Source organism: Micromonospora sp. URMC 107, assembly GCF_051386315.1.
GTDB lineage: Bacteria > Actinomycetota > Actinomycetes > Mycobacteriales > Micromonosporaceae > Micromonospora.
In genome coordinates this window covers 1-55,968 of record NZ_JBPQTK010000009.1, presented here as the reverse complement: position 1 = coordinate 55,968, position 55,968 = coordinate 1, and the positions used below count along the sequence as shown (strand labels likewise).

At 74.9% G+C, this 55,968-nt stretch carries 56 protein-coding genes, 1 tRNA gene and 1 riboswitch (1 of these 58 only partly in view); of the genes, 34 read left to right on the top strand and 23 right to left on the bottom strand.

Features of this window, described 5'->3' with window-relative positions; translation table 11 throughout:
• Both ACSNN9_RS03605 and ACSNN9_RS03600 read right to left on the bottom strand, forming a co-directional pair.
• A protein-coding gene (locus ACSNN9_RS03605) for a hypothetical protein (protein ID WP_436671191.1) crosses the window boundary here: on the bottom strand, positions 1-1,045 show its 5' portion. Its footprint begins 65 nt before the window's first position; the window shows 1,045 of its 1,110 coding nt (coding positions 1-1,045); it begins with the start codon at positions 1,043-1,045; its stop codon lies off the left edge, out of view.
• 164 nt (positions 1,046-1,209) lie between these two features.
• A complete protein-coding gene (locus tag ACSNN9_RS03600) occupies positions 1,210-1,857 on the bottom strand; it encodes an IclR family transcriptional regulator (RefSeq protein ID WP_436671190.1) in 648 nt (215 codons plus the stop codon).
• 63 nt (positions 1,858-1,920) lie between these two features.
• Here ACSNN9_RS03600 and cysS point away from each other — a divergent pair, with 63 nt between their 5' ends.
• On the top strand, positions 1,921-3,336 hold the full coding sequence (gene cysS, locus ACSNN9_RS03595; protein WP_436671189.1) for a cysteine--tRNA ligase: 1,416 nt from the start codon (positions 1,921-1,923) through the stop codon (positions 3,334-3,336).
• The gene (rlmB, locus tag ACSNN9_RS03590) at positions 3,336-4,472 is read left to right on the top strand and encodes a 23S rRNA (guanosine(2251)-2'-O)-methyltransferase RlmB (protein ID WP_436671188.1); all 1,137 of its coding nucleotides are present in this window, start codon (positions 3,336-3,338) and stop codon (positions 4,470-4,472) included. The genes cysS and rlmB overlap by 1 nt, the downstream gene beginning before the upstream one ends.
• Positions 4,473-4,532: 60 nt before the next feature.
• Here rlmB and ACSNN9_RS03585 read toward each other — a convergent pair whose 3' ends face one another.
• Positions 4,533-5,624: an ABC transporter ATP-binding protein gene (locus ACSNN9_RS03585; protein WP_358083440.1), complete on the bottom strand. Its 1,092-nt coding sequence runs from the start codon at positions 5,622-5,624 to the stop codon at positions 4,533-4,535.
• Positions 5,625-5,956: 332 nt separating this feature from the next.
• Here ACSNN9_RS03585 and ACSNN9_RS03580 point away from each other — a divergent pair.
• Positions 5,957-6,033, top strand: a tRNA-Thr gene (locus ACSNN9_RS03580).
• Between the two features lie 86 nt (positions 6,034-6,119).
• Here ACSNN9_RS03580 and ACSNN9_RS03575 read toward each other — a convergent pair.
• On the bottom strand, positions 6,120-6,347 hold the full coding sequence (locus ACSNN9_RS03575) for a hypothetical protein (protein WP_436671187.1): 228 nt from the start codon (positions 6,345-6,347) through the stop codon (positions 6,120-6,122).
• A 99-nt stretch (positions 6,348-6,446) separates the two neighbouring features.
• Between ACSNN9_RS03575 and ACSNN9_RS03570 the strand changes: the two genes are divergently transcribed.
• From ACSNN9_RS03570 to ACSNN9_RS03560, 3 genes are read left to right on the top strand one after another with little or no spacing between them, the layout of a single operon-like run.
• Complete coding sequence (locus tag ACSNN9_RS03570; RefSeq protein WP_436671186.1) at positions 6,447-7,166, top strand: TetR/AcrR family transcriptional regulator C-terminal domain-containing protein; 720 nt, start codon at positions 6,447-6,449, stop codon at positions 7,164-7,166.
• Between the two features lie 23 nt (positions 7,167-7,189).
• The gene (locus ACSNN9_RS03565) at positions 7,190-7,648 is read left to right on the top strand and encodes a helix-turn-helix domain-containing protein (protein ID WP_436671185.1); all 459 of its coding nucleotides are present in this window, start codon (positions 7,190-7,192) and stop codon (positions 7,646-7,648) included.
• A 10-nt stretch (positions 7,649-7,658) separates the two neighbouring features.
• Entirely contained in the window at positions 7,659-8,078 is a 420-nt protein-coding gene (locus tag ACSNN9_RS03560; RefSeq protein ID WP_121401524.1) for a VOC family protein, read from the top strand.
• 91 nt (positions 8,079-8,169) lie between these two features.
• On the opposite strand, the gene ACSNN9_RS03555 is transcribed toward ACSNN9_RS03560, so the two are convergent.
• Entirely contained in the window at positions 8,170-8,667 is a 498-nt protein-coding gene (locus ACSNN9_RS03555; protein WP_436671184.1) for a hypothetical protein, read from the bottom strand.
• Positions 8,668-8,850: 183 nt separating this feature from the next.
• Between ACSNN9_RS03555 and ACSNN9_RS03550 the strand changes: the two genes are divergently transcribed.
• Positions 8,851-11,244 (top strand): M4 family metallopeptidase, encoded by a 2,394-nt coding sequence (locus ACSNN9_RS03550; protein ID WP_436671183.1) that lies wholly within the window; start codon positions 8,851-8,853, stop codon positions 11,242-11,244.
• An 87-nt stretch (positions 11,245-11,331) separates the two neighbouring features.
• Positions 11,332-12,105 (top strand): enoyl-CoA hydratase/isomerase family protein, encoded by a 774-nt coding sequence (locus ACSNN9_RS03545; protein WP_436671182.1) that lies wholly within the window; start codon positions 11,332-11,334, stop codon positions 12,103-12,105.
• A gap of 74 nt (positions 12,106-12,179) precedes the next feature.
• Here the strand turns inward: ACSNN9_RS03545 and ACSNN9_RS03540 are convergent, their stop codons facing one another.
• From ACSNN9_RS03540 to ACSNN9_RS03525, 4 genes are all read right to left on the bottom strand, one after another.
• Positions 12,180-12,623 (bottom strand): HNH endonuclease, encoded by a 444-nt coding sequence (locus ACSNN9_RS03540; protein WP_436671181.1) that lies wholly within the window; start codon positions 12,621-12,623, stop codon positions 12,180-12,182.
• Between the two features lie 242 nt (positions 12,624-12,865).
• Complete coding sequence (locus ACSNN9_RS03535; protein ID WP_436671180.1) at positions 12,866-14,053, bottom strand: hypothetical protein; 1,188 nt, start codon at positions 14,051-14,053, stop codon at positions 12,866-12,868.
• 70 nt (positions 14,054-14,123) lie between these two features.
• Positions 14,124-15,656 carry a hydroxysqualene dehydroxylase gene (locus ACSNN9_RS03530; RefSeq protein WP_436671179.1) on the bottom strand — a complete coding sequence of 511 codons (1,533 nt, stop codon included), beginning with the start codon at positions 15,654-15,656 and terminating at the stop codon, positions 14,124-14,126.
• A gap of 89 nt (positions 15,657-15,745) precedes the next feature.
• Positions 15,746-16,237: an MSMEG_6728 family protein gene (locus ACSNN9_RS03525; protein ID WP_436671178.1), complete on the bottom strand. Its 492-nt coding sequence runs from the start codon at positions 16,235-16,237 to the stop codon at positions 15,746-15,748.
• 99 nt (positions 16,238-16,336) lie between these two features.
• Between ACSNN9_RS03525 and ACSNN9_RS03520 the strand changes: the two genes are divergently transcribed.
• Positions 16,337-18,115 (top strand): NAD-binding protein, encoded by a 1,779-nt coding sequence (locus ACSNN9_RS03520; protein ID WP_436671177.1) that lies wholly within the window; start codon positions 16,337-16,339, stop codon positions 18,113-18,115.
• A 4-nt stretch (positions 18,116-18,119) separates the two neighbouring features.
• Here the strand turns inward: ACSNN9_RS03520 and ACSNN9_RS03515 are convergent, their stop codons facing one another.
• Positions 18,120-19,358: an APC family permease gene (locus ACSNN9_RS03515; RefSeq protein ID WP_436671176.1), complete on the bottom strand. Its 1,239-nt coding sequence runs from the start codon at positions 19,356-19,358 to the stop codon at positions 18,120-18,122.
• A 9-nt stretch (positions 19,359-19,367) separates the two neighbouring features.
• Positions 19,368-20,129, bottom strand: a complete 762-nt coding sequence (locus tag ACSNN9_RS03510) for a phosphatase PAP2 family protein (RefSeq protein ID WP_436671175.1) — start codon at positions 20,127-20,129, stop codon at positions 19,368-19,370.
• A 112-nt stretch (positions 20,130-20,241) separates the two neighbouring features.
• Here ACSNN9_RS03510 and ACSNN9_RS03505 point away from each other — a divergent pair, with 112 nt between their 5' ends.
• Entirely contained in the window at positions 20,242-21,450 is a 1,209-nt protein-coding gene (locus ACSNN9_RS03505; RefSeq protein WP_436671174.1) for a DUF4032 domain-containing protein, read from the top strand.
• A 45-nt stretch (positions 21,451-21,495) separates the two neighbouring features.
• Here ACSNN9_RS03505 and nagA read toward each other — a convergent pair whose 3' ends face one another.
• From nagA to ACSNN9_RS03490, 3 genes are read right to left on the bottom strand one after another with little or no spacing between them, the layout of a single operon-like run.
• Entirely contained in the window at positions 21,496-22,605 is a 1,110-nt protein-coding gene (gene nagA / locus ACSNN9_RS03500) for an N-acetylglucosamine-6-phosphate deacetylase (protein WP_436671173.1), read from the bottom strand.
• Positions 22,605-23,525, bottom strand: coding sequence for an ROK family protein (locus ACSNN9_RS03495; protein ID WP_436671172.1), 921 nt, complete (start codon positions 23,523-23,525; stop codon positions 22,605-22,607). The genes nagA and ACSNN9_RS03495 overlap by 1 nt, the downstream gene beginning before the upstream one ends.
• The gene (locus ACSNN9_RS03490; RefSeq protein ID WP_436671171.1) at positions 23,522-24,451 is read right to left on the bottom strand and encodes an SIS domain-containing protein; all 930 of its coding nucleotides are present in this window, start codon (positions 24,449-24,451) and stop codon (positions 23,522-23,524) included. The genes ACSNN9_RS03495 and ACSNN9_RS03490 overlap by 4 nt, the downstream gene beginning before the upstream one ends.
• A 194-nt stretch (positions 24,452-24,645) precedes the next feature.
• On the opposite strand from ACSNN9_RS03490, the gene ACSNN9_RS03485 reads away from it, so the two are divergent.
• From ACSNN9_RS03485 to ACSNN9_RS03395, 19 genes are all read left to right on the top strand, one after another.
• Entirely contained in the window at positions 24,646-25,431 is a 786-nt protein-coding gene (locus ACSNN9_RS03485; protein WP_088998118.1) for a DeoR/GlpR family DNA-binding transcription regulator, read from the top strand.
• 151 nt (positions 25,432-25,582) lie between these two features.
• Complete coding sequence (locus ACSNN9_RS03480; RefSeq protein ID WP_436671170.1) at positions 25,583-26,593, top strand: ATP-binding cassette domain-containing protein; 1,011 nt, start codon at positions 25,583-25,585, stop codon at positions 26,591-26,593.
• Positions 26,590-27,606 carry an ABC transporter permease subunit gene (locus ACSNN9_RS03475; protein WP_436671169.1) on the top strand — a complete coding sequence of 339 codons (1,017 nt, stop codon included), beginning with the start codon at positions 26,590-26,592 and terminating at the stop codon, positions 27,604-27,606. Before ACSNN9_RS03480 ends, ACSNN9_RS03475 begins: the two co-directional genes overlap by 4 nt.
• Positions 27,607-27,807: 201 nt before the next feature.
• Positions 27,808-28,368, top strand: coding sequence for a DUF3263 domain-containing protein (locus ACSNN9_RS03470; RefSeq protein WP_436671168.1), 561 nt, complete (start codon positions 27,808-27,810; stop codon positions 28,366-28,368).
• A gap of 231 nt (positions 28,369-28,599) precedes the next feature.
• Positions 28,600-29,355, top strand: coding sequence for a hypothetical protein (locus ACSNN9_RS03465; RefSeq protein ID WP_436671167.1), 756 nt, complete (start codon positions 28,600-28,602; stop codon positions 29,353-29,355).
• Complete coding sequence (locus tag ACSNN9_RS03460) at positions 29,352-29,744, top strand: phage holin family protein (RefSeq protein ID WP_436671166.1); 393 nt, start codon at positions 29,352-29,354, stop codon at positions 29,742-29,744. The genes ACSNN9_RS03465 and ACSNN9_RS03460 overlap by 4 nt, the downstream gene beginning before the upstream one ends.
• Positions 29,745-29,767: 23 nt before the next feature.
• A complete protein-coding gene (locus ACSNN9_RS03455) occupies positions 29,768-30,529 on the top strand; it encodes a DUF3618 domain-containing protein (protein WP_436671165.1) in 762 nt (253 codons plus the stop codon).
• On the top strand, positions 30,498-31,397 hold the full coding sequence (locus tag ACSNN9_RS03450; protein WP_436671164.1) for a hypothetical protein: 900 nt from the start codon (positions 30,498-30,500) through the stop codon (positions 31,395-31,397). Before ACSNN9_RS03455 ends, ACSNN9_RS03450 begins: the two co-directional genes overlap by 32 nt.
• Before the next feature lie 218 nt (positions 31,398-31,615).
• On the top strand, positions 31,616-32,125 hold the full coding sequence (locus tag ACSNN9_RS03445) for a GNAT family N-acetyltransferase (protein ID WP_436671163.1): 510 nt from the start codon (positions 31,616-31,618) through the stop codon (positions 32,123-32,125).
• 275 nt (positions 32,126-32,400) lie between these two features.
• Complete coding sequence (locus ACSNN9_RS03440; RefSeq protein WP_436671162.1) at positions 32,401-32,985, top strand: hypothetical protein; 585 nt, start codon at positions 32,401-32,403, stop codon at positions 32,983-32,985.
• A gap of 2 nt (positions 32,986-32,987) precedes the next feature.
• Positions 32,988-34,229, top strand: coding sequence for an SRPBCC family protein (locus ACSNN9_RS03435; protein ID WP_436671161.1), 1,242 nt, complete (start codon positions 32,988-32,990; stop codon positions 34,227-34,229).
• Positions 34,226-34,657 (top strand): gas vesicle protein GvpJ, encoded by a 432-nt coding sequence (gvpJ, locus tag ACSNN9_RS03430; protein ID WP_436671160.1) that lies wholly within the window; start codon positions 34,226-34,228, stop codon positions 34,655-34,657. Before ACSNN9_RS03435 ends, gvpJ begins: the two co-directional genes overlap by 4 nt.
• A gap of 2 nt (positions 34,658-34,659) precedes the next feature.
• A complete protein-coding gene (locus ACSNN9_RS03425; RefSeq protein WP_436671159.1) occupies positions 34,660-35,415 on the top strand; it encodes a GvpL/GvpF family gas vesicle protein in 756 nt (251 codons plus the stop codon).
• A 3-nt stretch (positions 35,416-35,418) separates the two neighbouring features.
• Positions 35,419-35,970, top strand: a complete 552-nt coding sequence (locus ACSNN9_RS03420) for a gas vesicle protein GvpG (RefSeq protein ID WP_436671158.1) — start codon at positions 35,419-35,421, stop codon at positions 35,968-35,970.
• Entirely contained in the window at positions 35,930-36,280 is a 351-nt protein-coding gene (locus ACSNN9_RS03415) for a gas vesicle protein (RefSeq protein WP_436671157.1), read from the top strand. The genes ACSNN9_RS03420 and ACSNN9_RS03415 overlap by 41 nt, the downstream gene beginning before the upstream one ends.
• Position 36,281: 1 nt before the next feature.
• Positions 36,282-36,650: a gas vesicle protein gene (locus ACSNN9_RS03410; protein ID WP_358083354.1), complete on the top strand. Its 369-nt coding sequence runs from the start codon at positions 36,282-36,284 to the stop codon at positions 36,648-36,650.
• Positions 36,634-37,473: a GvpL/GvpF family gas vesicle protein gene (locus ACSNN9_RS03405; RefSeq protein WP_436671156.1), complete on the top strand. Its 840-nt coding sequence runs from the start codon at positions 36,634-36,636 to the stop codon at positions 37,471-37,473. Before ACSNN9_RS03410 ends, ACSNN9_RS03405 begins: the two co-directional genes overlap by 17 nt.
• 19 nt (positions 37,474-37,492) lie before the next feature.
• Positions 37,493-37,747 carry a gas vesicle protein gene (locus ACSNN9_RS03400; RefSeq protein WP_436671155.1) on the top strand — a complete coding sequence of 85 codons (255 nt, stop codon included), beginning with the start codon at positions 37,493-37,495 and terminating at the stop codon, positions 37,745-37,747.
• Entirely contained in the window at positions 37,723-38,238 is a 516-nt protein-coding gene (locus tag ACSNN9_RS03395; protein WP_436671154.1) for a gas vesicle protein K, read from the top strand. The genes ACSNN9_RS03400 and ACSNN9_RS03395 overlap by 25 nt, the downstream gene beginning before the upstream one ends.
• A 49-nt stretch (positions 38,239-38,287) precedes the next feature.
• Here ACSNN9_RS03395 and ACSNN9_RS03390 read toward each other — a convergent pair whose 3' ends face one another.
• The 7 genes from ACSNN9_RS03390 to ACSNN9_RS03360 form a co-directional block, all read right to left on the bottom strand.
• Positions 38,288-40,597 (bottom strand): AAA family ATPase, encoded by a 2,310-nt coding sequence (locus ACSNN9_RS03390; protein ID WP_436671153.1) that lies wholly within the window; start codon positions 40,595-40,597, stop codon positions 38,288-38,290.
• Between the two features lie 22 nt (positions 40,598-40,619).
• Positions 40,620-41,168 carry a hypothetical protein gene (locus ACSNN9_RS03385; protein WP_436671152.1) on the bottom strand — a complete coding sequence of 183 codons (549 nt, stop codon included), beginning with the start codon at positions 41,166-41,168 and terminating at the stop codon, positions 40,620-40,622.
• A 68-nt stretch (positions 41,169-41,236) separates the two neighbouring features.
• On the bottom strand, positions 41,237-41,974 hold the full coding sequence (locus ACSNN9_RS03380; protein WP_436671151.1) for a GTP-binding protein: 738 nt from the start codon (positions 41,972-41,974) through the stop codon (positions 41,237-41,239).
• Positions 41,952-42,422 (bottom strand): DUF742 domain-containing protein, encoded by a 471-nt coding sequence (locus tag ACSNN9_RS03375; RefSeq protein ID WP_436671150.1) that lies wholly within the window; start codon positions 42,420-42,422, stop codon positions 41,952-41,954. Before ACSNN9_RS03375 ends, ACSNN9_RS03380 begins: the two co-directional genes overlap by 23 nt.
• The gene (locus ACSNN9_RS03370) at positions 42,419-42,889 is read right to left on the bottom strand and encodes a roadblock/LC7 domain-containing protein (protein ID WP_357878775.1); all 471 of its coding nucleotides are present in this window, start codon (positions 42,887-42,889) and stop codon (positions 42,419-42,421) included. The genes ACSNN9_RS03375 and ACSNN9_RS03370 overlap by 4 nt, the downstream gene beginning before the upstream one ends.
• Positions 42,886-45,417: a nitrate- and nitrite sensing domain-containing protein gene (locus ACSNN9_RS03365; protein ID WP_436671149.1), complete on the bottom strand. Its 2,532-nt coding sequence runs from the start codon at positions 45,415-45,417 to the stop codon at positions 42,886-42,888. Before ACSNN9_RS03365 ends, ACSNN9_RS03370 begins: the two co-directional genes overlap by 4 nt.
• Positions 45,404-46,582: a hypothetical protein gene (locus tag ACSNN9_RS03360; RefSeq protein WP_436671148.1), complete on the bottom strand. Its 1,179-nt coding sequence runs from the start codon at positions 46,580-46,582 to the stop codon at positions 45,404-45,406. The genes ACSNN9_RS03365 and ACSNN9_RS03360 overlap by 14 nt, the downstream gene beginning before the upstream one ends.
• Positions 46,583-46,944: 362 nt before the next feature.
• Here ACSNN9_RS03360 and ACSNN9_RS03355 point away from each other — a divergent pair, with 362 nt between their 5' ends.
• Positions 46,945-49,806 carry an alpha/beta fold hydrolase gene (locus ACSNN9_RS03355; RefSeq protein ID WP_436671147.1) on the top strand — a complete coding sequence of 954 codons (2,862 nt, stop codon included), beginning with the start codon at positions 46,945-46,947 and terminating at the stop codon, positions 49,804-49,806.
• On the top strand, positions 49,803-50,678 hold the full coding sequence (locus tag ACSNN9_RS03350; RefSeq protein ID WP_366640078.1) for an ABC transporter permease: 876 nt from the start codon (positions 49,803-49,805) through the stop codon (positions 50,676-50,678). Before ACSNN9_RS03355 ends, ACSNN9_RS03350 begins: the two co-directional genes overlap by 4 nt.
• Positions 50,679-50,691: 13 nt before the next feature.
• On the opposite strand, the gene ACSNN9_RS03345 is transcribed toward ACSNN9_RS03350, so the two are convergent.
• Positions 50,692-51,156 carry a DUF4232 domain-containing protein gene (locus ACSNN9_RS03345; protein ID WP_436671146.1) on the bottom strand — a complete coding sequence of 155 codons (465 nt, stop codon included), beginning with the start codon at positions 51,154-51,156 and terminating at the stop codon, positions 50,692-50,694.
• Between the two features lie 859 nt (positions 51,157-52,015).
• On the opposite strand from ACSNN9_RS03345, the gene ACSNN9_RS03340 reads away from it, so the two are divergent.
• Entirely contained in the window at positions 52,016-52,996 is a 981-nt protein-coding gene (locus ACSNN9_RS03340; RefSeq protein WP_436671145.1) for a hypothetical protein, read from the top strand.
• 21 nt (positions 52,997-53,017) lie between these two features.
• Here the strand turns inward: ACSNN9_RS03340 and ACSNN9_RS03335 are convergent, their stop codons facing one another.
• Positions 53,018-53,764 carry a hypothetical protein gene (locus tag ACSNN9_RS03335; RefSeq protein ID WP_436671144.1) on the bottom strand — a complete coding sequence of 249 codons (747 nt, stop codon included), beginning with the start codon at positions 53,762-53,764 and terminating at the stop codon, positions 53,018-53,020.
• A 175-nt stretch (positions 53,765-53,939) separates the two neighbouring features.
• Between ACSNN9_RS03335 and ACSNN9_RS03330 the strand changes: the two genes are divergently transcribed.
• Together ACSNN9_RS03330 and thrC are read left to right on the top strand one after the other, a co-directional pair.
• The gene (locus tag ACSNN9_RS03330; protein ID WP_436671143.1) at positions 53,940-54,368 is read left to right on the top strand and encodes a DoxX family protein; all 429 of its coding nucleotides are present in this window, start codon (positions 53,940-53,942) and stop codon (positions 54,366-54,368) included.
• A gap of 120 nt (positions 54,369-54,488) precedes the next feature.
• Positions 54,489-54,624, top strand: a riboswitch (SAM riboswitch).
• 10 nt (positions 54,625-54,634) lie between these two features.
• Positions 54,635-55,968: threonine synthase (thrC, locus tag ACSNN9_RS03325; RefSeq protein WP_436671142.1), on the top strand; the 1,334-nt coding region annotated here is incomplete at its 3' end.

Sequence of the window (55,968 nt, the reverse complement as noted above, 5' to 3'; positions counted from 1 at the left end):
GGCGCAGTCGCCTGCCGGTGACGGGCAGCACGAGCCAGCCGGCACCGACGAGTTGGGCGATCCGGTCGAGGTGCCCGCCACCGGCCCCGGCGTGCCGCCCGTCCGGGGCGACGGCGACGCGGTACGCCGGCCATCCCAGGGCGGCGTGCAGGACCAGCCCGGAGGCGACCCGGACCGGGTGCCGGACGGCGGGGCGCGGCAGCCCGGCCAGCACCAGCCGCACCCGCAGCTCGGACTCCGCCGGCGACCGGGCGCCCGGATCCGCCAACTCGAACACCCAGCGCGCCCGGCGACCGCCGGGCCGGTCGGCGTTGCGGTCGGCGACGCCGACGAGGGCCTCGCGGCTGGTCAGGCCCAGCCGGAGCAGCGAGTCGACGATGCCGACCGCCCGCAGCGGCTCCACCCAGACCGCCGTCTCCCACGCCGCCGCGGTCGGATCCGTGCGGGCCGGCACGCCGGCGGTCCGCAGCTCCGCCACCAGCAGGCCGCCCGGGGGCGGAAGGACCGCGCCGCTCCGGCCCCCGCCAGGCGGGCGGACCGCGACGTTCCGGCGCTCGTCGGGCGGGCGGACCGCGACGTTCCGGCGCTCGTCGGGCGGGCGGACCGCGACGTTCCGGCAAGCGGCGGGCGGGCGGGCCGGCACGCCCGGACAGTCGCCCGCCCCTCGGGATGGCGGGGGCGCGCACGGCGGCGAGGTGGCCGGGCCCGTGGAGTGCACGCGCAGGCCCCGCTGCGGGCCGAGGCGCATCGCCCTCGGGACGAGGACGTGCACGTCGTCGGCGAAGGAGGCGGCGTGCTCGACGCCGTGCAGGTAGGCCGCCGAGGGGCCGGCGACGACCGCCTCGGGCGGCAGCCGCAGGGCGGCGGCCCGGCAGGCCAGGGCGTGGTCCCGGTCCAGCCGGGCGTCGGCGTAGACGTCGTGGCGCAGGCGCAGCCAGGCCGAGCTGCGTAGCTGGTGCTCGGTGACGAGCCCCTGTCGGATCGCGTCGGAGCCGCGGAAGACCTGCCAGGCCAGGACGGCGGGCCGGTGCGGTGGAGGTGGCATGTGGGCAGCGTGCCCGCCGTCCGGCCCCGCCCGGCACCCCTGTGGACAACCGTGCTCGCCCCGCGCAGCGCCGATTGTGGACAACCGGCCCGGCGGCCGCCCGGTGTGGTAGGGCATCGCGCCGGAACTGGGTGGGCGGCGGCCCGGGAAGGTCGGGCGGCGGCTCAGGAGAGGGCGGCGGCGATGGCCGTGGCGGCGGCGAGGACCTGCGCGCCGACCACCTCGGCGTCCAGCGGGGCCAGCGCCACCACCCCGACGCTCGCCTCCAGGCCCGGCACGCCGAGCACCGGGGCGGCCACCCCGTACGCCCCGGGCTGGAGCTCCCCGGCGGTGCTCACCGGGCCGGCGGCGCCCGCCCGCCCGGCGAGGATGGCCCGCCCGGCCGCACCGCGCTCCAGCGGGTGTCGCGCCCCCGTCCGGTACGCGACGTGGAACGACGTCCAGCTCGGCTCGACCACGGCGAGCGCGACCCCCTCGCCGCCCTCGACCACCGTCAGGTGGGCGGTCGCGCCGGCCTGCTCCGCGAGGCGGCGCAGCGCGGGCAGCGCCCCCTCGGCGAGCAGCGGCTGGGCCCGCCGCGCCAGGTGCAGCACCCCGGCGCCGAGGCGCAGCCGGCCGTCGCCGTCGCGGCGCAGCATGCCGTGCGCGGCGAGCGCGCCGACCAGCCGGTACACCGCCGCCCGGCCGATGCCCAGCCGGTTCGCCGCCTCGGTCACGGTCAGCCCGCCCGGCGCGTCGGCGACCAGGTGCAGCAGCCGCAGCCCCCGGTCCAGCGTCTGCGCCGTCTCCCCGCCCCGCGCCGTCGTCTCCACGACCAGCAGCGTACGACCCGGCTCCGGACAACCCGGGAATGCGTGGACGGCTACCCTTGTACGGTGACGCTACGCCTGTATGACACCGCCACCCGATCGGTCCGGGACTTCGTCCCGCGGGAAGCCGGCAAGGTGGGGGTCTACCTGTGTGGTCTCACCCTCCAGGCCCCGCCGCACATCGGTCACCTTCGCTCCGGCGTCAACTACGACGTGCTGCGCCGCTGGCTGCTCGCCGCCGGCTACGAGGTCACCTTCATCCGCAACGTGACCGACATCGACGACAAGATCCTGGTCAAGGCGATGGAGCGGGGCCGGCCGTTCTGGTCGATCGCGTACGCCAACGAGCTGGTCCTGGCCGAGTCCTACCGGGCGCTCAACGTGCTGCCCCCGACGTACGAGCCGCGGGCCACCGGGCACATCCCGGAGATGCACGAGCTGATCGCCAAGCTGATCGCCGACGGGCACGCCTACCCGGCCACCGACGACTCCGGCGACGTCTACTTCGACGTCTGCTCGTGGCCGGCGTACGGCTCCCTGTCGGGACAGTCGCCGGACGCGATGCAGTCGGCCGGGGACGCCCCGGACCGGGGCAAGCGCGACCCGCGCGACTTCGCGCTGTGGAAGGGCGTCAAACCCGACGAGCCGGCGGACGCCTACTGGCCGTCGCCGTGGGGGCGGGGCCGGCCGGGCTGGCACATCGAGTGCTCGGCGATGTGCCGGCGCTACCTCGGCGCCGAGTTCGACATCCACGGCGGAGGGCTGGACCTCACCTTTCCCCACCACGAGAACGAGATCGCCCAGTCGCAGGCCGCCGGTCTGCCGTTCGCCCGCTACTGGGTGCACCACGGTCTGCTCAGCATCGACGGCGCCAAGATGGGCAAGTCGCTGGGCAACGCCCTCGACCTTGCGTACGTCGATTCGCTCGGGGTGCGCCCCGTGGAGCTGCGCTACTACTACGCCGCCGCGCACTACCGGTCCCGGATCGACTATTCGGAGGACGCGCTGCGCGAGGCCGCCGTCGCGTACCGCCGGATCGAGGGGTTCGTGCAGCGGGCCGTCGAGCGCGTCGGCGCCGGCCAGCTCGGTGAGCTGCCGGGCGCGTTCGCGGCGGCGATGGACGACGACCTGAACACCTCCGCCGCGTTCGCCGTCCTGCACGAGGTGGTCCGCGACGGCAACACCGCCCTGACCGGCGGCGACGATGTGACCGTCCGCACGGCGCTGGCCGCGGCCCGCGCCATGCTGGATATCCTCGGGGTCGACCCCCTCGACCCGGCGTGGACCGGTGGCGGCCGCACGGACGACCTGCGCGGCGTGGTGGACTCACTGGTCGCGCTGGCCCTGGAGCAGCGCGCACAGGCCCGCGGTCGCAAGGACTGGGCCGCCGCCGACGCCGTACGCGACCAGCTCAAGCAGGCCGGCGTGGTGGTCGAGGACACCCCCCAGGGCCCCCGTTGGACTATTGGAGAGCAGGACTGATGGCCGGCAACTCGCAGCGCCGTGGCCGGCGTCTGACGCCGAAGGCGGGAGCCCCCAAGGGCTCCGGTGGCAAGAACAAGGACGCCCTCGCCGGGCGGGGCAGGACCCTGCCCGCCGACGAGCGGCCCTGGCACAAGGCCTACTCGGGCACCGAGAAGCTGCCCCAGCGCACCGCATGGAAGCAGGACAAGGAGCGCCGGGCGGCGGCCGAGGAGGGCCGCGCGCCCAAGATCGGCCAGCCGGGCAGCAAGGACACCACCTGGGGCAAGGGCGGTGGCCGGGGCACGCCGACGGGCGGCGGGCGCGGCACGGGCGGCGGCCGGGGCGCCAGGCCCGCCGGTCGGGGCGGCCCCCGGGTCGCTCCGGGCCGCAAGTCCAACCCGTCGAAGGACACGCCGGAGCTGCTGGTCGGGCGCAACCCGGTGCTGGAGTCGCTGCGCGCCCAGGTGCCGGCGACCGCGCTCTACACGGCCCAGGGCATCGACGCCGACGACCGGGTCAACGAGATCGTCCGGACCGCCGCCGACCGGGGCATCGCGATCCTGGAGGTCAGCCGGGCCGAGCTGGACCGGATGACTGGTGGCGTGCTGCACCAGGGCATCGGCCTCCAGGTGCCGCCGTTCGCGTACGAGCCGTTCGAGGACCTCGTCGCGGCGGCGCTGGAGCAGGCCGCCCCGCTGCTGGTGGCGCTGGACGGGGTGACCGACCCGCGCAACCTCGGCGCGGTGATCCGGTCCGCCGCCGCCTTCGGCGCGCAGGGCGTCTTCGTACCGGAGCGGCGGGCGGCCGGGATCACCGCGACCGCCTGGCGGACCAGCGCCGGCGCGGCGGCGCGGGTGCCGGTCGCCCAGGTGACCAACCTGACCCGGTCGCTGAAGGCCTGCCAGGACGCCGGCTTCCTCGTGGTGGGCCTGGACGCCGACGGCGAGACCGACCTCTACGACCTGGAGGCCGCCGTCGGCCCGCTGGTCGTGGTGGTCGGCTCCGAGGGCCGGGGGCTCTCCCGGCTGGTCGGCGAGACCTGCGACCTCACGGTCGGCATCCCGATGGTCTCCGACGTCGAGTCGCTCAACGCGAGCGTCGCCGCCGCCGTCACCCTCGCCGAGGTGGCACGCCGCCGGGCCGCCGAGGGCTGATCCCGCAGACACGGAAAAGGGGCGGTCCGCCGATGGCGGGCCGCCCCTTTTCGTCGTACGTCAGATGCGGTTGCCGGTGCCCGCGTTGAACACGTGGCTGCGGCCCTCGCGCGGCTTGACGAACACGGTGTCGCCCATGTTCGGCATGGTGCGCCGGTCGGTACGGACCACGAAGCGCTCGTTGTTGCCCTCCAGCGCGGCGTGGCCGTAGATGTTGGCGTCCGAGCCGAGGTCCTCGACCAGCTCGACGACGACGGGCATGCCGCCCTCGGTCGGGCTGACCAGGTCGCAGTCCTCGGGGCGGAAGCCGACGGTCACCTTGTTGTTGCCACCGTCGGCGCGGGCCGCCTCGACCTGCTCACGGGTGAGCGGGATGTGCAGGTCGGCGAACGCGGCGCCCCGCTCGTTCAGCGGCACGGTCTTGATGTTCATGGCGGGGGAGCCCATGAAGCCGGCGACGAAGACGTTGGCCGGGGTGTCGTAGAGCGCGCGCGGGGTGTCCACCTGCTGGAGCACGCCGTCGAGCATGACCGCCACCCGGTGGCCCATCGTCATGGCCTCGACCTGGTCGTGGGTGACGTAGACGGTGGTGACGCCCAGCTTGGCCTGCAGCGACGCGATCTGGGTACGGGTCTGCACCCGCAGCTTCGCGTCGAGGTTCGACAGCGGCTCGTCCATGAGGAAGACCTGCGGCTCGCGGACGATCGCCCGGCCCATGGCCACCCGCTGGCGCTGACCGCCGGAGAGGGCCTTCGGCTTGCGGCCGAGGAACTCCTCCAGCTGGAGCAGCGCCGCCGCCTCCTTGACCCGCCGGTCGATCTCGGCCTTCGAGGTCTTGCGCAGCTTGAGCGCGAACGCCATGTTCTCGTACACCGTCATGTGCGGGTAGAGGGCGTAGTTCTGGAAGACCATCGCGATGTCGCGGGCCTTCGGCGGCAGGTGGGTGACGTCCCGGTCGTCGATGTGGATCGAGCCCTGGTCGACGTCCTCCAGGCCGGCGAGCATGCGCAGGCTGGTGGACTTGCCGCAACCGGAGGGGCCGACCAGGACGAGGAACTCGCCGTCGCCGATCTCCAGGTCCAGCTGGTTGACGGCGGGACGCTCCTGGCCCGGATAGATCCGGGACGCCTTGGAGTAGGTGACCGTAGCCATGGTGGGGTGCTTCCTTTCACCGGCAGGAACGTGCCGGACGATCCGAGTGAAGGAGCGGCCGGCACGGGAGCGCGCCGGCCCACGGGCAGCCTCTCGATGATCGAGATGTCGTCCGTGTCACTGCACGGTAAACGGCTTTTCGCCATGTGCCAAGGCGGGGAGCACGGGATGGGACAGGCCCCATAGACATTCCGGGCAGTCGGGCACGGGCGGACATCAATCGACCGCCGATACCGGTACTTCGCGGTGGGTCGGCGACGTTTCCGGTGGTCGGGGGGCCTGCCGAGGGGGAAATCCGGACGTCAGTCGCTATGCTGACGTCGGCACCACACGCCCCTGTAGCTCAGCTGGCCAGAGCACTCGCCTTGTAAGCGAGATGTCGCCGGTTCGATCCCGGCCGGGGGCTCCAAATTTCATCAGGCACTTTTCGCCGGGCACTGTCGTGAGCCGGCCGGACGTCCCGCTCCCCGCTGGCGGCGTGCCGGGCTGCCCGGGTCAGGGGGTCGTGTCCAGGTGGACCTCCACGTCGTAGATCAGGCGCACGGGCCGGCCGTTGGTGACGCCGACGAAGACGGGCTCGGCGGCCGGGGTGCGGCCGTGGCGCCAGATTTCGTTCCGGGCCGCTTCCCGGGACTCGTGGTGGTGTTTCCCCGCTCGGTGCAGTGCCAGGACCCGCCGGGCCGTCGTCGGGTCGGTGTCGAGCTGGATCCGCATCAGGGGCATGTCCGCGCCTCCTCCATGGCGTGGCGGGTCAAGGAACCTAACGCGTGTCGGGCAACTTATCGGCGTTAAGTTACCCAAGCACCGTACTAGAGTGGTCGGGTGCCCCTCAACCGATCCGGCCAGGCGCCGCGCGAAGAGTCGGCTGGTCGGCCCGGTGCTGCGCGCTCGGTGTGGCTCCGCGCCGAATCCGCCCGTCCGCGCCGCACGCCGCCGCTGAGCCGCCAGCGCATCGTCGACGCCGCGGTGGCCCTGCTCGACGGGCACGGTATCGACGGGCTGACGATGCGTCGCCTCGCCCAGCAGCTCGACGTCACCTCCACGGCGCTGTACTGGCACGTGAAGACGAAGGACGACGTGCTGGACCTGGCCGTCGACCAGATCTTCGGCGACGTACGACTTCCGCACGACGTGGGTGACTGGCGGGACGACGTCCGCACGCTGGCCCGGAACTGGCGGGCGGCCATCCTGCGTCACCCCTGGGCGGCGAGCCTGATCGGGCGTCCCATGCTCGGCCCCAACGTGCTCGCGCGTACCGAGTTCCTGCAGTCGGCACTGGTCCGGGGCGGCTTCTCGGACCATCGACTGGCGGTGGCCACCCGCCTGCTCGCCAACTACGTCATCGGTGCCGCGCTCACCGAAGCCACCTGGCGACAGACCGCGGACCCGCACGCGCGCGCCGAGGCCCGGCGCCACATCACGGCGAATCCCGCCGCCTATCCGACCCTCGGCGCCTCCGGCCATCTCGACGACGCCCGATGGGACGACGACGACCTGTTCGAACACGGCCTCGACGCCATCCTCGCGACGGCGCCGAGGTAGCGGGCCCCGCGTGGCGGCACCCTATGCTGGGCGGCGTGAGCAGGGCGGCGGAGGAGTCGAACCGGGCCATGCTGCGCGCCCGCGACGCCATGGACCGCGCGTACGACAAGCCGCTGGACATCGCCGCCCTGGCCCGCATCGCGTACGTCTCCGAGGCGCACTTCATCCGCACCTTCCGGGCCACCTTCGGCGAGACCCCGCACCGCTACCTCCAGCGGCGGCGGGTGGAGCGGGCCATGTACCTGCTGCTGCACACCGACCGGGACGTCACCGACGTCTGCTACGCGGTCGGCTTCTCCAGCCTGGGCACGTTCAGCCGCACGTTCCGTCAGATCGTCGGCGAGCCGCCGTCGGAGTACCGCCGGCGCAAGGCGCCGACCGCCGCCGTGCCGATCTGCTTCACCAAGGCCTGGACCCGGCCCAGCAGCTTCGGCCAGCAGAGGTCAGTTTTGGATAAGCAGCAGGTCAGGCCCGCCCCGTAGCGTTCCCGGCATGACGATGAACGCGATCAGCCGCTCCCAGATCTACGTCCTCGACCAGGACGAGGCCCTCGACTTCTACGTGGGAAAGCTCGGCCTGGAGGTCAACACCGACCAGGATCTCGGCTTCATGCGCTGGCTGACGGTCAACCTGCCCGGCGACCCGGAGCGCGAGATCCTGCTGGAGAAGCCGGGCCCGCCCGCGCTGGACCCGGCCACCGCCGAGCAGGTCCGGGAACTGCTCACCAAGGGGGCCCTGGGCGGCTACCTCTTCATGACCACCGACGACGCGCACAAGACGTACGAGGACCTGGTCGCCAAGGGCGTCGAGATCACCGACGAGCCGATGGAGCGCCCGTACGGGATCGACTTCGGCATCCGCGACCCGTTCGGCAACAAGATCCGCATCGGCCAGATGTTCCCCAGGGGCTGATCCTGGCGTCGAGGGGCCATGATCGGGAGGCGTGCCGCCGGCGGCACGCCTCCGGTCGCGTACGAGGGGGACGACGTGGGCCGCGCCCCGCTCAGCCGGTGGCCCCGAGCAGGAGTTCCACCACCGCGCGGGCCGTCGGGCGCGTGCCGCCGTCGGACGGGCAGTCGACGTAGCCGGTCTCCACCGCCCCGACGGTCAGCCGGTAGCTGAAGGCGTCCCGGCAGGCGGTGGGGGTCGCCGGGCGGCCGGTCTCGGCGGCGAGCGCGGGGTCGGCGACGAGCCGGCGCAGCCGGTCCAGGTCCGCGCCGGAGAGGCGGCCGGTGCGCCGCGACCCGGCGCGGTCGACGGCGGTCCACCGTCCGTCGGGCTTCACCGTCACGGTGTCGCCGCGCCCGGCGATCCCGCCAGACCGGGTCAGCACGACGCGCGCCGCGGTCGTCGGTGCGGGGGTGGGCGGCGCGGCCGTCGGCCCGTCGGGTGCGGACGGGCTCGCCGGGAAGCTCTCCGGCGGTGGCACCCGGTGCGCCGGCTGGGTGGCCGCGCAGCCGGACAGGAGAGTCGCCACCAGCGCGATCTTGATCCCGGCCATCGAAGCTGATCTCATGCCGCTCGGACGCGCGGCGCGGCGGCGCGGTTCCCGCCGGCCCCGGTTCCACCGAACGGTCAGTGTCCCGGGCGGAATCCGGATCACCCCTTCTCTTTTGGGTCGTCTCATCGTTATATCTACATGCGTGACTATCCCCGTCACGCATACCCCCGTTCAGGAGGGCACGTGAAGAGACCCCTTGCCGCCGTCGGTACGGCCCTGCTCACCAGCGGGCTGCTGACCGGCGTCGCCACCCCGGCGCTCGCGGCACCCCCGACCGCCCCCGCCCCGGGCGGGCCCGCCGCCGCCGCGGCGAGTGTCCTGCGGACCAACCCCGGCGCCGTCCAGGGCACCGCCGCCGAGTCCTACCAGGTGCACAGCGCCAAGGTGGACCCGAACGGCGCCGCGCACACCCGCTACACCCGGACCTACCAGGGCCTGCGGGTGTACGGCGGTGACTTCGTCATCCACACGGCCCCCGACGGCGGCTACGCCGGCTCCTCCGTCGGTCTGGACGCCCCGCTGACCCTGCCCACCACGGCGAAGGTCCCGGCCGCGGCGGCGAAGAAGGCCGCCCGCGCCCAGTTCTCCGGCACGCTCACCGCCGTGGGCGCCCCGGAGCTCTTCGTCGACGCCAGCTCCGGCAAGGGCCGGCTGGCCTGGGAGACCGTCGTCACCGGCTGGCACCCGGACGGGCAGACCCCGTCGAAGTTCCACGTCGTCACCGACGCCGTCACCGGCAGGACCATCGGCTCGTACGACGAGATCGAGGCCGTCGCCGGCACGGGCAACAGCGTCTACTCGGGCACCGTCACCGTGGACACGACGCTCTCCGGCAGCACGTACCAGATGATCGACCCGCTGCGCGGCAACGGCTCCACGTGCGACATGAACAACGGCACGTCGACCTGCACCACGTTCACCGACGCCGACAACACCTGGGGCACCGGCGCCACCTCCAACCGGCAGTCCGCCGCCGTGGACGCGCACTACGGCGCCGCCCGGACGTACGACTACTTCAAGAACGTGCACGGCCGCAACGGCATCTTCGGCGACGGCCGGGGCGTGCCCAGCCGGGTGCACTACGGCAACAACTACGTCAACGCCTTCTGGGACGGCTCCCGGATGACCTACGGCGACGGCAGCGGCAACTCCCGGCCGCTGGTCTCGATCGACGTGGCCGCCCACGAGATGAGCCACGGCGTGACCGAGAACGTGGTCCCCGGTGGCCTGACCTACTCCGGCGAGTCCGGCGGCCTCAACGAGGCCACCAGCGACATCTTCGGCAACATGGTCGAGTTCTACGCCAACAGCCCCGCCGACCCGGGCGACTACCAGGTCGGCGAGAAGATCAACATCAACGGTGACGGGACGCCGCTGCGCTACATGTACAACCCGTCCCTGGACGGCTCGGGCGACAGCTGCTGGTCGACCGCCACGAAGAGCAAGGACGTGCACTACTCGTCCGGCGTGGCCAACCACTTCTTCTTCAACCTCGCCGAGGGCACCGGGGCCACCCCGTACGGCACCTCGCCGATCTGCGGCTCCGCCCCCGCGGTGACGGGCATCGGCCGCGCCAAGGCCGAGAAGATCTGGTGGCGGGCGCTGGACACGTACTTCACCTCCAACACCTCGTACGTGAACACCAGCAACCCGGCGAACACGGCCCGGGCGTACAGCCTGCGCGCCGCGACCGACCTGTACGGCAGCTGCTCCACCGAGTACCGGACCGTCCAGGCGGCCTGGACCGCGGTGAACGTGGCCGGCAACGACGCGCCGTGCTCGACCGGCAACGACTTCTCGGTCTCGCTCTCGCCGACCTCCGGCGCGGTGAACCCCGGCGCCTCGGTCTCGACCACCGTGGCGACGGCCACCACCAGCGGCTCGGCGCAGACCGTGACGCTGTCGGCCACCGGCCTGCCGAGCGGGGCGACCGCCTCGTTCAGCCCGGCCTCGGTGACCTCGGGCGGCTCCTCGACCCTCACCGTCGCCACCACGGCCGCCACGCCGCCGGGCACCTACACGGTGACCGTCAACGGCGCCGGCTCGGTCACCCGCAGCGCCACCTACACGTTGACCGTGAACGGCACCGGCGGCGGCTGCACCAGCCCGGGTCAGAAGCTCGGCAACCCGGGCTTCGAGTCCGGGGCCACCACCTGGACGCAGACCTCGGGCGTGATCGGCCAGCACGGCACCGCGCAGCCGGCCCGCACCGGCACCTGGAGCGCGTGGCTGAACGGGTACGGGACCACCCGCACCGACACGCTCGCCCAGTCGGTGAGCCTGCCGGCGGGCTGCACGTCGTACAACTTCAGCTTCTGGCTGCACGTCGACTCGGCGGAGACCACCACCGGCACCGCGTACGACACCCTGCGGGTGCAGGTGCTCAACTCCTCCGGGACGGTGCTGGCGACCCTCGCCACGTACTCGAACCTGAACAAGGCCACCGGCTACGCGCAGAAATCGTTCTCGCTGGCCGCGTACAAGGGGCAGACCGTGACCCTGAAGTTCACCGGCACCGAGGACGCGTCGCTCCAGACGTCCTTCGTCGTGGACGACACCGCGCTCAACGTCTCCTGACGTAGCCGCACCGTCGCCGGGCCCCCGCCGTTATGGTCGCCGCACGCGTCGCCGGTCCCGGCGGCCGGGCGGACGGGCGAAGGGGTGGTGACGGTGGCGGACGCGGAACTCCTCGTCGAGGTGGCCGGGCCGGTGGCGACGGTGGTGATCCACAACCCGGCCCGGCGCAACGCGATGACCACCGGGATGTGGCGGCGGCTGCCGGAGCTGCTCGACGGGCTGGAGGCCGATCCGGCCGTCCGGGTGCTGGTGCTCACCGGTGCCGGCGGCACGTTCTGCGCCGGCGCGGACCTGGGCGACCTGGACGAGCTGCTGGACGCGGGCGACGCCAGCATCGCGGTGGCCGCCGAGGAGCGGCTCGCCGCCTTCGCCAAGCCGACCGTCGCCGCCGTCCGGGGCGCGTGCGTGGGGGGTGGCTGCCAGCTCGCCGTCGCCTGCGACCTGCGGATCGCCGCCGCCGACGCGCGCTTCGGCGTGCCGCCGGCCCGGCTGGGCCTGGTGTATCCGGCGCCGACCACCCGCCGGCTGGCCCGGCTGGTCGGCCCGGCCGCCGCCAAGCACCTGCTCTTCACCGCCGAGCTGATCGACGCCGAGCGGGCGCTGCGGGTGGGCCTGGTCGACGAGGTGCTGCCGGGCGACCGGCTCGCCGCCCGGGTGGACGAGCTCACCGCCGCCGTGGTCGCCCGGTCGCAGCTCAGCGTCGCCGCGGCCAAGGAGATCGTCGACGGGCGGGCGGACGAGGACCGGATCGCCTGGTGGCACGGGCAGGTCCGGGCCAGCGGCGAGGCCCGCGAGGGCGTGGCGGCCTTCCACGAGCGCCGCCCGCCCCGCTTCGGCTGGACGCCGCCCGCCGGGCACTGACCGCCGGGGGCCGGCGGGTGCCGCGCCGAGGGTCGTACCCCCGACGCGGCCCCCCGTTCCCGCCGGCCGGTCCGTCACCGCCCGGCCAGCCCCGCCCAGCTCGGCGCCACCGGCTCGCGCCGCAGCGGCATGCCCGCCTCGGCCGGCGTCCGGTCGCCCTTGCGCTGGTTGCACCCGTAGCAGGCGGCGGTCGTGTTCCGCCAGGTGTTCCGGCCGCCGCGCGAGCGGGGCAGGACGTGGTCGACGGTGTCGGCCGGCCCCCCGCAGTACGCGCAGCAGCGCCCGTCCCGGCGCAGCACCCCGGCGCGGGACCAGGCCGGGCCGGCGCTGAACCGCCACCGGGTCACCACGTAGCGGACGAGGCGCACCACCCGGGGCACCGGGAACACCCCGATCAGCCGGTCCGGCTCGGCCTCGTGGATCTCGGCGACCCGCCGGCAGAGCATCCGGATCGCGTGCTGGACGGTGACCCGGTGCAGCGGGCCGAGGTCGGCGTTGACGACGAGGACGGCGTCCACCGGTGTCTCCCTTCGTGGCGGTGACGATCTGGCTGGGCCGGACAGCGAAAGAGCCGCCCGGTCCGGGTGCGGACGGGCGGCTCGACGTCGTGCGGGCACGCGTCAGTCGGGCCGGCCGCCCCCGGGGTCTTCGGCGCGGTGACCGCCGCCGTTCGCCGGAGGCGTGGGCAGGCACGACGGCACACCGGTGACGTGCGACATCGACATGACCAGCTCCCGCGGCGGTGGTTGACCTTGCGCGCTCACGGTAGGTCGGCGGGGGAGAGAGGGGCAACGGATTTCGATCGAGGCCCCGGCTCGTCGGGGCGGCGCTGCCGGCGGGCCCGGCCGGCGGCCCGCGCGGCGGCCAGCGGCCGGTCGATGCGTACGGCCATCCGCGCGGTCAGCTCGGCCTCCAGCAGCGGCCGGTTGACCTCCCCGGCGACCGTGAGCGCCGGTCCCGAGACGGTGCGCCAGATCGCGGCCAGCCCGGCGCCCAGCCCGAGCAGGGCCACGGCGGCCCGCGTCACCGGCGAACCAGCGGCGGCGAGCGCGCTCACCCCGACGACGGCGAACAGCACCGCGAGCAGCGGTACGAGCACCGGCCAGAAGATCCCCCGGACGGCCTGCACCACCAGCCTCCGGTCCCGGATGATCAGGTTCCGGGCGACGATGGCGTAGTCCTCCTCGTCCAGCAGGTCCCTGGGGTGCAGCCCGCCGGTGAGCACGCCCCGCCACAGCTCGCCCTGATTACGCAGCTCGCGGGCCAGCTCGGGCAGCCCCGCCTCGGTCGGGTCGCCCACGCCCGCCCTGGTCACCGCCGACGCCCACGCCGACAGCGACCGGCGGACCACCGCGGCCGAGTACGGGGGCAGCACGCTGGCCAGCTCGCCCAGCCACCGGCCGATCTCGAACTGCCGGCCGCCGAAGCGGCGGGCCACCTGCCCGGCGTCGCCGTGCCGGACGGCGTCGCCGTACCGGACGGTGTCGGCCAGCGAGCGCCCCAGCCGGTACGCCAGCCCCACCCGTTGGTTGGTGGCCATGGTCCAGCGCAGCAGCTCCACGTTCAGGTCGTCGAGGGCGAGCAGCAGGACGTCGGCGGAACCGTCGGCCACCCGGGCCCGCGCGTCGGTGGTGGGGGGCGCGGGGCCGACGCGCCGGGTCAGCTCGGTGATCTGGGCGAGCGCGACCTCCACCCCGTCCAGGTACATCTGCATGCGCCGCCGCCCCGACATCTCGGTCAGGTTGGACAGCTTCGCCGGTGCGCCCGCGGGCCGGTCGGCCCCGGGGTCGAGCAGGTCGGCGGTCTGCGCGTGGTGGTAGGCGTCCGCCATCCACCAGCCGAGCCGCAGGGCGGTCACGACGCAGGCCCGCTCGTCCCGGATCAGCGGGTACGCGTCGTCCCGCGGCACGTCGGCGACGAGCGGGTCGTCGTCCGTACGCGGCGACATCCCGCTGACCTCCCGAGTCATCCCAGACGGTCAGCGTATGCCAGTTGATCGACCCTTTTGCCCGTTTTGCTCATCCCGGCCCGGCGAGCAGGCCCCGGGGCCGGATCGAGCGGACCGGCTCGGCCGCGCCGCCCTCGGCGCGCAGGATGTGGTTGGCCGCGATGATCCCGGTCGCCGCCGACCGCTCCATCAGGGCGCTCGGGAAGTCCGTCCGGACGCCGTCGCCGGCCAGGTAGAGCCCGTCGGCGTCGGTGCGTACCCCCGGCCGCCAGGCGTGGCTGCCGGGCGTGAACGCCGGCGCCTGCGCCTCCACCCGGGCGCGCAGCTCGCGGACCCGCAGCCGCGCCGCCTCCGGCCAGAGCACGGTCAGCTCGGCCCACATCCGCTCGGCCAGCTCCTCGGCCGGCACACCCGCCTCACAGGCGTACGCGTGCAGCTCCACGACCGAGCCCCCGGTGCGCTCCGCCCAGCGGCGGGACTCGTTCTCCAGCCGGTGGTAGAGGGTCACCGAGTCCAGGGTGGGCTGCCGGGACACCCCGCTGAACACCGCCCGGTCGGCGGAGACGTCCCCGTCGCACCAGAAGCGCGCCACCGCGTACGGCGGGCCGGGCCGGCCGTACGCGGGCATCCGCGCCGCCAGCCGGGGCGCGTGCCCGGCCAGGCCGGGCGAGGCCGCGACCAGCGCGGCGAGGGCGGGCGGGTCGACGGCGAGCACCACGTGCCCGGCCGGGTACGACGTGCCGTCGGCGGTCGTCACCCGCCAGCCGGCGCCGTCGCGGTTCACGGCGGTGGCGGCGGCGTCCGGCACCACCCGGCCGCCGTGCTTCTCCACGTGCCGCGTCAGCGGCTCCCAGATCGCCGTCGCGTAGTCCTCGTCCGGGCAGTCGAAGGCCAGCCCCTCCGGGTTGCCCAGCAGGTAGAAGTGGAACTGGGCGATCATCTCCGCCGCCGACATCTCCGCCTCGTGGTTGAAGAACGAGTGGGAGAAGACCTCGAAGAGCATCGCGCGGGCCCGGTCGGGCAGCCGCAGCGAGGTGAGCAGCGCGTCGGCGGTGGTGTCGTCGAACTCGGCGTAGGTGCGCGCCGGGTCGTAGGTGAGCAGGGGCAGCGCCGCGTCCCGGTCCATCCCGCGCAGGTCCCGCAGGCGCAGGCTGGGGCTGCGCAGCAGCAGCGCCAGCAGGTTCATCGGCGGCGCGGGCGGCAGCCTGCCGAACTCCTCGGTGGGCCACCGCTCGCTCAGGATCGGGTAGCCCGGAACCGGCTTGAGGAAGCCGAGCCCAGGGTCGGCGCGGCGCAGGATCGACCGCCAGTTGTAGTACTGCCGGAAGAACGCGTGGAAGCCGTGCTCGTTCATCTGCCGGGTGCCGTCGGCGAGCGTCTCCGGCCAGGCCCGGAGCCGGCCGCCGAGGGTCGGCGCGGCCTCCAGCACGGTCACCGTCACCCCGCGCTCCGCCAGCACCACCGCCGCCGACATGCCCGCGATCCCGCCGCCGACCACCACCGCCTCGACCGGACCCGGCACGCGGGGGGCGCCACCACCGCCCGGGTCCACCTCGTGCTCGCGTACGCCGATGAGCCGACCGACCACCTTCGACAGCGCCATGTGCACCTTCCCCGCCGGATGGGTCTACAGTCTGCCCGCTGACCCGTCAGGAGGAACCTTCGTCGCCGGGGACACCTGACGCGCCCCGCTCACATGGGCGGCGGCAGGCAGCGGCGCTGCCGGTCCGAGGCGGGCCAGACGTACTCCAGGTCGGGTGGGACGTCGTCGCCGAAGATCGGCCCGTAGTGCGCGGGGTCCTTGCGCAGCAGCGACGAGCGGTGGCTCAGGTGCAGGTCGTCGCGGCCCAGCCAGGGCGGCAGCTCCCCGGCCTCGGCCAGCTCCCGCTGGGTGCGGACCCGGGTCAGGCCGCAGGCGGCGGCGAGGTCGGCGGTCATCGTGCCCGCGCAGGTGTCGGCCCGGCCGGGCTCGCACCAGACCGCGCAGACGTCCAGCCCGTACCGGGTGAGGGCCTCCTCGTACCCGGCCCACATCTTCACCGCCGGGTGGTTGCGCCAGCCGTACGTGGGCCAGGTCAGCCCGCGCAGCACCTGGATGGTCTCCACCCGCTGCTTGCCCAGCCGCTTCTGGTCCAGCGTCCGGGCGCTGGCCAGGAAGTCCGGGTACGGCAGGAACGTCTGCATGCCGGTGCTCTACCCGCCCCCGGAGGGGACATGCCGTGCGACCAGCGTTCATGATCAAGGGGCTGCGCGCGGCGCGACCGGCTGACTACCATGCGGCACATGGCGGAGCCCCTGCTGGATCGTGCGCGGCGTGCCGGCCGGCGGCTCCGGGTCAACGGGGACGCGCGGGCGCACTACGTGGTCTGTGGCCGCGACGCCCTCGCCTACTGGGTGGTGCGGGCGCTGCTCGCCACCGAGCTCCAGGCCGGCCGCGTCCGGATCACCCTCGTCGTGCCCGAGCGGCCGCGCTCGGACGAGCCCGACGGGCGCGACCTCCAGGGCGTCGAGGTGGTACGCGCGGACCGGCTGGACGAGGTCACCTTCCGCCGGGCCGGGCTGGCCGGCGCCGACGGGCTGGCCCTGCTGCACCAGGACGACGTGGGCAACATGCACGCCGCGCTCTGCGCGCAGGAGGTCGAGCCCCGGCTGCGCCTGGTGGTGCGGATGTTCAACACCGGGCTCGCCAACGGGGTGCGGCAGATCTTCCCCGACTCGGCGGTGCTCTCCGACGCCTCCATGGCCGCCCCCGCCTTCGTGGCCGCCGCGCTCGGCGAGGTCGCCCCCACCCACTTTCGGCACGGCGGGCGCACCCTCTACGTGGCCCGCCGCGACGACGTACGCCCGACCGACGTGGTGTGCGGGGTGGCCGACACCCACGACCCGCAGCAGGTCCGGCTGCTGCCCGCCGACGAGCGCGCGGCCGACCTGGTGATCGCCGAGGCGACCGGCGCGCCGCCCGGGACGGAGCTGGCCGCCCGCCGGCTCAGGCGGGCCCGCCGGCGCCGCCGCCCCCTGACGGTGCTGCTGCGCGCGGTGCGCAGCTTCGCCACCCGCAAGATCGGCGTCGCGGTGATCGTGCTGCTGGTGGTGATCGGGGTGCTCGGCTGGCTCAACGGCTACGCCGCGCACCGGGGCTGGGCCGACTCGCTCTATCTCACGCTGGTGACCACGCTGACCGGGCAGGATCCCAACCCGGACAAGCCGGCCGGCGAGCAGATCATGCAGGTGGTGCTCAACCTGGCCGGGCTGGCGCTGATCCCGCTGATCACCGCCGTGGTGGTGGACGGCATCGTCAACGCCCGGCTGGCCCTGCACTCCGGCCGCATCCAGCCCGAGCGCTCCGGGCACGTGGTGGTGGTCGGGCTGGGCAACGTCGGCACCCGGGTGATGGCCCAGCTCTGCGACTTCGGCGTCGAGGTGGTCGCCATCGACAAGGTGCCCGAGCCGCGCGGTGGGGCGCTGGCCCGGCGGCTGGGCGTGCCGCTGATCGTGGGGGACGCCGCGCTGGAGGAGACGCTCCAGTCGGCGTCCGTGGGGGGCTGCCAGGCCCTGGTGGTGGTCTCCACCGACGACGAGACCAACCTCCAGGCGGCGCTCAACGGCCGGGCCGTCAACCCGGAACTCCAGGTGGTGCTGCGACTCTTCGACGGCCACTTCGCCGAACGCATCCAGCAGGCCTTCGGCATCGGCGTCTCGCGCAGCGTGTCGTACCTCGCCGCGCCGTCGTTCGCGGCCGCGCTGCTGGACCGCGCGGTGATCGCCACCATCCCGGTCGGCCGGCACGCGCTGCTGGTCACCGAGGTCTCCGTCGCCGCCGGGTCGGCGCTGGACGGTCGGCCCCTCGCCGCGGTCGGGCGGGCCGAGAGCGTACGCCTGCTGGCGCACGCCCGGGCCGGCCAGCGCCTCGACTGGGCGCCCGATCCGCGCCTGGTGATCGTCGCGGGTGACCGGCTGACGGTGGTGGCCCGCCGGGCCGGCCTGAACGCCCTGCTCCGCGAGGCCGCGCCACCCCCGCCGGAGGACCCGGTCGCGCCCACGCCCCGGCAGCCGGAGGAGTGACCCGTCAGGCCCGGCCGGGGCGCAGGGCGTACCAGAGGGCGCCGACGGCGAGCACGGCGGCGCCGGCGAGCACGCTGGACAGCGGCAGGTTGACCGCGAGCAGCAGGCAGCCGGTCAGCCCCAGCACGGCCAGCGCCCGCACCGGCAGCCGCCGGCCCGGGTCGCGGCCCAGCGTCAGGGCGGCGGCGTTGGTGATCGCGTAGTAGACCAGCACCGTGCAGCTGGAGAAGCCGATCGCGTCGCGGACGTCACCCAGCAGCACGATCAGCACCACCACGGCGGCAACGGCCAGTTCCGCCCGGTGCGGCACCCGGTGCACCGGGTGGACCGTGGCGAGCGCCCCCGGCAGGTCGCGGCGGCGGGCCATCGCCAGCGCGGTCCGGCCCACCCCGGCGAGCAGGGAGAGCAGGACTCCGGTCACCGCCACGGTCGCCCCGGCCCGCACCAGCCACGCCAGCCCGGGCAGCCCGGCGGCCGTCACCACGTCGGCCAGGGGCGCGGCGGATGCGGCCAGCCGGCCGGCCCCGAGCACGCCGACCGCCACCACGGCGAGCACCAGGTAGACCGCCAGCACCACGCCGAGGGCCAGCGGGACCGCCCGGGGGATGGTCCGCTCCGGGTCGCGTACCTCCTCGCCGAGGGTGGCGATCCGGGCGTACCCGGCGAAGGCGAAGAAGAGCAGCCCGGCGGCGGTGAGCACGCCCCGCCCGCCGCCGTCGGGGTCGCCGAGCCGGTCGAGCGAGACGTCGCCGCCGACCGCGCCGGCCACCGCGACCAGGGCCAGCACCGTCAGCACCACGCCGACCAGCACCTTCGTCGCGGTCGCGGTCTTGCCGATGCCGCGCAGGTTCACGGCGGTCACCGCCAGCACCGCGCCGACGGCGACGAGCCGGGCCTGACCCGGCCAGAGGTACGCCCCGATGGTCAGCGCCATCGCCGCGCAGCTCGCCGTCTTGCCGACCACGAAACCCCAGCCGGCCAGGAACCCGGCGAACGGGCCGAGCCGCTCCCGCCCGTACACGTAGGTGCCGCCGGACTCGGGGTAGCGGGCCGCGAGCCGGGCCGAGCTGGTCGCGTTGCAGAAGGCGATGGCGCCGGCCAGCACGAGCGCCGCCAGCAGCCCGGCCCCGCCGGCCGCCGCCGCGGCGGGCGCGAAGACCACGAAGATGCCCGCGCCGAGCATCGACCCCAGGCCGATGACCACCGCGTCCGCTACGCCCAGGCGGCGCGCCAGTTGATCCACGGCGAGACCCTAGGGGGCGGAGATGAACGGATGGTTCCAGCCCCGCAGCGCGCCCGGCAACGGCAGTCCGTCCCAGGGCACCCGGTGCAGCAGCCGGTCGAGGACGAGGCCGAGCATCAGGGCGGCCAGCCCGTCGGTGAGCCAGTGGAAGTTCAGGTAGGTGGTCGTGACCAGCAGGATCGCCGGTGGCGCGAAGCGGACCAGCCGGTACGCGACCGGGGACAGCCGCCCGGCGGTCAGCGCGGCCAGCAGCACGGCGATCACCCCGTACCAGACGATCGCGTTGGCGACGTGCCCCGACGGGTAGGACATCGAGTAGGCCCCCGCCGGCAGCCGGTTGAAGATCTCCACCGCCTCACCGGGCGGCAGGAACGGCTCCTTGACCGTCGCGCTCGGCGCGGCCCGGTCGGTCCACAGCTTGAGCGGCCCGATGGTCAGGTAGGTCAGCACGAACGCGCCCGCCACCAGCAACAGCGGCCGGACGGAGTGCCGGCGCCAGGCCACCGCGAGCGCGAGCGCCCCGGAGACCGGCATCAGCAGCCAACCGCCCTGCCCGAGCAGGTTGAACACCCGGGCGGTCCAGTACAGCGGCGCCGGGTCGTGCGCGAACGCCCACTCGCTGACCGCCAGGTCGAGATCGTGGAGCTGCCCCTCGGCGAGCGCCAAGGTCAGCGCCGCGAAACCGGCGAGCAGCACCGCGTCGAACCACCAGCCGGCCGGCCGGACCGGCCGGAGCTGCGCCTTTCCCCGTACCGCAGTGGTCTCCCGCACCCCGTCACGCTACCGGTCCCGGTCGGTGCCGGACCGGGACGGGCCGGGGCGCCCTGTGTGCCGAGCCACGAAGGGAGGCGCTCGGCGGGGTGGACCCGTCAGACTTGTCCCCGTGCGGATCACCTCGGCCCTCGTGGACCCGGCGCTGCTCGACCTCCCCTGGTCGACCCCGCTGGAGGAGTGGCCTGCGCAACACCTGGTGGCGTTGCCCCAGGGCATCTCCCGGCACATCGTCCGCTTCGTCCGGCTGGGTGAGTACGTCTACGCGTTCAAGGAGACCCGCGAGCGGATCGCGGAGCGGGAGTACGACCTGCTCCGCGCCCTGGAGCGGATCGACTTCCCGTCGGTCGAGGCGGTGGCGATCGTCGCCGACCGGCAGACCGACGACGGGGAACCCCTCGAGTCGGTGCTGATCACCCGGCACCTGCAGTTCTCGCTGCCCTACCGGGCGCTCTTCTCGCACACCCTGCGACCGGAGACGATGGGCCGGCTGCTCGACGCGCTGGCCGCCCTGATCGTCCGGATGCACCTCACGGGCTTCTTCTGGGGCGACTGCTCGCTGTCGAACACGCTGTTCCGGCGGGACGCCGGGGCGTTCGCCGCCTACCTGGTGGACGCCGAGACCGGGGCGCTGCACCACGCCCTCTCCAACGGCCAGCGCGGCGAGGACCTGGAGATCGCCCGGGTCAACATCTTCGGCGAGGCGCTCGACCTGCAGGCCGCCGGGCTGCTGCACGAGTCGATCGACCCGGAGGTGGTCTGCGAGGAGGTCGTCCAGCGCTACGAGCGGCTGTGGCACGAGATCACCTACGAGCAGCAGGTCGAGCGGGAGGCCCGGCACGACATCGAGGGGCGGATCCGCCGCCTCAACGAGCTGGGCTTCGACGTCGCCGAGGTGGCCATGTCCACGATGGACAACGGGCGGTACCTGATCCGGCCGAAGGTGGTCGACGCCGGCTACCACACCCGGCGGCTGCTCCGCCTGACCGGCCTGGACGCCGAGGAGAACCAGGCCCGCCGGTTGCTGAACGACCTCGACGCCTACCGGGCCGAGAGCTACCTGACCGACGAGCAGCAGGCCGCGCACCGCTGGCTGACCGAGGTCTTCGAGCCGGTGGTCCGGGCCGTGCCCGCGCACCTGCGCCGCAAGCTGGAGCCGCAGGAACTCTTCGCGCAGATCATCGAGCACAAGTGGCTGCTCTCCGAGCGGGCCGGCCGGGACGTCGGGATGGCCCCGGCCGTGCAGTCGTTCCTCTCCGACGTGCTGGTGCACCGCCCGGACGAGCAGGCGGTGCTCGGCGTCGAGGTCCCCACCGCCTGACGCCCCTCCCGGGCCGGAGCACGGGCCGGCGCTCATCCTCGGCGGTCACTCCACCCAGGAGCCGCCGCGCATCACCCGGACCACGTTGAGGTCGTCGTCGAGCACCACCAGGTCGGCCCGGAGCCCGACCTGGATTGCGCCCAGCTGGTCGCCGAGGCCGATCGCGCGGGCCGGCGTGGTGGACGCCATCCGGACGGCGTCCGCGATCGGGATCCCGGCGGCCACCGCGTGCCGCAGCGCGGCGTCCATGGTCAGGGTGCTGCCCGCGATCGCGCCGTCGCGGGCCAGCCGGGCGACGCCGTCCGCCACCGTGACCGCCTGGCCGCCCAGGTCGTACTCGCCGTCGGGCATGCCGGCGGCGGCCATCGCGTCGGTGATCAGGGCGGCCCGCTCGGGGCCCGCCGTCGACGTGGCGAAGGCCAGCATCCCGTCGTGCAGGTGCACGCCGTCGGCGACCAGCTCGCAGACCACGTTCGGCGCGTCCAGCAGGGCCACCACCGGGCCGGGCTCGCGGTGGTGCACCGGCCGCATCCCGTTGAACAGGTGGGTGCCGACGCTCGCGCCCGCCGCGACGGCGGCGCGGGTCTCGTCGAATGTGGCGTCGGTGTGGCCGACCGCCGCGACCACCCGGTGCGCGGTGAGCAGCTTGATCGCCTCCAGCGCGCCGTCCCGCTCAGGGGCGAGGGTGACCATCCGGACCGCCCCGCCGCCCAGCTCGATCAGCTCGGCCAACTCGTCCGTGGACGGGGCGCGGAGGTACTCGGGGTTCTGCGCGCCGCAGCGGGCGGAGGAGAGGTACGGCCCCTCGAAGTGGATCCCGGCCAGCACCCCCTCGGCGACCAGCGGGGCGAACGCCCCGGTGGCCGCGCGCATGAGCGCGAACGGCGAGCTGACGAGGCTGGCCAGCAGGGTGGTGGTGCCGTGCCGCAGGTGGAAGTCGGCGGCCTGCCGGGCCTGCCCGGCGTCGCCCGTGGTGAAGGTGTGTCCGCCGCCGCCGTGCGTGTGCATGTCGACGAAGCCGGGCACGATCCAGTGCCCGTCGCGGACGGACGGGTACTCGGCCACCGCCCTGATCCGACCCTCGTCCAGCTCCACGCAGCCCTGCCGGATCACGCCGGTCGGGGTCACCACCTTGCCGTTCACCCGGTGGGCCATCACTTCTCCAGACTGTCGAGGGCGAGCAGGGCGGCGCCGAGGCAGCCGGCCTCGTCGCCGAGGGCCGCCGCGACCAGGCGCGGCTCCCGGTGGAACGTCATCCGCTCGTGCAGCGCGGCCCGGAGCGGGTCGAGCAGCCGCGCGCCGGCCCGCGCCAGACCGCCGCCGAGCACGACGGTCTCCACGTCGTAGAGGGCCTGGCCGGTGGCGAGGCCGTCGGCGAGCGCCTCGACGGCCTCCCGCCAGACGTCCGTTGCCAGCGGCTCGCCGGCCGCGGCCCGGTCCGCGACCTCGGCGGCGGTCGCCGGCACACCCGCCAGCGCCGAGTAGCGCCGCCCGATCGCGGCGGCGGAGGACACCGCCTCCAGGCAGCCGGGACGGCCGCAGCCGCAGGGCGGTCCGCCGGGGCGTACCTGGATGTGGCCGATCTCGCCTGCGGCGCCGTGCGCCCCGGTCGCGGCCCTGCCGTCGACCACGTGGGCGGCGGCGATCCCGGTGCCGATCGCGACGAAGAGGACGTGCCCGGCGTCGCGGCCCGCGCCGAGTCGGGCCTCGGCCAGGCCGCCGGCGCGCACGTCGTGGCCGAGCGCCGTGGGCAGTCCGAGCCGTTGGTGGGCGAGGTCCCGCAGCGGTACGTCCCGGAAGCCCACGTTCGCCGACCAGACGGCGGTCCCGCGCGCCTCGTCGACGACCCCGGGCACCGCGATGCCGACCGCGACCGGGTCGAGCCCGTCGGCGCGGGCCTTGCCGGCCAGCCCTTCGGCGATGCCCAGGACGGTGTCCACCACGGCGTCCGGGCCGCGCCCGGCGTCGGTCGGGTGCCGCTCGGCGTGCAGCACGGCCCCGTCCGCCCGGACGAGGGCGCACTTCATCCCGGTACCGCCGACGTCCAGTGCGACGACGACGTCGGCCGACCTCACGCGAGTACCACGGAACGGGTCAGGTGCCGGGGCGCGTCGGGGTCGAGGCCCCGGCTGGTGGCGAGCGCCACGGCGAACCGCTGCGCCAGGATCAGGTCGGCCATCGGGTCGACCGGCGTACGGCCGGCTGCCCAGCTGCCCAGCACCGTGCGGCAGCCGTGGGTGCGGCTGTGCACGAACGCCGCCCCCGTCGCCGCCACGTCCTCCGGCAGCCCGTCGGGCACCTCGCCGAACGCCCAGACCAGCCGGCCGGGCGCGGCGATCGAGATCGGGCCGTGCCGGTAGTCCATCGCCGGGTACGCCTCGGCCCAGAAGGTGGCCGCCTCGCGGCACTTCAGGGCCGCCTCCTGGGCCAGCCCGACCGTCCAGCCGCGACCGAGGAAGGTGGCCTGCTCGATCCGGGTCGGGTCGATCGGCAGCGGGGCGCGCACGGCCACCTCCGCGTCGGCGGCCAGCGCGTCGATGTTGTCGCCGAGGTGGGCGCGGAGCAGGGCCAGCGCGGTGGTCGCGAAGCGGGTCTGCACCACCGAGCGCTCGTCGGCGAAGGGCATGGTCACCGCCGCGTCGGCCAGCGCCACGGCGGGGGAGTCCGGGTCGCCGACCAGGACGGTGGTCGGCACCCGCCCGCGCAGGGCGGCGACCAGCTCGGTGACCTCGGTGGTCGTGCCGGAACGGGTGATCGCGACGAGCCGGTCGTAGCGCCGGCCGGCGGGGAACTCGGAGGCCTGGAAGGCGTCGGTCTCGCCCTGCCCGAGGTGCTCGCGGCGGGCCGCGTACGCCATCGCCATGAACCACGACGTGCCGCAACCCACGACGGCGACCCGCTCGCCGGGACGGGGCAGGTGGTCGGCCACGGTGGCGGCGAGTCGCGCCGCCTCCCGCCAGCAGTCGGGCTGGCTCGCGATCTCGGCGTCGACGTACGACATGAGAACTCCTACGCAGGGGAGCGGTGCGCAATACGGCTCGTTAGGGCCGCCTTTCGCGCGTTATTCTGCGCGAAAGCGGCTGGCTGTGGCAACCGACCCCGGCATCGCGCAAGCCAGGGTTTTGCGCCCGTGTAGTTTCGCGCACTACTGTGCACGCAATCAATCACCGACCGCGCAGTAACTGGAGGGCTTGGGTGGACCGGTACGCCAGATGGAACGCCCTGCTCGAAATGCTGACCGACAACGGCCGGGTCAGCGTCGAGGAGGCCGCCGAGCGGCTGGACGTCTCCCAGGCCACCATCCGGCGCGACTTCGACCAGCTCGCCCAGCAGCAGATGATCACCCGGACCCGGGGCGGCGCGGTCGCCAACGGCGTCTCGTACGACCTGCCGCTGCGCTACAAGACCGCCAAGCACTCGGCGGAGAAGCAGCGGATCGGCGCCGCCGCCGCGGCGCTGGTCTCGCCGGGCACCGTGGTGGGCCTCAACGGCGGCACGACCAGCACGGAGGTGGCCCGGGCCCTCGCCGTCCGGCCCGACCTGAACACCAGCGCCGAGGGCGCCCAGCTCACCGTGGTCACCAACGCGCTGAACATCGCCAACGAGCTGCTGGTCCGTTCCCGGATGAAGGTCGTGGTGGCCGGCGGCGTGGTCCGTCCGAAGTCGTTCGAGCTGGTCGGCCCGCTGGGCGGGGCGCTGCTGCGCGAGGTCACCCTGGACGTCGCCCTGCTCGGCGTGGACGCGATCGACCCGCAGCTCGGCGCCGCCGCCCACCACGAGGGCGAGGCCGCGATGAACAACCTGATGGTGGCCCGGGCCAAGCGGGTCGTGATCATCGCCGACTCGTCCAAGCTGGGCGGTCACGCCTTCGCCCGGATCTGCCCGGTGGACCGGGTGGAGACGCTGGTCACCGACTCCGGGGCCAACCCGGAGGTGGTGGAGGCGTTCCGCGCCGCCGGGGTCACCGTCGTCTGCGCCTGAGGTGAGGGGAGGGGCCCCGTCCTGACGCCTGGCGCGCGGGACGGGGCCTTTCCTTCATCCGATCGGCGCGTCGGATGCATACCGGGTATTGCGGGCGGCTGCATACCGCGTATGGTGTCGCGTGTCATACGCCCATCGGGGGAGGTGCAGCTTGCCAGCTGTCCTGGAGATCGAAGGTCTCCGCAAGACGTACAAGAGCCGTCGGCGCGGCACCCGCAACGCGCTCGACGGTTTCGACATGCGGGTCGAAGAGGGGCAGGTGCACGGCTTCCTCGGCCCCAACGGGTCGGGCAAGACCACCACGCTGCGTACGCTGCTCGGGCTGATCCGGCCTGACGGCGGCCGGATGGAGGTCCTCGGGCACGAGGTACCCGCCGCGTTGCCCGCCGTCGCCGGACAGGTCGGCGCGATCGTGGAGAGCCCGCAGTTCTTCCCGCACTTCACCGCGCGGGACACCCTGTCCCTGCTCGCCGGCGCGGGCGACGTGCCGCAACACCGGGTCGACGAGGTGCTGGAGCTGGTCGGACTGCGCGACCGTGCCGGCGAGCGGGTCAAGACCTACTCGCTCGGCATGAAGCAGCGCCTCGCCGTCGCCTCGGCCCTGCTGAAGAACCCGAAGCTGCTGATCCTCGACGAGCCGGCCAACGGCCTCGACCCGGGCGGCATCCGGGAGATGCGCACCCTGACGCGCAGCCTCGCCGAGTCGGGGATGACCGTGGTGCTCTCCAGCCACATCCTCGGCGAGATCCAGCTGATCTGCGACTCGGTCACCATCATCTCGCTGGGCCGGCGGGTGGCCTTCGGGGCGGTCGAGCAGGTGCTCGCCCAGCACTCCTCGGGGGCGGTCCGGGTGCGACTGGAGGCGGTCACCGACCTGCCGGTCGCCGCCGATGCGCTCAGCCGCGCCGGGATCCGGGTGACGGGTCAGGCCGACCACCTGATGCTCGCCGGCGTCGACAAGCCGGCCACCGTGACCCGGCTCCTCGCCGAGCAGGGCCTCTACGTCAGCGAACTCGCCCCGGTCGCCGTCGACCTGGAGAGCGTCTTCCTCGAACTGACCGCCACCGCGCCGGTACCCGGCCAGCACCGGCAGGTCGACCAGTCCACGAAGGTCGGTGGCGCGGGGCAGCCCGGCGCCGCCGGAGGAGGGTGGGGCGCGTGAGCCTCTACCGTACGGAGCTGCGCCGGCTCGCCAAGCGGCGCTTCACCCGCTGGATGAGCCTGCTGGGCCTGCTGGTGCTCGCGTTGGTGGTGATCGGGGTCTTCGTCACCAACGAGAAGATCGACGCCGCCGCGCTGGCGAAGGCCGAGCGCGCCGCCGAGCAGCAGTGGCAGCAGGACGTCCGCCACAACGAGCGGTACCGCGCGGAGTGCGACAAGGCGAAGGCCGCCGGAACGGGCCAGACCGACGGCTTCCCGGAGGACTGCGCGTCCATCCAGCCGCCGCCTCGGGATGCGATCCAGGCGGAGTGGTTCCTGCCCTCCACCTTCGACTTCCGGGAGAACTTCGGTTTCACGCTGCTGCCGCTCGCGGCGATCCTGGCGCTGGTCGGGTTCGTCGTCGGCGCCTCCTTCGTGGGGGCCGAGTGGAACACCGGCGGCATGATGAACCTGCTGCTGTGGCGGCCCAAGCGGCTGACCGTACTGCTGACGAAGCTGGCGGCGCTGCTCACCGGGCTGGTCGCCTTGGCGGTGCCCACGACGCTGCTCTGGTTCGGCAGCTTCTGGCTGGTCGCCGTCTTCCGCGGCAGCACGGCGAAGATGACCTCCGGGGTGTGGCAGTCCTTCGCCCTGACCGGGCTGCGCGGGCTGGTGCTCGCCCTGGTCACCGCGACCATCGGCTTCGCGCTCGCCTCGCTGGGGCGGCACACCGCGATGGCCCTGGGCGGGGTGATCGCCCTGATGGTCGTCGGCCAGTTCGGCCTCGGCATCCTGCTGGCGATGGCCGGCGTGCGCTTCGCCGAGGCGTGGCTGCTGCCCACCTACGCCACGGCGTGGATGCAGAAGAAGGTGACCCTGGAGGACTGGGACACCTGCCAGGCCACCTACTTCGGCGAGTGCAAACCGGACACGATGGACATCACCTGGCAGCAGTCCTCGGTGCTGATGGCGGTCGGGTTCGTGGTGATCCTCGGCGCGGCCCTCTGGGCGATGCGCCGGCGGGACATCTCCTGACCCCGGGCGGTGCGACCGGCGGCTCTCCCCGGCCCCCGGTCGCACCGCCGATCGGCCGGCGCGACCGCGGACACGGCGTGGACCGGAGCGGTCACGTTCCGGCGCCGTCGTCCGATGCGAACCGGGTCGGCCCTGGTTAGGCTGGGGTCCCCCACCGGTCGGCGTCGTGGTGTGCCGCCCGCCAGCCCCACGAGGAGCCCCATGCAGCCCGCCGACGCCGCCCCGGCCGCCACCGAGCCGCCCGTGACGGGTCGGGCCGGCGGCACGGGCGCGACCGGCGAGGCGCGCGACACCGGCGGCGTCGTCCCCCAGCCGCGCACCGGGCCGGTCGCCGGGGCGCCGGCCGTGCCGCAGCCCCGCTCGGCGGAGCCGGACGCCGCCGTGGCGCTGCCCCGCTCGGCGGAGCCGGACGCCGCCGTGGCGCTGCCCCGCTCGGCGGAGCCGGACGCCGCCGTGGCGCCGCCTGGCGACACGGACGCCGCCGTGGTGCCGCCCGGCGACACGGACGCCCCGGCCGACGCCCGGCCGGACGGTGGCCTGACCGAGCGGGAGCGCGGCATCCTCGCCTTCGAGCAGCAGTGGTGGCGGCACGCCGGCGCCAAGGAACAGGCCATCCGGGACACCTTCGGCCTCTCGGCCACCCGCTACTACCAGTTGCTGAACGCGCTGCTCGACAACGCGGCCGCCCTCGCCGCCGAGCCGGTGCTGGTCGGGCGGCTACGCCGGTTGCGGTCCTCCCGGGCCCGCAACCGCCGCCGCTGAGCGCTGTCGCACCCCACGACCGGTCCCGGCCCGCCGACCCCGTTCCGACCGACCGGTCCCGTCTCGTCGGCGTGGCGTCGCGCCCAGGTGGCCACCGCCCCTGCCCCCGACGCCGCGACGGAATGTCGGCGAGCCGCGCGGGTACGCGGGTGTCGTTCCGGGCCGCGTCTCGCGGCCGGTTCACGTTCCGGGCCGTGACCTGCGGCCCGGGGCCGACGGAGGGAGCGGGCGATGACGCAGATCAACCCGAGCCGGCCACCGGACGGTGCGACCGGCACCGCACAGCAGGCCCGGCACGAGGCGTCCCGGGTCGGGCACGAGGCGTCCCGGGTCGGGCACCAGGCGACCCAGGCCGGCGGACAGATCGCGCACGCGGCCGCCGAACAGGGCGGACAGGTGGCGTCGGAGGCCCGGCGGCAGGCGCGCAACCTGACCGGCGAGGCCGGCACGCAGTTGCGCGAGCAGGCCCGGGCGCAGAAGCACCGGGCCGCCGACGGGCTGCGCGGCATCGGGCGCGAACTCGGCTCGATGGCGGAGCGGAGCGAGGACTCCGGGATGGCCGGCCAGGCGGTCCGCCGGATGGCGGACGCGGCACAGCAGGCGGCCGGCTGGCTCGACGAGCGCGAACCCGGGGCGGTGTTCGACGAGGTGCGGTCGTACGCACGCCGGCACCCCGGCACCTTCCTGGCCAGCGCGGCCCTGGCCGGCATGCTGGTCGGGCGGCTCACCCGGAACCTCAGCGCCTCGGGCGACGGGGCGCGGGGCGCGGGCCAGCCGTCGATGCCGCCGACCGCCGCGCCCACCGGGCCGGGCACCGCGCCCACCGGGCCGGCGGCCGCGTCCACCACGGCCGGGCCGCAGCCGTACGAGCGGACGGTCGAGGCGCCGTACGCGCCCGAGGAGGCGTACACCGGGACGGCGCGGGTGCGCAACGCCTCGCCGCCCGGTCGGCAGGGTCCGGACATCCCGGGCGGGGTGGCGCCGTGAGCGCCCCCGAGAAGGAACGGACGCAGTCGGTCGGCGAGCTGCTGGGCGACGTGACCCGGGACTTCTCCACGCTGGTCCGCAAGGAGGTCGAACTGGCCAAGGCGGAGGTGCGTGAGGAGGCGGGTCACGCCGGCAGGCTCGCCGGCATGTTCGGCGGGGCCGCGCTGGCCGGTTTCCTGACGGTGCTGTTCGTGTCGTACGCGCTGTGGTGGGGGCTGTCCAACGTGATGGACCAGGGCTGGGCGGCGCTGATCGTGGCCGTCATCTGGGCCGCCGTCACGGGTGTCCTGCTCACCAGGGCGCGGAAGGAGAAGGCGCAGCTCCGCTCGGTGCTGCCCCGGACGAAGCAGACCGCACGGGAGATGCCGGACGCGATGCGCGGCCGGTGAACCAGCCCGGGAGGGAGCAGATCATGTCCAACGATCCGGACCGGATCCGGTCGGAGATCGAGAACACCCGGAACGAACTGAGCAGCGACGTCGACGCGTTGGCCGACAAGGTCAATCCGCGGCGGATCGCCGGTGAGCGCGTCGGGCAGGCTCGTGGCGTGCTCACCCGGGCCAGGGAGAAGGTGATGGGCGTGCAGTCGGACGGACACGGCGCCGCGCAGCGGATGTCGCACGCGACAGGTCAGCGGATGTCACACGCGGCCGACTCGGCGCGGGGACTCGGGGAGCAGTCCCGGGAGCGGATGTCGCACGCGGCCGACTCGGCGCGGGCGTTCGGGGAGCAGTCCCGGGAGCAGGTGTCGCACGCGGCCGGTTCGGTGCGGGAGGAGGCCCGCTCGCTCGGGCAGCAGTCCCGCCAGCAGGCGCAGGGCAACCCCCTCGCGGCCGGTCTGATCGCCTTCGGCGCGGGGCTGCTGGTCTCGTCGCTGATTCCGCCCAGCCGTCCCGAACGGCAGTGGGCCGGGCAGGCGAAGGACATGGTGAGCGAGCACTCCGACCAGTTGCGGGCGCAGGCCGGACACCTGCGGGAGCAGGCCGGCGAGGTGGGCCGCGAGATGGGCCGCGAGGTGGGCCACAACCTGCGCGAGCCGGCGCAGGAGGCGGCCCGGGCGGTCGGTTCCACGGCCGTCAGCGGCGCGTCCGCCGTCCGGGACCAGGGTCGGTCGGCCGCCCACCAGATGCAGGGGCAGGCGCATGAGGCCGCCGACGACCTCCGTCGCCGCTGAGGCGACCCGGGTGGTCGGGGCGGCGCGGACGATGCGGGTACGCTCCGCGTCCGCGCCGCCGCCCGGCCGGCCGGCCAACGAGGACCTCGTCTTCCAATTCGGGCCGCTGGTGGGTGTGCTGGACGGCGCGAGCGTGCCGGAGGGCTTCGACACGGGCTGCGTGCACGGGCCGGCCTGGTACGTCCGGCACCTCGCGGCCCGGCTCGGGCTGGCGGAGGCGGTCCGCCCGACGGCGACCCTGATGAGCAACCTGGCGGCGGCGGTCCTCGCCGTGCGGGCCGACCACGGCGACGAGTGCGACCTCGACCACCCGGGCACCCCGTCGAGCACGGTCTGCCTGCTGCGCGACGGCGGCGACCACCTCGACTACCTGGTGCTCTGCGACAGCCCGCTGGTGCTCGACGCCGGGGGCCGGGTCAGCGTGGTCACGGACGACCGGCTGGACGCCGCGACGGCGGAGCTGCGGTCCATGGTCGCGGCCGTGCCGGCGGGCTCCGCCGACCGGCTCACCCGGTTCCGGCAGGCGGTCGGCATGCAGCGGGAGCGGATGAACCGGACCCACGGCTACTGGGTGGCGGCGGCCGACCCCGACGCGGCGTTCCACGCCGTGACCGGGACGCTGCCGCTGCGCGGGCCGGGCGCGGTACGCCGGGCGGCGCTGCTCAGCGACGGCGCGTCGGCCCTGGTGGAGCAGTTCGGCCTCCTCGACTGGGCGGGGCTGCTGGACGTGGCGACCGCCGAGGGGCCGGGCGCGCTGCTCGACCGGGTACGCGCCGCGGAGCGCGACCACCCGGACCGGTTGCGCCGGCACAAGCCCGCCGACGACGCCTCGGTGGTGCTCTGCGAGTTCGACGCCGAGGGGCCCTGACCGGCCCGGGCCGGACGGGTTCGCCGCTGCCTCGCGCGGGTCCTGACCGGCCCGGGCCGGGCGGATTCGCCGCTGCCTCGCGCGGGTCGGACGGGCGGCCGACAGCGGAGCGTGAGGCGGAACACGATGCGGGCCGACCGGTCGGTACCTTCGGCCGGACCGCCAGTCGCTGCCCGATGGGGTGGACTTGGGCCGGTGGGGCCGGCAGACTGCGGCACGTGGCGGGAACGGTACGGCTGGAGCCGGTGGACGAGCGGAACCTGGAGCCGTTGCTCTCCGTAGCGGCTGCCGAGGCGGAGCCCGATGACGTGATGCCGCCGGTGGAGGCCCCGGCGGGTTGGTCACACGCCCGGCGGGAGGCGTTCCGGGAGTTCCACCGGGCGAGCTTCGCGGGGCTGGACGGCCCGACGGGCACCTGCATGTACGCGATCCTGGCCGGCGGCGAGGTCGTCGGCATGATCCGGATGAGCCGCCGCGAGCAGCCCGGCACCGTCGAGACCGGGATGTGGCTGGGCCGCTCCGCCCGGGGCCAGGGGATCGGCGCGGTCGCTCTGCGCGAACTGTTGAACGAGGCGGCGGCGGCCGGAATGCGGCTCGTGGTCGCGGAGACCACCGCAGACAATCACGGCGCCGTTTCCGTGCTGGAGAAGTGCGGCGCCAAATTGCGCGAGGACGGCGGTAAGGTGCGCGCCGAGATATGCCTCGATTCGACGCTGCCGGCCCTGTGACAGCGATTCCGCAATTCTTTCCTTTCTGACGTTCTTCCTGCTCGACGATGCCCTCCTGTCCGCTTTGCGCGTTTGACGAGGTGCGTGCTCCGGCTCCAGTCAATGGCGTCGGAAAAAGCACGGGAGTGTTTCGCGGATAGGTCAACGGGTACTGCCCGTCGGGTCCGATTGAACGGGACACCTGATCTGCGGTCCGGCGCGTGCCGATCCCCGGCGGCCATTCTTTCGACCATTGCCGTCAGGTGTCCGGCGCTCCGGGGAGCGAAGGAGAACTGATGAACAGCGGAGCACGAATCGGGCTCGCGGTCGGCTTCGGCTACCTGCTCGGCCGCCGGCGCAAGCTGCGTACCGCCCTCACCCTGGCCGCCGCGGTCGCGGCGGGCCGGGCCAGCCGGGAGCCGGGCGGACTGCTGAAGGCGGGCGGCAACCTGCTCCACTCGTCCCCCCACCTGGGCAACATCGGTCGCCTCGGCGGCCCCCTCGCCGCCGCCTCCAAGGCGGCCGCGACCGCCGCCGCCGGCAGCGGCATCGATGCCATCAGCGGCAAGCTGCGCGGCTCGGCCGACGCGCTGCGCCGTAAGGGCGGGGCCGGCGCGCCCGAGGACGGATCGGGCGACGGCGACCGGCCGGACCGAGGCGCCGACGGCGGTCAGCAGGAGCGTGACGCGAACGCCGGTCAGCAGGGGCGTGACGCGGACGCCGGTCAGCAGGAGCGTGACGCGAACGCCGGTCAGCAGGGGCGTGACGCGGACGCCGGTCAGCAGGGGCGTGACGCGGACGCCGAGCGGCAGGGGCGTGACGCCGACGGCGGTCAGCAGGAGCGCGACGCCGACGCCGACAACGAGCAGCGGGGGCGGTGACCATGCCGGAGACGACGAACCCCGGCGGCCTCGGGAACAAGGTCCGGGGCCAACTCGCCGGCGAGGCGCGCAACCTGGCCAGCGCCATCGGCGAACGCGCGATGCAGGTGGTGACCGAGCGGATCACGGGCGCGACCGGCCGACTCAGCGACTACGCGAAGCAGGGCGGCGGTCCCGGCCTGATCGCCGCCGCCACCGGCGCGCAGAAGCTCGCCGAGGGCGGTTCACCGGTGAAGGCGATGTTCCATGCCGGACTGGCCGGCGGTAAGGAGAAGGTCATGTCGGCGCTCGGCAAGGGCGGCAAGGGTGGCAAGGGTGGCGGCAAGAAGCTCAAGGTCACCAACATCGTCGAGGCGATCGAGGTCGGCGTGCCGGTCCGGGTCGCGTACGACCAGTGGACGCAGTTCGGCGACTTCCCGAGCTTCATGAAGAAGGTCGAGAACGTCGACACCGAGTCGGACGAGAAGCTGACCTGGAAGGCGCAGGTCTTCTGGTCGCACCGCACCTGGGAGTCCACCATCGTCCGGCAGATCCCGGACAAGCTGATCCACTGGCGCTCGAAGGGCGAGAAGGGCTCCGTCGACGGGACGGTCAGCTTCCACGAGCTGTCGCCCGACCTGACCCGGATCCTGGTGGTGCTGGAGTACCACCCGCAGGGTCTCTTCGAGCACACCGGCAACCTGTGGCGGGCCCAGGGCCGCCGCGCCCGGCTGGAGCTGAAGCACTTCGTCCGGCACGTGATGACCCAGACCGTCCTCGATCCCGACTCGGTGCAGGGCTGGCGCGGCGAGATCGAGGACTCGCGGGTGGTCCGCGACCACGAGACCGCCCTGCGCGAGGAGCAGGAGGAACGGCAGCGGCAGGAGGAGGGCGAGGAGCAGGAGGAGCGTGAGCCGCGTGGCCGGCGCGAGCCCGAGCCCGAGGAGGAGGCCGAGGAGGAACCGCGCGAGGAGCGCCGGCCCGCCGAGCGTGGCCGCCGCCGACCGCCCCAGCGCCGCCGCCCGGTCGAGGAGGACGAGTACGAGGACGAGTACGACGAGGACGAGTACGAGTACGAGGAGGAGCCGGAGGAGGAGCAGCCCCCGCCGCGCCGCCGCGCCCCGGAGCGGGCCCGCCGCCCGCAGCCCCGCGAGGAGCCCCGCCCCCGCGAGGAGCCCCGGTCCCGTGAGGAGCCCCGGCCCCGCCGTTCCCCGGAGGCACCCCGCCGTCCCGTGGTCCGCCGTCGACGGGAGGAGCGCGAGTGACGATCGCGACGAGTGAGGGTCAGGCCGGCGGCGCCCTGGAACGCGGGGGAGCCGGATCGAGCCTGGCCGACGTGGTGGAGACCGTGCTGGACAAGGGCGTGGTGATCGACGCCCAGGTGTCGGTCGCCGTGGTCGGCATCCAACTGCTGGAGATCAACGCCCGGGTCGTCATCGCCAGCGTGGAGACGTACCTGCGTTTCGCGGAGGCGGTCGACCGGTTCGACATCACCCCGAAGGGCCAGAAGGGGCTGCCCGACCTGGTCGAGGGGGCCTCCGGGGCGGTCGGCGCCGGCAAGGCGGCGTCCGGGATCGGCAAGACGGTCGGCGCGATCGGCGGCGCCGTCAAGGACGCCGTCGACGAGCTCGGCTCGGACGACCGGGACCGGGGCCGTGAACGACCCCGCCGACGCCGGGACGAGGAGCGCTGAGCATGGCCGAGGAGACCGGACTGTTCATCTACGGCATCGTTCCCTCCGACGTGGAGCCGACCCCGGACGCCGCCGGGGTCGGCGACCCGCCCGGGGAGGTGGCGGCGGTCCGGCACGGCGACCTGGCCGCGCTGGTCAGCGAGGTGAGCCTGACCGAGCCGATCGGCCGGCCGGCGGACCTGACCGCGTACCAGGAACTGGTGGACGGCACGGCCGCGGTGGCGCCGGTGCTGCCGGTGCGCTTCGGCACGGTCGTCACCGGGCCGGACGCGGTCGCCGACCTGCTGGACGCGCACCACGACCGCTTCGCCGCCGCCCTCGACGAGTTCGAGGGCCGGATCCAGTACACGGTGCACGGGCGCTACGACGAGGCGACCCTGATCGCGGCGGTGTTGGCGGACAACCCCTCCGCCGCCCAGCTGGCCGACGAGGTGCGCGGGCAGCCGGAGGCGGCCACCCGGCAGCAGCGGATCCGGCTCGGCGAGATCATCAGCCAGGCGGTGGAGCTGCGCCGGGAGGCGGAGAACCGGCAACTCGCCGACGCGCTCGGCCCGCTCGTCGTGGCGAGCGCGCCCCGGGCGCCGAGCAACGAGCTGGACGCGGCGAACGCCGCCTTCCTGGTCGACCAGGACCGGGAGGACGAGTTCGTCTCGGCGGTCGAGGAGTACGCCGAGCAGCGCCGGGAGCTGATCCGGATGCGGCTGCTCGGCCCGCTCGCCCCGTACGACTTCGTCAGCGCCCATCAGCTGATGGGGTGACCGGTGGACATCCTGTGGGCGCTGCTGACCCTGCCGTACGCGCCGGTGCGGGGGCTGACCGCGGTGGTGAAGGTGATCGCCCGGGAGGCGGAGTCGCGGCAGCGCAACCCCGTCGACGTCCGGCGGGAGCTGGAGGCGCTGGACGCGGCGGCGGCCGCCGGCGAGATCAGCGCCGCGGAACGCGACCGGGGGCAGCAGCAGGTGCTGGAGCGGCTGACCGGCGGCGCCCGGCGGCCGGCCCCCGCCCAGGGCCGGAAACCGGCCCGGAACGGTCCCGGGTCCCGCCGCGAGAACGGCGGGACCCGGCGCCAGCCGGGCCCGGAGCGCGCGCGCCAGCCCGGCCCGGAACGTGCGCGCCAGCCGGGCCCGGAGCGCGCGCGCCAGCCCGGCCCAGGGCGGGCCCGACAGGGCGGCTCGGAGCGGGCGCGCCAGCCGGACCCGGAGCGCGCGCATCAGGTCGGCACGGAACGGGCGCGGCGGGTGCCGCGCGGCGGCGGCGAGGGAGGTGGGCGCGATGGTGGATCTGATCCGCGGCGACGGCGGTCGGGCGCGTAGGAACGAGCCCGTCGACGACCGGTACGACGACGAGGAGGAGGAGTACCTCGAACCGATCTCGGCCGCCGAGGCGGCGCGCGAAGGCATGCGGCAGATCGTCGAGTTGACCGGCCGGGATCCGGTGGGGACCACCTCGCTCAAGTCGTCGCGTGACGGCTGGGTGGTCGGGGTGGAGGTCATCGAGGACCGGCGTATCCCCAGCTCCACCGACCTGCTCGGCCTCTACGAGGTGGAGCTGGACCTGGAGGGCGGCCTGCTCGGCTACCGGCGGGTGCGGCGCTACCAGCGCGGGAAGGGCGAGGTGGGTTGAGGTGAGCGTGCAGCCGCCGCCGGTGGTGCAGAACTCCGGCCAGGTCCTGCCGGCCGGGCACGAGCCGGCCAATCTCGGCGACATCCTGGAACGCGTGCTCGACCGGGGCATCGTGATCGCCGGCGACATCCGGGTCAGCCTGCTCGACATCGAGCTGCTGACGCTCAAGCTGCGCCTTGTCATCGCCTCGGTCGACACGGCCCGGCAGATCGGTATCGACTGGTGGGAGCACGACCCGTGGCTCAGCTCCCGGGCGAGACCGCCGGTGGAGCCCGGCCCCCGGGACCCGGAGCAGGTGGAGGCGGAACGTCGTCCCCGGGTCGCCCGGGCCGCCGCTGACCGGGAGGAGCGGCATGAGTTCGACCGTTGACCTCGTGTCCGCCGCCGGGCCGGCGAGCCTCGGCGTCGGAGTGTGGCTGCACGGCGTGGTGCGGGACGTCGACCTGGCCCTGCTCGCCACGATTCCCGGGATGGACGGCGCTCCGGTGCGCGCGGTGCGGGCCGCCGGCCTGTTCGCCGTCGTCAGCGCCGCGCCGCTGGCCGAGTACGGCGAGGAGGCGCTGCGCCGGAACCTGGAGGACCTGGCCTGGCTGGAGCGGGCGGCCCGGACGCACCACGCCGTGGTCGCGGCCCTGTCCCGCGACGGCGCCGTGGTGCCCGCCCGGCTGGCCACCGTCCACCACGACGACGCCCGGGTCGCGGGGCAGCTCACCGCCCGCCGGGTCGAGCTGACCGCCGTCCTGGACCGGCTCACGGGCCACGACGAGTGGGGCGTCAAGGGGTACGTCGTGCCGGGCGCGACGCCCCGTTCGGCGGAGCCCGCCGGGTCGGGCGGCGCCGGGGCGGCGTACCTGCGGCGGCGCAGGGCCCAGCTCACCGCCCGCGAGGAGGGGCAGCGGATCGCCGCCGACGCCGCCTGCGCCGTGCACGAGGCGCTGGCCCGGCACGCGGTGGCCGCCCGGCGGCACCCCCCGCAGGACCGACGCCTCTCCGGCGCGCCCACCGCCATGGTGCTCAATGGGGCGTACCTGGTCGGGCACGGGGCGCTCGCCGGATTCCGCGAACTGGTCGGCGCGCTCGCCGGGCGGCACCCGGAGATCCGACTGGAGCTGACCGGCCCGTGGCCGCCGTACTCCTTCGCCGAGGAACGGCCCGCCGGGCCGGCGCTCACCGTACGGGAGCCGGCGTGCTGACGGCCCGGGGGCCGGCGTGGTGACCACGTCGCTGGCGCCGAGCAGCGCCGACGACCCGTTGGCCTACCGGCCGGTGGCCCTGGTCGACCTGCTCGACCGGGTCCTCGCGACCGGCGTGGTGATCAGCGGCGACATCACCATCGCCATCGCCGACGTCGACCTGGTCCGGATCTCCCTGCGCGCACTGGTCGCCTCCGTCGGCGCGCTCGCCCCGGCGGAACTGCCCGACGCCGCCCCGGACGACGTCGCGTGGACGCCGGGATCGACGGCATGACCGCCCCCGGCGCCCGCGCAGACGGCCCGGGCGGGAACGCGGCCGGCCCGGGCGGGAACGCGGCCGGCCCGGGCGGGAACGCGGCCGGCCCGGGCGGCGGGGCCGGGACGGCGGGCGTGGGCCGCCCCGGCGGTGCTGACACCCGCCGGGACGAGGCCGCCGAACTCGCCGCCGCGCTCGGCGACACCCGGTGGCAGCCGCCCCGGGTGACTCCGCTGGACCGCCGGCTCGCCGTCGACCGGGACTCCGTCGAGCGGGGACTGGCCAGCCTCGTGCTCACCGTGATCGAGCTGCTGCGGCAGCTCATGGAGCGACAGGCGCTGCGCCGGGTCGACCTCGGCGACCTCACCGAGGAGCAGGTCGAGCGCATCGGCACCACGCTCATGGCGCTCGAGGAGCAGATGACGGGGCTGCGCGAGTACTTCGGCCTCGCCCCGGAGGACCTGAACCTCGACCTCGGGCCCCTCGGCCCCCTCCTGCCCACCGACTGACGCCCCCGGCCCGCGTCGGCCCGCCGACGGTGCCTGCGGCAGGCGGCGGTCAGCCGGACCGTTTCTCGGCGTACGCGGCGAGCCAGGCGACCTGGGCCGGGTCCAGGGACGGGCGGACCCGGGCACGGGCCGCCGCCACGTGCGCGCCGGTGACCGTGGACGCGGTCAGCGACTCCCGCATGGCGGCCAGCGCGGCCTCCCGCACCAGCGCGGCACAGTCCGCCGCCGAGAAGCCCTCCAGCTCCCCACCCAGTTCCGCGAGGTCCACGTCGGGTGCCAGCGGCACGTTGCGCGCCGAGGCGCGCAGGATCTCCGCCCGCGCCGGCCCGTCCGGCGGCGGCACGTAGACCAGCCGCTCCAACCGTCCGGGGCGCAGCAGCGCCGGGTCCACCAGGTCGGGGCGGTTGGTCGCGCCGACCACCACCACGTTGCGCAGCGTCTCCACGCCGTCCAGCTCGGTCAGCAGAGCGGCCACCACCCGGTCGGTGGTGCCGCCGTCGCTGGCCTGGCCGCGCACCGGGGCGAGCGCGTCCACCTCGTCCAGGAAGATCAGGGTGGGCGCGGCCTCGCGGGCCCGGCGGAACAGCTCGCGGACCGCGCGCTCGCTCTCGCCGACCCACTTCGACAGCAGCTCCGCGCCCTTCACCGAGAGCACGTTCGCCCGGCCCGAGCCGGCCAGCGCCGTGACCAGATAGGTCTTGCCGCAGCCCGGCGGCCCGTAGAGGAGCACCCCGCGCGGCGGCTGCACGCCGAGCCGGGCGAAGGTGTCCGGGTAGGTCAGCGGCCAGAGCACCGACTCGGTCAGCGTCTCCTTGACCTCCGTCAGGTCGCCCACGTCGTCCAGCGTCACCGAGGCCAGCTCCAGGGTGGACGCGGCCATGGTGGTCGGGCGGACCACCTCCAGCGCGGCGGTGAAGTCGGCCATCGCCACCGTCGGCGTCTCGGCCGACTTCTGCCGCAGCGCCGCGCGCACCCCGGCCTCGCGCAGCAGCGCGGCCAGGTCGGCGGCGACGAAGCCGGGGGTACGCCCGGCGACCTCGTCGAGCCGCACGTCGTCGGCGAGCGGGACCTGCCGGGTCAGCACCGTCAACTGCTCCCGGCGCAGGGCCGCGTCCGGCAGCGGGACGCTGATCCGCAGCGAGAGCAGGTCCGGGGCGCGCAGCGCGGGGTCGACGGCCTCGGGCCGGCCGGTGGTGCAGACGACCGCCGCCCCCGCCCGTACGGTCTCGGCCACCACCTGCCGGAACACGGTCGCCACCGGCCCCGGCCCGTCCGCCGGGGCGAGCGCCTCCACGTCGGTGACCAGCAGCACCCCGGGGCCGTCCGCGCGCGCCTCGGCCGCCGCGGCGCGCAGCCGGTCGGCGGCGGCCTGGTTGGTCAGCGCGGCCACCTCGGGGGCCCAGAGCGGGCTCACCCGGGCCCCGACCCGGGCGGCCACGGCCCGCACGAGCGCCGCCTTGCCGGAGCCGGCCGGCCCGGCGACGAGCACGCCCAGCGAGACGGTGGTGCCCAGCCGGCCGAGCACCTCCCGGTGGTGGAAGCCGAGGTCGAGCAGCTCGGTGAGCTCCTCGGCCTGCGCCCGCAGCCCGGGCAGCTCGTCCACCGCGGGCGGCGCGTCGTCGACGGTCCGCCCGGTGGCGTCCACGGCGGCCGGGCGGCGTACGCCCGCCGGGCCGGCGCCCGTGCCACCCGCCCGGCCCGCGGCGGTCCCGTTCGCCGTCGCCCCCGCCGCGCCGGCGCGTCGCGCGAGCGGGGCGGGGCCGGTGCCGGCGGAGCCGTGGGTCGCCTGGCCGTGCTCCCAGCCGACCACGGTGTCCATGGTGACCAGCGAGCCGGGCCCGGGCTCGGCGGCGACCACGGCGAGCAGGGTGCTGGTCCAGGCGTACCCGACGCTGTTGGAGAGGCTGCGTCGGGCGGCCTCCACCAGGCTGCGCACCGAGGCGTCCGGCAGCACGTCCTGCGGCAGCAGCGACACGTCGTCCCCGGTCGTCACCACCTTGCCGAGCAGGGCCAGCCGGAGCATCTCGGGGGAGACCACCGCGGCGATCTGCGCCGGCCCGGCGAGGAGCACCCTGCCGGCCGGCGTGACGGGCAGGCGGCTCACCGTCACCTGGCCGCCGTCGCGGATCCCGAGGTTGCCCAGCATCAGGTCGTCCGCGTAGAGCAGCGCGGTGCTGGCGGCCGGCTCGGCCGGCGCGACGATGCCGGCGGTCACCCGCCGGCCCGCCAGCCGCACCGGGTCGCCGGGGCGCAGCGCCAGCGCGGTGAGCACCTCCGGGTGCAGCCGGACGATGCCCCGCCGGGCGTCCAGGGCCGCCGGCCGCAGGCTCGCGGTCAGGGTCAGGTCGGGTTCCGCCACCGCCCGACCCTAGCCGCCGTGGTCACGCCGCGCCCGCCCCCGGCGCGTTCCGTGCTCCGCGAGCTGCGTCACCGTCGCTGAGCAGGGCGGGGTCGCGGCGGATCAGCTCGGCCAGCCGCGCCGCCGGATCGGGGGTCAGCCCCTCCTGGGCCGGCGTCCAGGCCGGCACGGTCTTGACCGACATCGGCCACGCCGGCGGCGGCGCGACGACCTCCGCGTCGACCGTCACGCCCGCGTCGGTCCAGGCGACCCGCAGCGGGTACGCCCGCCCGTCGTGCTCGACCCGGATGCTGACCGCCGTGCCGGGGTGACCGGCCACCACCCGGCGGACCGCCTCGGCGACCTCCACCACGGGATCGCGGGGCTCCGCGCCCCGCCGCGTGTCGGCCCAGCCGGGTCCGGCGTTGCGCCCCTCGCTCCGGGCGTCGGCGCGCCCCGGGTCGGATCCGCCTCGCGCCCGCGTCGACGCGTCGGCCTCCCCGCCCGCCGCCCCCGCGTCGGCGGCCCGCCGCCGCAGCGCCTCCTCGCGGCGGGCCATCCGGGCCAGTGTCTCGTCCAGTCCACCTCTCATCACGACCACCCCTTCTCGTGAAACGGGTCGAACCCTCCTCGTGAAGCGGGTCGAACCGCCGGAACGGTTCAGGACCCCCTCTCCCGGGTGGCCCGATCGAGTGCGCGGTCCAGGACGACCAGCAGGGCGTCCCGCACCGAGAGCCGGTCCCGGGCGTCGAACTGCACCAGGGGCACGTGGTCGCCGACGGCCAGCGCCCACCGGATCGCCTCGAGGTCGTGCGCCAGCCGCCCGTCGAAGGCGTTCACCCCGACCACGAAGGGCAGGCCGGCCCGCTCGAAGAAGTCGATCGCCGGGTAGCAGTCGTCCAGTCGGGCGCTGTCCACCACGACGAGGGCGCCGAGCGCCCCCCGGGCCAGGTCGTCCCACATGAAACCGAACCGGGCCTGCCCCGGCGTGCCGAACAGGTACAGCTTCAGGCTGCGGTCGATGGTGACGCAGCCGAAGTCCATCGCCACCGTGGTGGTGGTCTTCGCGGAGCGTACGCCCGGGTCGTCGACGCCGATCCCGGCGCTGGTCATCTCCGCCTCGGTGGTCAGCGGGGCGATCTCGGAGATCGCGCCGACCGTGGTGGTCTTGCCGACACCGAAGCCGCCGGCGATGAGGATCTTGACCGGGATCGGTGGCGCGGCGGACGGTGCGGGCCGGGGCACCGCGGCCACCCCGGTGGCCGGCGGACGGTGTGGCGGCGGCGCGGACCCGGCGGGTTGCGGCCCGGTCGGGGAGCCGTAGCGGGTGGCGGCGCTGTTGGCGGCGACCCCGCCCAGCGGGGCGACCGGCCATTCAGGAGATCGCACGGAGTCCATCAATCACTCGCAGGATGATGTCGGGGTCGAGGGCGTCGGCGCCGTCGTGCACGTCCAGGTGGCCCGCGGCGCGGAGGTCGCCGACCAGCACCCGGGTCACGCCGAAGTGCAGCCGGGTCCGGGCGGAGATCTCGGCGACCGAGATCGGCTCGCCGCAGAGCGCGACGATCGCCCGCAACTCGGGCGCCAGCCAGGTCAGCGGTGCCGGGTCGGTCGCCGGCCGGGCGGTCACCTGCGTCTCCAGCCCGATCGCCGGGTCGGCGCCGGCCACCCGGCCGGCGGTGAGCACGAACGGGCGCGGGCCGGCCGGCCCGTCCCCGGGCGCCGGCGCGGCGGTGGCTCCCGGCAGGCCGGGCCGGGTGTCGTGCGGGGACGACGCGCGCAGGTAGGGCCGGATCCGGACCGTCGGCTCCGGGTCCGGTCCCTCGCCGGCGACCTCGGGGGTCATTGCTGAGCGGCGTTCTTCAGTTCGGCGATCAGTCTCGGGGTGAGGGCGCCACCGGCCCGCCCGGCGAAGAGCGTCATCTCGTAGGCGACGGTGCCGAGGTTCGCCGACCGGTCGGCCACCACCCCGAGCACCGAGCCGCTGCTGATCGCGCTGATCAGCAGGTAGCCCTCGGCCATGTCCACGACCACCCGGTTCAGCCCGCCGAGGGCGTACCAGCTGGCGGCACCGCCGGCGAGGCTCGTCATGCCGGAGACCACCGCGGCTAGCCGCTCCGCGTTGGAGCGGTCCTTGATCGCCGACATGGCCATCAGCAGCCCGTCCGACGAGACGGCGATCGCCTCCAGCACGCCGGCCGTGCTGGAGGTGAAGGAGTCCAGCAACCAGTTGAAGGTGCGCGCCTCCGGGCTGAGGTCCCCGGCGCCCGGGTGCTGCTGGTCGACGTTGTCGTGCAGGAAGGGGCTGGTCACCGTGATGTTCCTTCTTCGGGTCGGCGGTCTTGGCTGACTTCACGCAGAGCGCGGGCGACGCCCGCCTCGAACTCGATGAGGAGGTCGCGGACCTCGTCCGGGTTCCCCGGCGGCGGGCTGTCCGGCTGACGGGCCGGGGCGACGGTGAGGTTCGCCCCGGGCACCCGCCGGGTCAGTCGGGCCGGCACGGTGCCGTCCGGCGGGCGTCGGCCCAGCCCGGCCCGGCGTACGCCGGACTCGACCGCCTCGACGAGGGCGCGCGCGGCGGCCGGGTCCGCGCCGGTGACCTCCACCGGCCCGACCCCCGGCGGAGCGGCCGGCGCCCCGGCCGGGCGCAGGGTCGCGCCCGGCACCCGCTGCCGGACGCCCGGCGGGGCGGCGCGGACCGGGGCCTGCGGCTCGGCGTCGCCCGGGGCCTGCGGCCCAGGGCTGGCCGGGGCCGGGGCCTCGGCGGCGGCCGGCTCGCCGTTGGCGCCGAACGCGTCCCAGGGGGCGCCGGACTCCATGCTGCGGGTGGCGCGGCTCAGCAGCGCCGCGTCGAACCCGGACGGCGGGGCCTCGGGCGCCGCCCCGACCGCCGCGCGGGGCCGGGGGGCGTCCGGCGCGTCGGCGGGGGAGCGCCGGTCGCGGGCGGGTACGGCGGCCCGGGCCACGGTCACCCCGGCCCGCTCGGCGCGGTGGATCACCAGCGACGTCTCCGGGACCTCCAGGTGCGCGGTCACCCCGCCGCCGGCGGTCGGCGCCAGCCGCACCGTCCAGCCGTGGCGGCGGGCCAGCCGGCCCACCACGAAGAGCCCCAGCACCTCGGTCGGCGCGAGATCGAGTCGCTCCCGCCGGGTGAGCCGGGCGTTCTCCTCCGCCAGCCGCTCCTGGGTCATGCCGATGCCCCGGTCCACCACGGTCAGCCGCGCCCCGGAGCCGGTCGGCTCGCCGCCCACGGTGACCCGGGTGTGCGGCGGGGAGAACACCGTCGCGTTCTCCATCAGTTCGGCCAGCGCCAGGACGAGGTCGCCGACCGCGCCGGGCGCCACCGACACACCGGGCGGCACCTGCACGTCGACCCGCGTGTAGTCCTCGATCTCGCCGAGCGCGAGCCGCACCACGTCGCCGAGCGGCACCGGCGCCACGTGGGGGTCCGCGCCGGCCGAACCGGAGAGCACCACCAGGCTGCCGGCGTTGCGGCGCAACCGGCTGGAGATGTGGTCGAGCCGGTACAGGTGCTCCAGCCGGCCGGGGTCGGTCTCCTGCCGTTCCAGCCGGTCGATCAGCGCGATCTGCCGGCCGACGAGGTTCTGCGTACGGCGGCCGACGTGGCCGAACATCTGCGCCACGTTGCGCCGGCCGGCGACCTGGCGTTCGACGAGCCGGGCGGCGGTGCTCTGCACCCGGTCGAACGCGCGGGCCAGGTCGCCGATCTCGTCGCGGGCCCGCACGTCGACCGGATCGAGGCGCATCGGCGCCGCGCCCTCGGTCTCGTCGTCGGCGACCCGGGTCAGTTCCGCCTCGGCGACCCGGGCGACCCGGTCGGCGGAGCGGGTGAGCCGGGTCAGCGGCCGGGCCACCGTCCGGGCGACGGCCGCGCTGAGCAGCACCACCACGGCGAGGATCAGGGCGACGGCCCCACTGACCAGGTGCGCCTCGGTCAGCGCCCGGCGCTGCTGCGTGGTCACCTCGGCGAGGACGTCGGCGACGAGCTTCTTCTCGATGAACTGCCCGAAGGTGATCATCGAGCGGACCGAGGGGAAGAGCGCGTCCAGGGGGATGTCCCTGGTCGCGCCGGCCGGGTCCAGCGCGCTCCGGATGAGGAAGTCGGGACTGGTCCGGGCGGCCACCGCCGCGTCGTTGAGCGTCACCAGCCTGACCTGATCCGGCGTGATCAGGCTGCGGAACCGCTGGTTGTCCGCCCGCAGCCCCGCCATGCAGGCGACGTACGAGGCGACCACCCGGGGGGAGCCGGTCGCCTTGACCAGCACGATCAGGGTGGCGCAGGCGCCCATCGCCTCGTCGACGCGGAGCAGCCCGTCCAGGGCCAGCACCTGCCGTCCGGCGGCCGTGTCGGTGTCCACCCCGAATGGCAGCCGCAGCGAGTCGATCAGCTTCGTGCTCACCGGCCCGTAGCCGCCCATGATCTGGTCCGGGGTGGCGGTCCCGGCGAGCACCGCGGCCCGCAGGCCGGTCAGCCCGCGTACGCCGCCCAGGGCCTCGGTGACCCGCGGCGGCAGCAGGTCGCCCCGGGTGGCCCGCAGGTCGGCGACCCGGTCGTCCACGCTGGCCGACCGCTGCATCAGCTCGGTCCGGGTGACCCGGCCGAGGAGCAGTCCGACGGAGAGGACGCGCTCCTGTTGCAGGTCCTGCACGAGGCTGCCGATCCGGCTGGCGACGCGGACCCGGTCGGCGGTGTCGCCGGCCCGCTGCGCGGCGGCCACCCGGCCGAGCACCGCCGGCACGGCCAGGCTCACCATGCTGAGCAGCGGGATGACGAGGAGCAGCGCGAGCTTGCCCCGGATCCGGAGCCTAGCGAGCAGCATCGGCGGGCCCCCACTGCGCGCTCCCGGGCCCGCGGGCCGGCCCGGCCGGCTGGAGCCGACGCGGTTCCGCGCCCCGGACGGCGGTCGGCTGCCACGGCGTGTCGTCCGGCCCGGCGGCGGTGCCGTCCGGTTCGCGCCGGACCTCCGCCGCGGGCCGCCGGTCCCGGCGGACGGCGGCGAGCCACACCGCGCCGAGTGTCGACCACAGCAGGACGGCCAGCGCCCCCGCCCCCACGGTCAGCCAGCGGTCCCGGTCCAGGTCGTCGAGGCGGCCGGCGAGCAGGGCGTCGAGCTCGTCCAGGATGACGGGCTGGAGCTGCCGGGCGGCGGACTGCGCGTTGAGCCGGGCGCCGGCGACCTGAGCCTGGTCCACCGCCGTGCCGGCCGGCGCGGAGTGGGCCGCCAGCGCCTCGACGGCCCGCTGGTAGGTGTCGAGCGGGGTCAGCACGCTCGGGCCGAGGTCGGCGCTCTCCGAGTTGTCCACGGCCGCCCGCAGGTCGGTGACCAGGTCGCCGGCCGGGGTGAGGACGGCCACCCGGAGGGCGGCGATGTCGGCGGAGGTGCGGTTGCGGTCGGCGGCGGGCCGGCGGTCGGCGAGCACGGCCAGGTCGGCCAGTCGCCCGGTCGCCACCACCGTCTCGGGCAGGCCCCGGCTCGCGTCCTGGAGAAAGAAGGAGTCCGACCGGGGGTCGCGGACCAGGCCGGAGGTCTCCCGGACCTTGCCGTGCAGGGCCAGCAGCAGGTCGGTGGCCTCGCCGTACGCGGTGAAGGCCGCCTCCGGGTCGGCGGGGCCGCGGGCGCCCAGCGCCTCGATCCTGGCCCGCAGGCCGGCCCAGCGCTCCCGGGTGCGCAGCTCGTCGCCGATCCGCGCGTCGACGGAGGCGGCGGCCTCGACCGCGCGGGTCAGCGCCTCGCTGTCGGCGGGCCGGGCGGCGACGGCGGCGGTCTGGGCGTCGACCAGGGCGTGGGTGACCGGGGCGAGGGCGCGCAGGTACTCCACACCGAGCCGTTCCCGGCCGGCCAGGTCCCGGTCGTCGGCCGTGAGCCGCCAGGTCTGCACGAACAGCAGGGCCATGGGCGCGAGCAGGGCGACGAGGAGCAGCAACGGCAGTACGCGGCCCACCGCGGAGGGCCGCCGACGGGCCGGTGGCGCGGGGACTGTCATGTCTGTCTCCTCGGGCGGGAGCACGGGATCGGTGGGGTGTCGGGGGTCGACGGTGAAGTCCCGTGCACCGGACCGGAAAACTAACCGACCAGCGGGGAGCTGTTCCGACCGTCGAACAGTCAGCTTTGCGTCATGAAGCCCGAAGTAGCCGGTGGGTCACCCGTCCGGCACTCTCTGTGTCAGGCGAGAGAGTGACAAGGATGGATCGCGGGGATTTCCGACGAACATCGGAATTCACGTGATCCGAATTCGTCTTCGTGGGACGGTCTGGACCGCGCCGGTGGGACGCCGATCGGATCAACCGGACGGACGTACGGAGGATCTCAGCCAACGCTCAGGATCCGGGCCGTACCGTGTGCCGAATGAGATCGCCGTTGTCGGCCGCGTGGATCCGGCGTGCCCTGCCCACCCGCCGGCGCGCCGTCGCCGCGGCGGTGGTCCTCGTGCTGCTCGCCGCCGCCGTGACCTGGGCCGTCCTGCCGCAGGGACCGGCCGTGCGCACCGAGGCGGCGATCGTGAACGTCTCCTCCGGGCCCGGCGGTGACGAGCCCGTCGACCTGGACACCACCTTCTACCTGCCCGAGGACGCCTCGGCCGGGAGCAAGGTGCCGGCGGTGCTGCTGGGGCACGGGTTCGGCGGCACCAAGGAGTCCGTCCGCGCCGACGCCGAGGAGTTCGCCGGCCGCGGCTACGCGGTGCTCACCTGGACCGCGCGGGGCTTCGGCCGCAGCGGCGGGCAGATCCACCTGGACCACCCGGACTACGAGGTCCGGGACGCGCAGCGTCTGCTGGACTGGCTCGCCGGCCGCCCGGAGGTCCGCACCGACGCCGCCGGGGACCCGAGGGTCGGCGTCGTCGGCGGCTCGTACGGCGGCGGCCTGGCGCTGCTGCTCGCCGCGCAGGACCAGCGCGTCGACGCCATCGTGCCGATGATCACCTGGAACGACCTGTCCCGCTCCTTCCTGCCGGAGAGCACCGGGAAGGAGCCCACCGAGGGCGTGTTCAAGTCCGGCTGGGCCGGCATCTTCTTCGGCAGCGCCGGCAGCGCCGGCGCCGGGCCGGCCGGGCTCTCCGGGGCCCCCGCCGCCCAGCCGGAGGGGGCGCCCGCCACCGGCCCGCCCAGCCCGGGGCCGGGCGCCGGCCCGGGGACCGGTCCGGGGCGCGCCCCGGACGGGGTCGCCGACCCGGCGTGCGGCCGGTTCGCCGCCGACATCTGCGCCGCGTACCTGCGGATCGCCACCACCGGCCGGGCCGACCAGGCCGCAGTGGACCTGCTGCGCCGCTCCAGCCCGGCCGGGGTGCTCGACCGGATCAAGGCGCCGACCCTGCTGGTGCAGGGCGAGGCGGACACCCTCTTCCCGCTCGGCGAGGCGGACGCGAACGCGCGCGGCATCGCCGCCGCCGGCACGCCGGTCCGGGTGGCCTGGTTCACCGGCGGGCACGACGGCGGCGAGGGCCCGAAGACCGACTCGGACCGGGTGAAGTTCCTGACCGTGCAGTGGCTCGACCACTACGTCAAGGGCGAGGGCCAGGCCCCGGGCGACGACTTCACCTGGTCCCGCATCGCCGGCTTCGACGCCCTCGACCGGGGACTGGTGGCCACCGGCTACCGCTACGCCGACTACCCGGGCGTCGCCGGCACGGCCCGCCGGGACGTACCGGTCGCCGGCCCGGCCCAGCCCGTCGCGAACCCGCCGTCGGGCAACCCGGCCGCCATCTCCTCGGTGCCCTTCGCCGGCGAGTTGTCGTCGCTGCTCGGCGGCGTGGCCGGGGACATCCCCGGCCAGCACGCCCGCTTCGAGTCGGCGCCGCTGGGCGAGGCGGTGGACGTGGTCGGCGCCCCGACCGTCGACGTCCGGGCGGCGTCGCCGACGGGGGAGGCGGTGCTCTTCGTCAAGCTCTACGACGTCGACCCCAACGGCGCGGCCACCCTGCCCAACGGCCTGGTCGCCCCGGTCCGGCTCACCGGCCTGCCGCCGACGATCGACGCGGCGCGGCCGGTCACCGTCACCCTGCCGGCGATCGTCCGCCGGATCGAGGCCGGGCACCGGCTGCGCGTGGTGGTGGCGACCTCCGACCAGGCGTACGCCACCCCGGTCGAGCCGACCGTGCACACCGTGGCGGCCGGTGGCGCGGTCAGCCTGCCGACCGTCGCCGGCGACCCCATCCCCACCTCCGCCACCGTGTGGCGCTGGGTGCTGGTCGGGCTGATCGCGGCGATCGCCGTCGGGCTCGTCGTGGTCGTCGCGGTGGTCCGCCGCCGGCACCGCCGCCAGGACAGCTCCGTCCATCCGGCGTACGCGGGCGTGCCGCTGGCCGTGCGGCAGCTCCGCAAGGAGTACGCGGACGGCTTCGTCGCCGTCTCCAACGTCGACTTCGAGGTGCACCCCGGTCAGGTCGTCGGCCTGCTCGGCCCGAATGGGGCGGGCAAGACCACCACGTTGCGGGTGCTGATGGGGCTGACCCAGCCCACCGCCGGCGAGATCTACGTCTTCGGGCACCGGCTGGTGCCCGGGTCGCCGGTGCTGTCGCGGATCGGCGCGCTGGTCGAGGGGCCGGGCTTCCTGCCGCACCTGTCGGGGCTGGAGAACCTGAAGGCGTACTGGCGGGCCACCGGGCGGCCGGCCGAGGACGCGCACTTCGACCAGGCCCTGGAGATCGCCGGCCTGGGCGCCTCCGTGCACCGCCGGATCAGGAACTACAGCCACGGCATGCGGCAGCGCCTCGCCATCGCGCAGGCCATGCTGGGCCTGCCGGAACTGCTGGTGCTCGACGAGCCGACCGACGGGCTCGACCCGCCGCAGATCGCGGAGATGCGCCGGGTGCTCCAGCGCTACGCCACCGACGGCCGGGCGGTGCTGGTCTCCAGCCACCTGCTCGCCGAGGTGGAGCAGACCTGCACGCACGCGGTGGTGGTGAACAAGGGCCGCATCGTCGCCTCGGGCCCGGTCGAGGAGATCGTCGGCGAGTCGCCCAGCGTGCTCTTCGACGTGACCGACCCGGAGGCCGCCCGGGCGGTGCTGGACCGGCTGGACGGGGTGCGGGTGCTCCCCGACGGCGAGGGCCAGCTCGTGGTGGACACCAACGGCACCGCCCGCAGCGAGGTCGTCGCCGAGCTGGTCCGGGCCGGCATCGGGGTGGACCGGGTGGTGCCACGGCGCCGCCTGGAGGACGCGTTCCTCGCCCTGGTGGGCGAGAACTCTCGGGGAAGCGGGGACCGATGATGGCGGGCACGTCACCCACGGTGGGAGCGGCGGCCGGCTACCGGCCGTCGGCGACCCTGCCGTTCGGCGCCGAGTTCCGGCGGCAGGCATCCCGGCGGCGTACCCAGCTCGCGCTCGGATTCATGGTGCTGCTGCCGTTGATCATCCTGATCGCGTTCCAGTTCGACACGGGCGACGACGACGACAACGGGCGCGGGGAGTTCGGCAGCCTGGTGGAGTTCGCCACGTCGGGCGGGCTGAACTTCACGCTCTTCACCATCTTCGTCTCGGCGTCGTTCCTGATGGTCGTGGTGGTGGCGCTGTTCTGCGGGGACACGGTGGCCAGCGAGGCGAGCTGGGGCAGCCTGCGCTACCTGCTGGCGGTGCCGGTGCCCCGGGCCCGCCTGCTGACCGTGAAGCTGCTCGTCGCGCTCGTCTACTCGGCCCTGGCGCTGCTGCTGCTCGCCGGCACCGCCCTGCTGATCGGCACGCTGCGCTACGGCTGGGAGCCGCTGCGCAGCACCGTGGCGGCCCAGCTCGAACCGGGCGAGGGGCTGCTGCGGCTGCTGGGCGTGCTCGGCTACCTGGCGGTCGTACTCCTGGTGGTGGCCGGCCTGGCGTTCCTGCTGTCGGTGGTGACGGACGCCGCGCTCGGCGCGGTCGGCGGCGCGGTGCTGCTCTGGATCCTCTCCAGCATCCTCGACCAGATCACCGCGCTGGGCGCGCTGCGCGCGTTCCTGCCGACGCACTACAGCACCGCCTGGCTGGGGCTGCTGTCGACGCCGGTGCAGACCGACGACGTGGTACGCGGCGCGATCTCGGCGATCAGCTACGCGACGCTGTTCTGGGGCCTGGCGTTCTGGCGCTTCACCCGCAAGGACGTCACCAGCTGAGTCGCCGGGCGCCTCACGGCAGCGGCACGGGGCTGCCCGGCGCCGGCCTGTTCGGCGCCGGGGCGTCCGGCAGCGGCCTGCTCGGCGTCGATGTCGGGTCGGCCGCCCGCTTCTTCCAGGCGCTGACGCCGATCCGGCCCGTGTTGCCGAGGTCGATCGGCCCGTCCAGGCCGACGGCCTGCGCGGGCCGGCCCACGGCGGGCGCGACCTCCAGGCGCTCGCCGTTGGTGGCGACGACCGTCGGATCGGTGACCAGGTTGCGCCAGAGCACGGCGGCGCCGGCCCGCTCGCCGGGCCGCAGGGTCAGCGGCCGGGGCGGGTCGTCGAAGCCCGACGTGATCTCCTTGGCCCCCTCGACCACCCGGACCGGTACGGGGTTGCCGTCGCCGTCGAACAGGCGCAGCACCGGGTAGCCGTCGAGCCGGTAGGGCTCCGTGCCGCAGTTGACCAGTTCCAGGCCGAGCGCGCGCAGACCCATCGCCGCGTTGCTGCCCGGCGAACTGATCCGGACGCCGGATGCCGGGCATCCGGTCGTGGGAGTGGCCCAGAACGCCGTCGCCGACGCGGTCGCTGTCGGCGTCGTGCCGGGCATCGTGGCCGGCGCCGGATCGGCCGGCGGCGGGTCGGCGGACGGCGGGTCGGTCGCCGGCGCGCAGGCGCCGAGCAGGACGAGGACGGCGATCGCGAGCCCGACCGCCCGTGCCGGACCTGGAAGGCCGTCGCGTGAGCGCGGCGCGGGTCGGCCCACGGACCGGCGTGCGGGTCGGCGTGCGGGGAGTGCCATCGCCCGATCATCGCACCGGCCGGCGCGCCACCGATCCGCAGACACCCGCCCGGCGGAGGTCCACAGGCACCGGCCCGGTGGAGGTTCGGTGGCCCTGTCGAGCTGCCCCGTTGGTGCGACCGGCCGGAGCGGGTCACCCCTGCGGTGCCTGTCGAGCTGAATCGTCTACGACATCACCCGGCCCGGAACCCCCGGCGAGGTGACGGCGACGGGTGCCACGCTCCTGGCCGGACACCGTCGGGTGAGCTTTGTGTGACGGCGTGGCGCCGGTGAGTGAGAATCGGGTATGGCCACTCCGCCCGCCGTGCCGCCGCCTGAGCCGCCACCTGATTCGCCCGTGTCTCCGCCTGAGTCGTCGTCCGTGCCGTCGTCCGCACCGCCACCCGGGCCGCCGCCCGTGTCTGCGCCCGTACCGCCAGGTGAGCCGTCGTCCGTGTCGTCACCTGAGCCGTCGTCCGTGTCTGCGCCCGTACCGCCGGCTGAGCCGTCGTCCGCGCCCGTAGCGCCACCGGTGCAGCCGTCCGGGCCGTCGCCCCGGCCGAAGGCCTGGGCCGTGCTGGCGGACGAACGCCTGCCCGGGTTCCGCGGGCTCCCGCCGAAGCAGCGTGCGGTGTACGTGACCGCCGCCGCCGTCGTCCTCGTGGTCGGCGTGCTGTCCGCCTACCACGCCAACCTCCTCCTGGACCGGTCGACGGCCACCGATCGGGCCCGCTCGGACAGGCAGGCCGCGAAGGCGGTCGACCGGGAGCAACCCGCGTTCACGTCCACCGTCACTCCGCTCGACTACGACCAGTACCTGCCCGAGGCCTTCACCGTGCTGCTCGACCGGCCGCTGACCGAGGGCGAGCAGGCCACCCTGACCGCCCTGACCGGGGACGCCTCGCGGGTGTGGGAGTTCATGAAGCCGCTCGGCGGCCGGATCGTCGAGCGCGCGTCCTATGTGGCGCCCTTCGAGGACGGCAACGAGAACCGCGGCAACGCCCAGACGTTCGACCTGAACCTCAACAGCGACCGCGTCGCCGGACTCACGATCAACAACATGACCGCCGTCAAGGACTCGTGCCACGCACCCACGGCGCGGACCGTCGTCGCCATCCCCCCGGCGGGTGCCGAGTCCCGGCAGGGCCTGCTGTGGGACCTGACCGGTGGGCCGACGGACAGGCCGCACGGCCCGTACGTCCTGGCCGAGGGCGAGCCGCAGGAGGGCCAGCTGTACTTCCGCCGCAACGTCGTCGAGCTGGGCAACGGTCAGTCGAACATGGCGTTCCGTGTCCAGCCGGAGGTGTCCACCCACACCTGCGAGTGGCACATCGTCGTCTCGTACACCGACACGACCGGTTCCCACGAGCAACGCGTCCCGAGCGGCACCGGCACGTTCACCACCGAGGCCGTCCCGTCGCAGCCCGTGCAGTACTTCGAGCGCGTGCCGGGTTCGGGGTGGGGCTGCCTCGGCGAGGTGAGTCAGCAGGGCTGCCCGTCCACCGAACTCGTACGGCTGCCGAGACCACCAACCCACCGACCCGTCCCGGACTGAGGCAGGCCGGTCGCGGGGACGTCAACGGGAGCGGGACCTGCGCTTGCGGGTGGGGGAGTCGGCGTCCGGGACAGTGTCCCCCGCGTCCGGGGCGTCGGCGGTGCTCCCGTCGCTCGACGCCCCGGCCACCCGGGCGTCGGTGTGGCTCAGCTTCGCCAGCGTCGTGCCCCTGAGCTGGTAGACGGCCGTGCGCCGGATGCTCAGCTCCGCCATCGGGCCGTCCGCCGGCCTGGTCAGGTAGACCACCGTCGCTCTGCCGTCGCGCACGCTGACGCTCTCCACCGGCGTACGGTCGCCGAGGTCGACCTGGGCCTGGTAGTCCGGTTCGCCGCCGACGTTGCGCCAGGCGGCGAGGGTGAAGAAGCGGCCGGTGCCGCCGCCGTCGAGCATGACCACGCCGATCGCGTCGTCCGCTGCGTCGCCGTCGAGGTCGCCGACGGCGCACGGCCTCTGCAACGTCACCGTCGTGCCATCGCGGTCGGACCAGCGGCCGTCGGTGAGGCGGATCGGGGCGGCGTACCCCCGGTAGCGGACCTTCCGGCTGCCGACCCGGGTGTTGCGCAGTTCGAGGCAGGTGAGCCCGTCGCCCGTGCGGCGGGGGGTCGGGGTCGCCCGGGTGGTGTCGACGTCGTCCCGCTTCGCGGCGGCGCTGGCCGGCCGGTCGGCGGACCGGTTCCGCTTCTTCCGGTTGCCGGGGGAGCAGGCGGTGGTGGCGACCAGCAGGCAGGCCATGGAGAGCGCCACCACCGGGACGACCTTGCGACGCATCGCGCGTTCCTTTCCGTCGATGTGCCCGCACCGTAACGCGCCCGCGCCAGCGCCCTTGTGGACGGTGCGCCGGCCGAATCGTGGGAGCGTTCCCATGAAGAGGGAAGGAATCGACATCGCCGAATGGACGGCGGCATCCTGGTGTCGTCCCCTCGTCCTGACCGGAGGTGCCCTGATGCTCGCTGACCGGATCGGTGGCCCGGCCCTGTCCCTGTTCCGCGCCGTCGTCGGCCTGCTCTTCCTCTGCCACGGCCTGGCCTCGCTGCTCGGGATCCTCGGCGGAAACGGGGGCACCGGCGAGGCGGTCCCGCTCGGCGAGTGGCCGGGGTGGTGGGCCGCGCTGATCCAGGCGGTCTGCGGCGGGCTGGTGCTCGTCGGGCTGCTCACCCGGGCGGCGGCCCTGCTGGCGTCCGGCTCGATGGCCTACGCGTACTTCGTCGTGCACCAGCCCGACGCGCTGCTCCCGCTGCGCAACGGCGGTGAGCTGGCCGTCCTGTTCTGCTGGTCGTTCCTGCTGATCGCCGTGTTCGGCCCCGGCGCGTGGGCGGTCGACACCCTGCTGCGCGCCCGCCGCCCCGGCGGCTCCCGCTCGGTGACCGCCTGAATCCGTACCGTCGAGGAAGGGTCCGCCGGCCCTGGCCTGCGGCTGCGGGATCGCTCACAGCGTGGGATCTCCCGTCGATCCGGGCTGTGCGGGTGCTTAGACTCGACGGCACAACTGCATACCTCATCCAGAGGGGCTGAGGGATACGGCCCGACGACGCCCCGGCAACCACCCCGCGCGCTCACCGCAGAGCGACCGGCGGGGCAGGTGCCAATTCCGTCCCCGCCGCAGGGTGCGATGCGGGGAAAGATGAGAGGACCCGCGACATGACGTCGACGTTCGCCCCCTCCGGCATCGACACCACCGCCAGCCCCGCCCGCGCCCTGGTCTGCCGCGCCTGTTCGGCCCGCTACCCGCTCGCCGCCCAGCACGCCTGCTACGAGTGTTTCGGCCCGCTGGAGGTCGACTACGACGCCGCCGCGCTGGCGGCCGTCACCAGGGAGCAGATCGAGGCGGGCCCGCAGAACATCTGGCGGTACGCGGCGCTGCTGCCCGCCGGTCAGGACCCGGCCACCCGGGTCACCCTCGACCCGGGCCTCACCCCGCTGGTGGCCGCCCCGCACCTGGCCGCCGAGCTGGGCATCACCGCCCCGCTCTGGGTCAAGGACGACAGCGCGAACCCGACCCACTCGTTCAAGGACCGGGTGGTCTCGGTGGCGTTGACCGCCGCCCGCGCGCTCGGCTTCAGCCGCTACGCCTGCGCCTCCACCGGCAACCTGGCCAACTCGGTCGCCGCGCACGCCGCCCGGGCCGGCGCGCCGTCGGTGGTCTTCATCCCCGGCGACCTGGAACAGGGCAAGGTCATCACCACCGCCGTCTACGGCGGCGAGCTGGTCGCCATCGACGGCTCGTACGACGACGTCAACCGGCTCTGCGGCGAGCTGGTGGAGACGGACGAGTTCGAGGACACCGCGTTCGTCAACGTGAACGTCCGCCCCTACTACGCCGAGGGCTCGAAGACGCTCGGCTACGAGGTGGCCGAGCAGCTCGGCTGGCGGATCCCGGCGCAGGTGGTGATCCCGATGGCCTCCGGCGAGCTGCTCACCAAGATCGACAAGGCGTTCGCCGAGCTGGTCGAGATCGGCCTCGTCGAGGCGCCGGCCGGCGGCTGGAAGGTGTTCGGCGCGCAGTCGGCCGGCTGCAACCCGATCGCCACCGCCCTGCACGCCGACACCGACACCATCACCCCCGTCCGGCCGACCGGCATCGCCAAGTCCCTCAACATCGGCGACCCGGCCGCCGGCATCTACGCGCTGGAGGCGGTGCGCCGCACCGGTGGCTGGATGGAGTACGTCGACGACGACGAGATCCGCGCCGGTATCCGGCTGCTGGCCCGGACCACCGGCGTCTTCGCGGAGACCGCCGGCGGGGTGACCGTGGCCGTGCTGCGCAAGCTGGTCGAGTCGGGCCGGCTGGACCCGACCGCGGAGACCGTCGTCTTCAACACCGGCGAGGGCCTCAAGACCCTCGACGCGGTGGCCGGCGAGGTCGGCCCCACCCACCGCATCAAGCCCTCGCTGCGCGCCGCCCGCGACGCCGGCCTCCGCGTCGAGGGTCTTGAGGCCCTCGCCGGTGTTGAAGACGACGGTCTCCGCGGTCG

Coding starts and splice junctions, on each gene's coding strand:
- rlmB (WP_436671188.1), top strand. CDS start 3,336: ATGGCCGGCAACTCGCAGCGCCGTGGCCGGCGTCTGACGCCGAAGGCG.
- ACSNN9_RS03585 (WP_358083440.1), bottom strand. CDS start 5,624: ATGGCTACGGTCACCTACTCCAAGGCGTCCCGGATCTATCCGGGCCAG.
- ACSNN9_RS03575 (WP_436671187.1), bottom strand. CDS start 6,347: ATGCCCCTGATGCGGATCCAGCTCGACACCGACCCGACGACGGCCCGG.
- ACSNN9_RS03565 (WP_436671185.1), top strand. CDS start 7,190: ATGCTGGGCGGCGTGAGCAGGGCGGCGGAGGAGTCGAACCGGGCCATG.
- ACSNN9_RS03560 (WP_121401524.1), top strand. CDS start 7,659: ATGACGATGAACGCGATCAGCCGCTCCCAGATCTACGTCCTCGACCAG.
- ACSNN9_RS03555 (WP_436671184.1), bottom strand. CDS start 8,667: ATGGCCGGGATCAAGATCGCGCTGGTGGCGACTCTCCTGTCCGGCTGC.
- ACSNN9_RS03535 (WP_436671180.1), bottom strand. CDS start 14,053: ATGTCGCCGCGTACGGACGACGACCCGCTCGTCGCCGACGTGCCGCGG.
- ACSNN9_RS03530 (WP_436671179.1), bottom strand. CDS start 15,656: ATGGCGCTGTCGAAGGTGGTCGGTCGGCTCATCGGCGTACGCGAGCAC.
- ACSNN9_RS03525 (WP_436671178.1), bottom strand. CDS start 16,237: ATGCAGACGTTCCTGCCGTACCCGGACTTCCTGGCCAGCGCCCGGACG.
- ACSNN9_RS03520 (WP_436671177.1), top strand. CDS start 16,337: ATGGCGGAGCCCCTGCTGGATCGTGCGCGGCGTGCCGGCCGGCGGCTC.
- nagA (WP_436671173.1), bottom strand. CDS start 22,605: ATGGCCCACCGGGTGAACGGCAAGGTGGTGACCCCGACCGGCGTGATC.
- ACSNN9_RS03490 (WP_436671171.1), bottom strand. CDS start 24,451: ATGTCGTACGTCGACGCCGAGATCGCGAGCCAGCCCGACTGCTGGCGG.
- ACSNN9_RS03470 (WP_436671168.1), top strand. CDS start 27,808: ATGCAGCCCGCCGACGCCGCCCCGGCCGCCACCGAGCCGCCCGTGACG.
- ACSNN9_RS03465 (WP_436671167.1), top strand. CDS start 28,600: ATGACGCAGATCAACCCGAGCCGGCCACCGGACGGTGCGACCGGCACC.
- ACSNN9_RS03455 (WP_436671165.1), top strand. CDS start 29,768: ATGTCCAACGATCCGGACCGGATCCGGTCGGAGATCGAGAACACCCGG.
- ACSNN9_RS03450 (WP_436671164.1), top strand. CDS start 30,498: ATGAGGCCGCCGACGACCTCCGTCGCCGCTGAGGCGACCCGGGTGGTC.
- ACSNN9_RS03440 (WP_436671162.1), top strand. CDS start 32,401: ATGAACAGCGGAGCACGAATCGGGCTCGCGGTCGGCTTCGGCTACCTG.
- ACSNN9_RS03435 (WP_436671161.1), top strand. CDS start 32,988: ATGCCGGAGACGACGAACCCCGGCGGCCTCGGGAACAAGGTCCGGGGC.
- ACSNN9_RS03425 (WP_436671159.1), top strand. CDS start 34,660: ATGGCCGAGGAGACCGGACTGTTCATCTACGGCATCGTTCCCTCCGAC.
- ACSNN9_RS03415 (WP_436671157.1), top strand. CDS start 35,930: ATGGTGGATCTGATCCGCGGCGACGGCGGTCGGGCGCGTAGGAACGAG.
- ACSNN9_RS03405 (WP_436671156.1), top strand. CDS start 36,634: ATGAGTTCGACCGTTGACCTCGTGTCCGCCGCCGGGCCGGCGAGCCTC.
- ACSNN9_RS03385 (WP_436671152.1), bottom strand. CDS start 41,168: ATGAGAGGTGGACTGGACGAGACACTGGCCCGGATGGCCCGCCGCGAG.
- ACSNN9_RS03380 (WP_436671151.1), bottom strand. CDS start 41,974: ATGGACTCCGTGCGATCTCCTGAATGGCCGGTCGCCCCGCTGGGCGGG.
- ACSNN9_RS03375 (WP_436671150.1), bottom strand. CDS start 42,422: ATGACCCCCGAGGTCGCCGGCGAGGGACCGGACCCGGAGCCGACGGTC.
- ACSNN9_RS03365 (WP_436671149.1), bottom strand. CDS start 45,417: ATGCTGCTCGCTAGGCTCCGGATCCGGGGCAAGCTCGCGCTGCTCCTC.
- ACSNN9_RS03360 (WP_436671148.1), bottom strand. CDS start 46,582: ATGACAGTCCCCGCGCCACCGGCCCGTCGGCGGCCCTCCGCGGTGGGC.
- ACSNN9_RS03355 (WP_436671147.1), top strand. CDS start 46,945: ATGAGATCGCCGTTGTCGGCCGCGTGGATCCGGCGTGCCCTGCCCACC.
- ACSNN9_RS03350 (WP_366640078.1), top strand. CDS start 49,803: ATGATGGCGGGCACGTCACCCACGGTGGGAGCGGCGGCCGGCTACCGG.
- ACSNN9_RS03345 (WP_436671146.1), bottom strand. CDS start 51,156: ATGGGTCTGCGCGCGCTCGGCCTGGAACTGGTCAACTGCGGCACGGAG.
- ACSNN9_RS03335 (WP_436671144.1), bottom strand. CDS start 53,764: ATGCGTCGCAAGGTCGTCCCGGTGGTGGCGCTCTCCATGGCCTGCCTG.
- ACSNN9_RS03330 (WP_436671143.1), top strand. CDS start 53,940: ATGCTCGCTGACCGGATCGGTGGCCCGGCCCTGTCCCTGTTCCGCGCC.